General features: G+C 37.9%; 56 protein-coding genes, 1 other RNA gene and 1 riboswitch (2 of these 58 only partly in view). Of the genes, 47 read left to right on the top strand and 10 right to left on the bottom strand.

Translation table 11 applies throughout. The features are described 5' to 3' along the window. A protein-coding gene (locus G6Q10_RS05875; RefSeq protein WP_163654085.1) for a transglycosylase domain-containing protein crosses the window boundary here: on the bottom strand, nucleotides 1–637 show its beginning. Its footprint begins 1871 nt before the window's first position; 637 of the gene's 2508 nt are visible here — the first part of the coding sequence; it begins with the start codon at nucleotides 635–637; its stop codon lies off the left edge, out of view. A gap of 30 nt (nucleotides 638–667) precedes the next feature. Beyond that, nucleotides 668–1264: a Holliday junction resolvase RecU gene (gene recU, locus G6Q10_RS05870; RefSeq protein ID WP_163654082.1), complete on the bottom strand. Its 597-nt coding sequence runs from the start codon at nucleotides 1262–1264 to the stop codon at nucleotides 668–670. A 204-nt stretch (nucleotides 1265–1468) separates the two neighbouring features. On the opposite strand from recU, the gene G6Q10_RS05865 reads away from it, so the two are divergent. The 7 genes from G6Q10_RS05865 to G6Q10_RS05835 all read left to right on the top strand — a co-directional run bounded on the left by G6Q10_RS05865 (nucleotide 1469) and on the right by G6Q10_RS05835 (nucleotide 7168). Next, entirely contained in the window at nucleotides 1469–2005 is a 537-nt protein-coding gene (locus G6Q10_RS05865; RefSeq protein WP_163654079.1) for an SLOG family protein, read from the top strand. An 85-nt stretch (nucleotides 2006–2090) separates the two neighbouring features. Continuing rightward, complete coding sequence (gpsB, locus tag G6Q10_RS05860) at nucleotides 2091–2426, top strand: cell division regulator GpsB (protein ID WP_163654076.1); 336 nt, start codon at nucleotides 2091–2093, stop codon at nucleotides 2424–2426. Between the two features lie 39 nt (nucleotides 2427–2465). Next, nucleotides 2466–2838, top strand: an RNA gene (gene rnpB / locus G6Q10_RS05855) — RNase P RNA component class B. A gap of 132 nt (nucleotides 2839–2970) precedes the next feature. Further along, a complete protein-coding gene (locus G6Q10_RS05850) occupies nucleotides 2971–4113 on the top strand; it encodes a THUMP domain-containing class I SAM-dependent RNA methyltransferase (RefSeq protein WP_163654073.1) in 1143 nt (380 codons plus the stop codon). 69 nt (nucleotides 4114–4182) lie between these two features. Continuing rightward, a riboswitch (purine riboswitch) is annotated at nucleotides 4183–4284 on the top strand. Between the two features lie 81 nt (nucleotides 4285–4365). Next, nucleotides 4366–4944 carry a xanthine phosphoribosyltransferase gene (locus tag G6Q10_RS05845; RefSeq protein ID WP_163654070.1) on the top strand — a complete coding sequence of 193 codons (579 nt, stop codon included), beginning with the start codon at nucleotides 4366–4368 and terminating at the stop codon, nucleotides 4942–4944. 3 nt (nucleotides 4945–4947) lie between these two features. After that, complete coding sequence (locus G6Q10_RS05840) at nucleotides 4948–6255, top strand: nucleobase:cation symporter-2 family protein (protein WP_163654067.1); 1308 nt, start codon at nucleotides 4948–4950, stop codon at nucleotides 6253–6255. Nucleotides 6256–6301: 46 nt separating this feature from the next. Further along, a complete protein-coding gene (locus G6Q10_RS05835) occupies nucleotides 6302–7168 on the top strand; it encodes a 5'-3' exonuclease (protein ID WP_163654064.1) in 867 nt (288 codons plus the stop codon). Between the two features lie 22 nt (nucleotides 7169–7190). On the opposite strand, the gene G6Q10_RS05830 is transcribed toward G6Q10_RS05835, so the two are convergent. Beyond that, nucleotides 7191–7592 carry a ribonuclease HI family protein gene (locus G6Q10_RS05830; RefSeq protein WP_163654062.1) on the bottom strand — a complete coding sequence of 134 codons (402 nt, stop codon included), beginning with the start codon at nucleotides 7590–7592 and terminating at the stop codon, nucleotides 7191–7193. 247 nt (nucleotides 7593–7839) lie between these two features. Beyond that, nucleotides 7840–8040, bottom strand: coding sequence for a cold-shock protein CspD (gene cspD, locus G6Q10_RS05825; protein WP_163654060.1), 201 nt, complete (start codon nucleotides 8038–8040; stop codon nucleotides 7840–7842). Between the two features lie 291 nt (nucleotides 8041–8331). On the opposite strand from cspD, the gene mntR reads away from it, so the two are divergent. From mntR to G6Q10_RS05785, 8 genes are all read left to right on the top strand, one after another. Continuing rightward, on the top strand, nucleotides 8332–8757 hold the full coding sequence (gene mntR / locus G6Q10_RS05820) for a transcriptional regulator MntR (RefSeq protein WP_163654058.1): 426 nt from the start codon (nucleotides 8332–8334) through the stop codon (nucleotides 8755–8757). A 147-nt stretch (nucleotides 8758–8904) separates the two neighbouring features. Further along, nucleotides 8905–10587, top strand: coding sequence for a formate--tetrahydrofolate ligase (locus G6Q10_RS05815; protein ID WP_163654055.1), 1683 nt, complete (start codon nucleotides 8905–8907; stop codon nucleotides 10585–10587). 572 nt (nucleotides 10588–11159) lie between these two features. Beyond that, complete coding sequence (locus G6Q10_RS05810) at nucleotides 11160–13034, top strand: ABC-F family ATP-binding cassette domain-containing protein (RefSeq protein ID WP_163654052.1); 1875 nt, start codon at nucleotides 11160–11162, stop codon at nucleotides 13032–13034. A 13-nt stretch (nucleotides 13035–13047) separates the two neighbouring features. Next, nucleotides 13048–13992 (top strand): thymidylate synthase, encoded by a 945-nt coding sequence (locus tag G6Q10_RS05805; RefSeq protein ID WP_163654049.1) that lies wholly within the window; start codon nucleotides 13048–13050, stop codon nucleotides 13990–13992. A gap of 11 nt (nucleotides 13993–14003) precedes the next feature. Next, nucleotides 14004–14492 carry a dihydrofolate reductase gene (locus G6Q10_RS05800; protein WP_163654046.1) on the top strand — a complete coding sequence of 163 codons (489 nt, stop codon included), beginning with the start codon at nucleotides 14004–14006 and terminating at the stop codon, nucleotides 14490–14492. Next, the gene (locus G6Q10_RS05795; protein WP_163654044.1) at nucleotides 14489–15352 is read left to right on the top strand and encodes a methyltransferase domain-containing protein; all 864 of its coding nucleotides are present in this window, start codon (nucleotides 14489–14491) and stop codon (nucleotides 15350–15352) included. The genes G6Q10_RS05800 and G6Q10_RS05795 overlap by 4 nt, the downstream gene beginning before the upstream one ends. Before the next feature lie 5 nt (nucleotides 15353–15357). After that, nucleotides 15358–16839, top strand: a complete 1482-nt coding sequence (locus G6Q10_RS05790; RefSeq protein ID WP_163654040.1) for a phosphohexomutase domain-containing protein — start codon at nucleotides 15358–15360, stop codon at nucleotides 16837–16839. Nucleotides 16840–16876: 37 nt separating this feature from the next. Beyond that, entirely contained in the window at nucleotides 16877–17860 is a 984-nt protein-coding gene (locus G6Q10_RS05785; RefSeq protein ID WP_163654037.1) for an aromatic acid exporter family protein, read from the top strand. 86 nt (nucleotides 17861–17946) lie between these two features. Here the strand turns inward: G6Q10_RS05785 and G6Q10_RS05780 are convergent, their stop codons facing one another. The 4 genes from G6Q10_RS05780 to G6Q10_RS05765 all read right to left on the bottom strand — a co-directional run bounded on the left by G6Q10_RS05780 (nucleotide 17947) and on the right by G6Q10_RS05765 (nucleotide 23612). Beyond that, on the bottom strand, nucleotides 17947–19320 hold the full coding sequence (locus tag G6Q10_RS05780) for an L-cystine transporter (protein WP_163654033.1): 1374 nt from the start codon (nucleotides 19318–19320) through the stop codon (nucleotides 17947–17949). A gap of 166 nt (nucleotides 19321–19486) precedes the next feature. Beyond that, nucleotides 19487–22132, bottom strand: a complete 2646-nt coding sequence (ppdK, locus tag G6Q10_RS05775; RefSeq protein WP_163654030.1) for a pyruvate, phosphate dikinase — start codon at nucleotides 22130–22132, stop codon at nucleotides 19487–19489. 12 nt (nucleotides 22133–22144) lie between these two features. Next, complete coding sequence (locus tag G6Q10_RS05770; RefSeq protein WP_163654027.1) at nucleotides 22145–22969, bottom strand: pyruvate, water dikinase regulatory protein; 825 nt, start codon at nucleotides 22967–22969, stop codon at nucleotides 22145–22147. A gap of 13 nt (nucleotides 22970–22982) precedes the next feature. After that, entirely contained in the window at nucleotides 22983–23612 is a 630-nt protein-coding gene (locus G6Q10_RS05765) for a transcriptional regulator CcpN (protein WP_163655773.1), read from the bottom strand. Between the two features lie 166 nt (nucleotides 23613–23778). On the opposite strand from G6Q10_RS05765, the gene G6Q10_RS05760 reads away from it, so the two are divergent. From G6Q10_RS05760 to G6Q10_RS05705, 12 genes are all read left to right on the top strand, one after another. Next, nucleotides 23779–24618: a DegV family protein gene (locus tag G6Q10_RS05760; protein WP_163654024.1), complete on the top strand. Its 840-nt coding sequence runs from the start codon at nucleotides 23779–23781 to the stop codon at nucleotides 24616–24618. A 31-nt stretch (nucleotides 24619–24649) separates the two neighbouring features. Then, the gene (locus G6Q10_RS05755) at nucleotides 24650–25243 is read left to right on the top strand and encodes a YpmS family protein (RefSeq protein WP_370519543.1); all 594 of its coding nucleotides are present in this window, start codon (nucleotides 24650–24652) and stop codon (nucleotides 25241–25243) included. A gap of 23 nt (nucleotides 25244–25266) precedes the next feature. Then, nucleotides 25267–25800 (top strand): peptide-methionine (S)-S-oxide reductase MsrA, encoded by a 534-nt coding sequence (msrA, locus tag G6Q10_RS05750; RefSeq protein WP_163654018.1) that lies wholly within the window; start codon nucleotides 25267–25269, stop codon nucleotides 25798–25800. Nucleotides 25801–25808: 8 nt separating this feature from the next. Further along, nucleotides 25809–26252: a peptide-methionine (R)-S-oxide reductase MsrB gene (gene msrB, locus G6Q10_RS05745; protein WP_163654015.1), complete on the top strand. Its 444-nt coding sequence runs from the start codon at nucleotides 25809–25811 to the stop codon at nucleotides 26250–26252. 4 nt (nucleotides 26253–26256) lie between these two features. After that, entirely contained in the window at nucleotides 26257–27159 is a 903-nt protein-coding gene (locus G6Q10_RS05740) for a Gfo/Idh/MocA family protein (RefSeq protein WP_163654012.1), read from the top strand. A 61-nt stretch (nucleotides 27160–27220) separates the two neighbouring features. Further along, nucleotides 27221–27451, top strand: coding sequence for a YozE family protein (locus G6Q10_RS05735; protein ID WP_163654009.1), 231 nt, complete (start codon nucleotides 27221–27223; stop codon nucleotides 27449–27451). A 15-nt stretch (nucleotides 27452–27466) separates the two neighbouring features. Beyond that, entirely contained in the window at nucleotides 27467–28171 is a 705-nt protein-coding gene (gene deoD / locus G6Q10_RS05730; RefSeq protein WP_163654007.1) for a purine-nucleoside phosphorylase, read from the top strand. A gap of 34 nt (nucleotides 28172–28205) precedes the next feature. After that, entirely contained in the window at nucleotides 28206–29018 is an 813-nt protein-coding gene (locus G6Q10_RS05725; protein ID WP_163654004.1) for a M15 family metallopeptidase, read from the top strand. Nucleotides 29019–29171: 153 nt separating this feature from the next. After that, nucleotides 29172–29477, top strand: coding sequence for a metal-sensing transcriptional repressor (locus tag G6Q10_RS05720; RefSeq protein WP_163654001.1), 306 nt, complete (start codon nucleotides 29172–29174; stop codon nucleotides 29475–29477). Between the two features lie 18 nt (nucleotides 29478–29495). Continuing rightward, nucleotides 29496–31715 (top strand): heavy metal translocating P-type ATPase, encoded by a 2220-nt coding sequence (locus G6Q10_RS05715; protein WP_163653998.1) that lies wholly within the window; start codon nucleotides 29496–29498, stop codon nucleotides 31713–31715. A 42-nt stretch (nucleotides 31716–31757) separates the two neighbouring features. Continuing rightward, nucleotides 31758–31964: a heavy-metal-associated domain-containing protein gene (locus tag G6Q10_RS05710; protein ID WP_163653997.1), complete on the top strand. Its 207-nt coding sequence runs from the start codon at nucleotides 31758–31760 to the stop codon at nucleotides 31962–31964. Between the two features lie 320 nt (nucleotides 31965–32284). Continuing rightward, nucleotides 32285–33775: a S41 family peptidase gene (locus G6Q10_RS05705; RefSeq protein ID WP_163653994.1), complete on the top strand. Its 1491-nt coding sequence runs from the start codon at nucleotides 32285–32287 to the stop codon at nucleotides 33773–33775. A gap of 91 nt (nucleotides 33776–33866) precedes the next feature. On the opposite strand, the gene G6Q10_RS05700 is transcribed toward G6Q10_RS05705, so the two are convergent. Further along, complete coding sequence (locus tag G6Q10_RS05700; protein ID WP_163653990.1) at nucleotides 33867–35219, bottom strand: MATE family efflux transporter; 1353 nt, start codon at nucleotides 35217–35219, stop codon at nucleotides 33867–33869. Between the two features lie 159 nt (nucleotides 35220–35378). On the opposite strand from G6Q10_RS05700, the gene G6Q10_RS05695 reads away from it, so the two are divergent. The 14 genes from G6Q10_RS05695 to G6Q10_RS05630 all read left to right on the top strand — a co-directional run bounded on the left by G6Q10_RS05695 (nucleotide 35379) and on the right by G6Q10_RS05630 (nucleotide 50451). Then, nucleotides 35379–36668 carry an NCS2 family permease gene (locus G6Q10_RS05695; protein WP_163653987.1) on the top strand — a complete coding sequence of 430 codons (1290 nt, stop codon included), beginning with the start codon at nucleotides 35379–35381 and terminating at the stop codon, nucleotides 36666–36668. Nucleotides 36669–36737: 69 nt separating this feature from the next. Then, nucleotides 36738–37205: a signal peptidase II gene (gene lspA / locus G6Q10_RS05690; RefSeq protein WP_163653984.1), complete on the top strand. Its 468-nt coding sequence runs from the start codon at nucleotides 36738–36740 to the stop codon at nucleotides 37203–37205. Beyond that, nucleotides 37202–38110, top strand: coding sequence for an RluA family pseudouridine synthase (locus G6Q10_RS05685; protein WP_163653981.1), 909 nt, complete (start codon nucleotides 37202–37204; stop codon nucleotides 38108–38110). The genes lspA and G6Q10_RS05685 overlap by 4 nt, the downstream gene beginning before the upstream one ends. A gap of 193 nt (nucleotides 38111–38303) precedes the next feature. After that, nucleotides 38304–38849, top strand: coding sequence for a bifunctional pyr operon transcriptional regulator/uracil phosphoribosyltransferase PyrR (gene pyrR / locus G6Q10_RS05680; protein ID WP_163653978.1), 546 nt, complete (start codon nucleotides 38304–38306; stop codon nucleotides 38847–38849). 143 nt (nucleotides 38850–38992) lie between these two features. Then, complete coding sequence (locus G6Q10_RS05675) at nucleotides 38993–40279, top strand: solute carrier family 23 protein (RefSeq protein ID WP_163653976.1); 1287 nt, start codon at nucleotides 38993–38995, stop codon at nucleotides 40277–40279. Between the two features lie 30 nt (nucleotides 40280–40309). Continuing rightward, complete coding sequence (locus tag G6Q10_RS05670) at nucleotides 40310–41221, top strand: aspartate carbamoyltransferase catalytic subunit (RefSeq protein WP_163653973.1); 912 nt, start codon at nucleotides 40310–40312, stop codon at nucleotides 41219–41221. Further along, complete coding sequence (locus G6Q10_RS05665; RefSeq protein ID WP_163653970.1) at nucleotides 41209–42489, top strand: dihydroorotase; 1281 nt, start codon at nucleotides 41209–41211, stop codon at nucleotides 42487–42489. Before G6Q10_RS05670 ends, G6Q10_RS05665 begins: the two co-directional genes overlap by 13 nt. Further along, nucleotides 42489–43583 carry a carbamoyl phosphate synthase small subunit gene (locus G6Q10_RS05660; RefSeq protein WP_163653967.1) on the top strand — a complete coding sequence of 365 codons (1095 nt, stop codon included), beginning with the start codon at nucleotides 42489–42491 and terminating at the stop codon, nucleotides 43581–43583. Before G6Q10_RS05665 ends, G6Q10_RS05660 begins: the two co-directional genes overlap by 1 nt. Continuing rightward, nucleotides 43576–46767: a carbamoyl-phosphate synthase large subunit gene (carB, locus tag G6Q10_RS05655; protein WP_163653964.1), complete on the top strand. Its 3192-nt coding sequence runs from the start codon at nucleotides 43576–43578 to the stop codon at nucleotides 46765–46767. Before G6Q10_RS05660 ends, carB begins: the two co-directional genes overlap by 8 nt. A 21-nt stretch (nucleotides 46768–46788) precedes the next feature. After that, nucleotides 46789–47553, top strand: a complete 765-nt coding sequence (locus tag G6Q10_RS05650) for a dihydroorotate dehydrogenase electron transfer subunit (protein WP_163653961.1) — start codon at nucleotides 46789–46791, stop codon at nucleotides 47551–47553. Then, nucleotides 47550–48464 carry a dihydroorotate dehydrogenase gene (locus G6Q10_RS05645; RefSeq protein WP_163653958.1) on the top strand — a complete coding sequence of 305 codons (915 nt, stop codon included), beginning with the start codon at nucleotides 47550–47552 and terminating at the stop codon, nucleotides 48462–48464. Before G6Q10_RS05650 ends, G6Q10_RS05645 begins: the two co-directional genes overlap by 4 nt. Beyond that, nucleotides 48461–49162, top strand: coding sequence for an orotidine-5'-phosphate decarboxylase (pyrF, locus tag G6Q10_RS05640; RefSeq protein WP_197914083.1), 702 nt, complete (start codon nucleotides 48461–48463; stop codon nucleotides 49160–49162). The genes G6Q10_RS05645 and pyrF overlap by 4 nt, the downstream gene beginning before the upstream one ends. After that, on the top strand, nucleotides 49159–49836 hold the full coding sequence (gene pyrE / locus G6Q10_RS05635; RefSeq protein ID WP_163653952.1) for an orotate phosphoribosyltransferase: 678 nt from the start codon (nucleotides 49159–49161) through the stop codon (nucleotides 49834–49836). Before pyrF ends, pyrE begins: the two co-directional genes overlap by 4 nt. A 6-nt stretch (nucleotides 49837–49842) precedes the next feature. Continuing rightward, a complete protein-coding gene (locus tag G6Q10_RS05630; protein WP_163653949.1) occupies nucleotides 49843–50451 on the top strand; it encodes a DJ-1/PfpI family protein in 609 nt (202 codons plus the stop codon). Nucleotides 50452–50503: 52 nt separating this feature from the next. On the opposite strand, the gene G6Q10_RS05625 is transcribed toward G6Q10_RS05630, so the two are convergent. Beyond that, entirely contained in the window at nucleotides 50504–52216 is a 1713-nt protein-coding gene (locus G6Q10_RS05625; protein WP_163653947.1) for an Rqc2 family fibronectin-binding protein, read from the bottom strand. A 112-nt stretch (nucleotides 52217–52328) separates the two neighbouring features. Here G6Q10_RS05625 and G6Q10_RS05620 point away from each other — a divergent pair, with 112 nt between their 5' ends. The 6 genes from G6Q10_RS05620 to G6Q10_RS05595 form a co-directional block, all read left to right on the top strand. Next, complete coding sequence (locus G6Q10_RS05620; RefSeq protein WP_163653944.1) at nucleotides 52329–52979, top strand: response regulator; 651 nt, start codon at nucleotides 52329–52331, stop codon at nucleotides 52977–52979. Next, nucleotides 52972–54087, top strand: a complete 1116-nt coding sequence (locus G6Q10_RS05615) for a sensor histidine kinase (RefSeq protein WP_163653941.1) — start codon at nucleotides 52972–52974, stop codon at nucleotides 54085–54087. The genes G6Q10_RS05620 and G6Q10_RS05615 overlap by 8 nt, the downstream gene beginning before the upstream one ends. A gap of 106 nt (nucleotides 54088–54193) precedes the next feature. Continuing rightward, nucleotides 54194–55129, top strand: coding sequence for an ABC transporter ATP-binding protein (locus tag G6Q10_RS05610; RefSeq protein WP_163653938.1), 936 nt, complete (start codon nucleotides 54194–54196; stop codon nucleotides 55127–55129). Nucleotides 55130–55144: 15 nt separating this feature from the next. Beyond that, nucleotides 55145–56254: an ABC transporter permease gene (locus G6Q10_RS05605; RefSeq protein ID WP_163653935.1), complete on the top strand. Its 1110-nt coding sequence runs from the start codon at nucleotides 55145–55147 to the stop codon at nucleotides 56252–56254. Between the two features lie 2 nt (nucleotides 56255–56256). Continuing rightward, nucleotides 56257–57399 carry an ABC transporter permease gene (locus G6Q10_RS05600; RefSeq protein WP_232057793.1) on the top strand — a complete coding sequence of 381 codons (1143 nt, stop codon included), beginning with the start codon at nucleotides 56257–56259 and terminating at the stop codon, nucleotides 57397–57399. Between the two features lie 119 nt (nucleotides 57400–57518). Further along, nucleotides 57519–57671, top strand: the start of a protein-coding gene (locus G6Q10_RS05595; RefSeq protein WP_163653932.1) for a YicC/YloC family endoribonuclease. Its footprint extends 726 nt past the window's final position; the window shows 153 of its 879 coding nt (coding positions 1–153); its start codon is at nucleotides 57519–57521; the stop codon falls past the right edge of the window.

Raw genomic sequence — 57671 nt, 5'->3', positions numbered from 1 at the left:
CTGCTGTTTCCATGCCATGAACTCTGTCTGACATATACACTTTGTTGATGTAAATTTCAATGATATCATGTTTGCTGTATTTTTGCTCAAGCTGAAGGGATAACCATGCTTCTTGTGCTTTACGGCTAAGTGTTTTATTTTTATAATCGAGGTAAGACAATTTAATAATTTGCTGTGAAAGTGTACTAGCACCTTGGTTACCAAAGCCATTTTTAAAATTCGCTACTACTGCTCCTCCGAGGCGAATCGGGTCTAAGCCGTCATGCTCATAAAAGCGAGCGTCCTCAGTTGAAAGAATCGCATCTTCAAGCGTTTTTGGAATATCTTTATAAGAAATATATTCTCGGCGTTCGGTACCAACTTCTGCAAAAACATTTCCATTTTTATCTAAAAGTTTGGAGGAAACGGGATCACGTAATTTGGAGTCAGTAAGTTTAGGTGCATTTTTTGCATAGGAATAGAAGGCGACCGTCCCAAAAGCAATACCGAAAAATGCAAGAAATAACGCAACAAAAAAGCACCATTTAAGAATATTTTTTTTCCCTTTTTGCGCTTTTTGTATTTGTTTTTTGCCTGTTCTTTTTTTTGCATTTTGGACATTGCGGTACTGAGATCTTGTCTGTGGTGTTTCTGCCATTAAAAATCTCTCTCCTTTGAAATAGACTGACTAAAAAATTTGTTTATCTAAAATGGATAAAAAGTCGAGCCTTGGATTTAGACCATAAGGAATCTGGTCAGATACTGCTTCAATTTCGGCAACTTTGACGGACTTGCGACCACCAGAAGCCATTCTTTCCCAAAAAGGAAAAAGGTCATTGAACATTGTCAAATAGACTTTTTCAAGTGTCGGAAAAGCAAGGATGACAAACGCGATTCCGCCTTGTGTTACAACTTGGGCCATATGATTCATTTGGTGTGAGTGAAAATTGTTTAATGGAAAAGAGGTACTGCTTTTTGTTTCTTTAGCTTCAAAATCTAAATACTTCCCTTTATATACTCCATTATAATCAGTTGTTGATGGCTGTTTGAAATAAGCTTCTTTGATCATTGCGTTACTCCTTTTAGGATAGTCAACACGGACGATCTGGACCGGAGTAGGCTTTTTGTGAAGAACAGCACGATTGTTCGTTAAATAAAAAAGATTACTATCGTTAATATCGTCTTCAAGAGTCATGCCTCGTTTTCCGTAAGTGGTTATTGTTTGCTGCTTTTTACTGGGCTTTAGATCGTTATTTTTTTTCCCATTAGGATAACCTATTGCCACGCTACTCACCTCTTTTAATCCAAAAAGCTTCTTTAAAGTATTATAACAAAGAAATGTAGAAATGATAGATAAAAATTTTAGATACGGGTACATTTGTGATTTTATACATATTTTAACATATTTTAATGAATAAGCTACTAGAAGCGTAAAAGTACCGTTTTATTATAAATTATGCTATGCTTGAAAATAAAAAGGAAAACTGTGATGAAAACTGTTGCTGTAACAGGCTATAAGAACTTTGAATTAGGCATTTTTAAGCGTGAGGCAGAAGAGGTGAAATATATTAAGCTAGCTCTAAGACGTCACATCCTTTCTTTTCTTGATGAGGGTCTAGAGTGGGTGGTTATAGCAGGTCGTCTAGGAACGGAACTTTTTGCAGCTGAATTGGTTTTTGAACTACAAGAAGAAGGCTACGCTTTAAAATTAGCTGTTTTAGAGCCATTTAAAGAGCAAAGTGCAAACTGGAATGAAACCAATCAATTGTGGCAAGAAGAGATAATTGCACAAGCTGATTTTCATGACTGGATTACTAAAAGGCCTTATGAAAATCCAAGTCAATTTGAGCTTTGCGATCAATTTATTATCGATCATACCGACGGAGCATTAATGCTTTATGATCTAGAAAAAGAAGGAAGCCCGCGTTTTTTTTATAAGCGAGCAAAAGAAGAAGCGGATTATTTTTTAATTTGTATTGATTTTTATGAATTAGAGGACGTTGTCAGCGAAACACAAAGTTTTTAATAAAATAATGGCTTAACGTTGACAAATGATGTAAGATTTGGAAAAATAGAGATATACGCAAAATGAGAGATAGAGGTGACTTATCATGGCTTCTGGGCAATTTGAATATAATTTAACGGCAAAAGAAATTTTAGAAAAAGAATTTAAAACAGGACTTCGTGGCTATTACTCCGAAGAGGTAGATGGATATTTAGATAAGATTATTAATGACTATAACACCTATGAAAAAGAGATTACAGAATTAAAAGCAGAAATTGCTCGTCTTATGGAAGAACTAAATCAATCGCCACAAAGAGTGGATAAGGAAGGTTTTCAAAATACGCCACCAGTTCAACCAGCTGGCACAACGAATTTCGATATTTTGAAGCGTTTGTCTAATTTAGAGAAACATGTTTTTGGAAATAAACTAGACGAAAAATAGTTTGTTGTGGTAAGATAAATTATTGGCTAAAAATCATTAACGTTCGGATAATCGCTGCTTTTTGCAGAGGAAAGTCCATGCTCGCACGCGGCTGAGATGCCCGTAGTGTTCGTGCCTGACAAAACAATAAGTCAGGGCATTCCAAGTATTGGTTTGACGGCAGGTGAAGGGTCTAAGTCTTGCTAGATATGATCTTATAACCTTGAAAGTGCCACAGTGACGAAGTTCTTTTAGAAATAAAAGAAGTGGAACGAGGTAAACCCCACGAGCGAGAAACTCAAACAATGGTAGGGGCACTTTTCCCGAGGAATTTGAACGAGGGAAGAGGCATCGGTTTTCATCGGTGCAGATAGATGATTATCCCTTTGTTATTACCCTGTATGTAGCAAAGGACAAAACATGGCTTATAGAGCGTTAATATCAGGTTGAAATGAACTTTTGAAGCTGTTTCAAGGACCACCTAGCATTTTTATCGAGTAGGATAAAGCGGTCATTTGAAAGAGCTTTTTTCTTGAGTATAACTTTAAAAATGAGGGTGAATAAAATGGATCAATTTAAATTGGTAGCAACGGCTGCTTCTGGACTTGAAGCAATTGTCGGCAAAGAAGTAAGGCGCCTAGGTTATGAACCTTCTGTTGAAAATGGCAAAGTATTTTTCCGCGGGGATAAAAGTGCAATTGCTAGAAGTAATTTATGGCTCAGAGTTGCTGATCGTGTCAAAATTGTTGTTGGCGAGTTTCAAGCAAAAACATTTGATGAATTATTTGAAAAGACAAAAGCACTCCCTTGGGAAACTTATCTGCCGCTTGATGCTGAATTTCCAGTTTCCGGTAAGTCTGTTAAATCAACGCTTTTTAGTGTTCCAGATTGTCAAGCAATCGTGAAAAAAGCCATTGTAAACCGACTCTCAGAAAAATATCGCAGGCAAGGTCGGTTAATGGAAAGTGGCGCTTTATTTAAAATTGAAGTGGCCCTTTTAAAAGACCAAGTAACGCTAACCATTGATACAAGTGGCGTCGGCTTACATAAAAGAGGTTATCGCGTTATGCAGGGTGGGGCACCGATTAAAGAAACCATGGCCGCTGCTTTAGTCCTCCTTACAAGCTGGCATCCTGATCGCCCTTTTTATGATCCGGTTTGTGGTTCAGGGACGATTCCAATTGAAGCTGCCTTAATCGGTCGCAATATTGCACCTGGTTTAAATCGCCAGTTTGCATCGGAAAGTTTTGACTGGATGCCGCAAGAGATTTGGCAAGCAGCACGGACAGAAGCGAAGGAGCTTGCGAACTACGAACAACCACTTGATATTAGCGGTTCTGATATCGATCATAGATTAATTGAAATGGCAAAACAAAATGCTGAGCAAGCGGGATTTCCTGATGTTATTTCATTTAAACAAATGCAGCTGGCTGATTTTAGAACAGACAAAGAGTATGGCGTTATTGCCGCAAACCCTCCTTATGGCGAACGTTTGGAAGACGAGGAAGCCGTGATAAAGCTTTATAAGGAAATGGGTGAAGTCTTTCAAGCGCTTCCTACTTGGTCGATTTATGTATTAACGTCTTACGAGGCATTTGAAGAAGTATACGGGAAAAAAGCAACGAAAAAACGCAAACTGTATAATGGTTATTTACGAACAGATTATTATCAATACTGGGGTCCAAGAAAACCACGTCAAGATAAATAAAACAAGCGCGTAAGCTTTACTTACTTGTGCTACTCAAAATAGTCTTGCTTCTTCCGATAATTAACGTTATAATAATGTACAAGTTTCACTTATATAATGGCTGTAATATGGACAGCAAGTTTCTACCCGGTCGCCGTAAATGATTGGACTATAGGTGAGTAATATGCGAGAAACCAGTTGTTTGCTGGTTTATTTTGCCTATTTCTCATTTGCGAAATAGGCATTTTTTTATTTTGAAAGGAGACTCTTGTATTGAAGCTATTAGAAAATTATATCATAGAAAAAGGGAACGTTTTACCAGGAAATGTGCTTAAAGTGGATTCATTTTTAAACCATCAAATTGATCCTGCACTCATGAAAGAAATTGGTTTAGCGTTTAGTCACTATTTCCAAGATTTAGGGGTCACTAAAATTGTTACGATTGAATCCTCTGGTATTGCGCCTGCTGTTTTTGCTGGATTGGAAATGAATGTTCCTGTTGTTTTTGCCAGAAAGAAAAAATCAATCACCTTGCAAGAAAACTTATATACGACATCTGTCTATTCTTATACAAAAAAAGAAGCGAACGATATCTCTATTTCGAAAAACTTCTTAAGTGCAGATGATACAGTTTTAATTATTGATGATTTTTTAGCGAATGGGCAAGCGGTTCTTGGGCTTCTTGAAATTACGGAGTGGGCAGGCGCCAAAGTAGCTGGTATTGGCATCGTCATTGAGAAATCCTTTCAACAAGGCCGTACTTTATTAGAAAAAACAGGAATCCCTATTTATTCACTTGCAAGAATTAGCTCATTTGAAAATGAGCAGATTAAATTTCTGGAGGAGGCATAAGGCATGTTTTTAAAAGGAAAAATTCTTGCACTTGGCTTCCAACATGTACTTGCGATGTATGCGGGTGCTGTCATTGTTCCGCTGTTAATTGGTGGTGCTTTGTCATTTAGTGGAGAGCAAATGACATATCTTGTTTCTATTGATATTTTTATGTGTGGCATTGCAACACTTCTTCAGCTTTTTGTGAATCGTTTTTTTGGCATTGGTTTACCGGTTGTACTGGGATGTGCGGTTCAAGCGATTGCTCCGATTATTTTAATTGGCCAAAATTTTGGCATCGGTGCGATTTATGGGTCAATCATTGCATCTGGTTTATTTGTGTTACTTATTGCACCATTTTTTTCAAAAGTTGTTCGTTTTTTTCCGCCTGTTGTAACGGGCTCGGTTGTGACTGTGATTGGTTTAACACTTATTCCAGTTGCCATTAATAATTTAGCAGGTGGCGTGGGGGCTAAAGATTTTGGTTCACTTTATAACCTTGGACTTGGCTTTGGCACATTGCTGCTTATTATTTTAGTTTATCGCTTTGGTAATGGATTTATGAGAGCAATTGCGGTTTTAATTGGGCTATTTGGTGGTGCACTGTTTGCTTTTATAATGGGGAAAATGGATTTTGCGCCTGTTTCTATGGCTCAGTGGTTTCATGTTCCTGTCCCTTTTTATTTTGGGATGCCAACATTTGAATGGTCTGCTATTATCACGATGATCCTCATTTCGCTTGTGAGTATGGTAGAATCCACGGGTGTTTATTTTGCTTTAGCTGATATTGTTAATCGACCGCTTGAAAAGAAGGATTTAACACGAGGATACCGGGCAGAAGGTCTTGCTATTATTTTGGGTGGTATTTTTAATACGTTTCCTTATACGGGTTATTCACAAAATGTCGGGTTAGTACAACTTTCAGGAATTAAAACGCGAAATGTAATTTTCGTGGCGGCTTCATTTTTAATTGTTTTAGGGATTGTTCCAAAAATTGGGGCAGTGACAACAATCATTCCAACACCTGTCCTTGGTGGTGCAATGGTTGCCATGTTTGGCATGGTAGTTGCTCAAGGGATTAAAATGCTTGGGCGAGTTAATTTCACGTCTCAAGAAAACTTGTTAATTATTGCTTGTTCTGTTGGTGTTGGACTTGGTGTAACGGTGGTGCCTAACTTATTTGCCGCTTTCCCAGCATTTATTCAGTTATTTACGAGCAATGGAATTGTAGCTGGGAGCGTGACAGCTATTTCGCTCAATATCATTTTTAATATGAAAAAGAAAGTTAATTCAGAAGAACTTTTGACTGAAAAAAGCGTTCATGTTAAATAAGGGATAAAAACAAGTTGATCGAATAAAAAGTGAGGGAGGCAACAGAGTGGAAACAAAACCAAAGCTTTTAATTGTTGATGGGATGGCCTTATTATTTCGTGCGTTTTATGCAACCAGTGTGACAAAGCAATTTATGTATAATGAAAATGGTTTACCAACAAATGGCGTTCAAGGGATGTTGCGCCATTTACTTGCTGCGATTCGACAAAATAACCCAACACATGCGCTTATTTGCTGGGACATGGGAAAGGAAACATTTCGTAATGAACTTTTTGTTGGCTATAAAGCAAAGAGAACTGTGCCGCCAGAAGAACTAATCCCTCAATTTGATTTGGCAAAAGAAGTGGCAGAACAACTAGGTTTCTTAAATGTTGGCGTTGTGGGGTATGAGGCAGATGATTGTATTGGTACGATTACTGAACAAACAAAAGATCAATTTCAATCGGTTATTTTAAGTGGAGATAAAGATTTATTGCAGTTGATCTGTCCAACGAATCACGTTTGGATCATGCAAAAGGGGTACGGGAATTATAAGCGCTACGATGAAGCGACATTTTTTGCAGAACTGGGGATTACACCGAGGCAATTTATTGATGTAAAAGCGTTTATGGGGGATCCATCTGATGGTTATCCTGGCGTTCGCGGTATTGGTGAAAAAACAGCACTCCAATTGATTCAACAATATGAAACAATCCAAGGGGTTCTTGATCACATAACAGAACTTAAACCAGGGCAGCAAAAGAAGATTCAAGAAGATCTAGATATGTTAAAATTAAGTCAGCAACTAGCTACTATTCATACAAATGTTCCACTAGAAGTAGATTTTGAACGTGCTCTTTATTCGGGTTTTGATCAAAATGCCAAAGAAGTTATTCAGGCTCACGGGTTAAAAACATTGTGGCGTGAATTATAAAAGAGTGTTTGTTGTCCATTTTTTATTGATCTCCTAGTTCTTTTTGTTTTTGAATGGCTTGTTTTGCTAACTGATCGGCTTGCTTATTTTGTGTGACGTGGCGCCAAGCAGGATAGAAAAGTGGTATTTTTTCTGTTAAATTTAGAATTTCGGTTAAATGCGGTTTGAAAAGTGGATTTTTGACATAACGCTTTTCAAGTGCTTCAATGGCTACTTTCGAATCGGAATAGAGCCGTACAAAATGGGCTTGCTTTGTTACGGCTAGTTCTAAGCCTAATTTAATCGCGATAAATTCCGCTTCGTGATTAGACATCACAGAAAGAGGATAAGCATGCTGTTCATAAAGATTTTCGCCAACAAGGATGATACCAGCGCCACTTATACCAGGGTTTCCTGCACTAGCTCCATCTACATAAATGTCCAAAAAAATTTCTCCAATCTTTGCCCACTTGTTTTTAAAGAAAAACGAGCTTGAGACATAAAAGAAACAAATCGGCTTGATTTATTACGAAGAGTTTGGGTCATGAATCAGCTTGGTCATCCTTTTTAAAAAGATGATGTAGATAGGCGCATTTCGAATACGCCAAACTGCTGATTTTGTCCCAAACTCCGAATTGTTTTGTGCTTCAGACTCGTTATAAAAGATAAAATATCTTTATTTCATTCCAAAGTTATGCTTTTTCTACATTTGCTGCTTGAGGTCCACGGTTACCTTCAACGATTTCAAATGTTACTTTTTGTTCCTCTTCCAAAGACTTGTAACCTTCGCCGCTGATGGCTGTGTGGTGTACGAATACATCGCCACCATTTTCTGCCTCAATAAAACCATAACCTTTTTCGTTGTTAAACCATTTTACGCTCCCATTTTGCATTGAAACAGTTCCTCCTAATCTTTAATTATAGCCTTCTGTGACTATAATATTCTCTACATATAAAGCATCCTTTACATGATATTTTCACTATAAACCTAAATACCTATGAAAGTCAAGTGAATTTTGAAAATATTTAATAATATTTTAAGCTGTAAATACATACGATTCATGAACATTTAAAATAGCCAACGATGTGGGATTTGTTTTCACATAAAGAAGTGTAATTACTTTGTTTCAGCGGATTTATATAGTACAATTTGAGAAGAAAGAAATGAAGTTGGAGGGTATGGTATGCCAACACCAAGTATGGAAGACTATATTGAAAAGATCTATTCTTTGATCAAAATAAAAGGGTATGCCCGTGTATCTGACATTGCTAAAGGGCTAGATGTGCATCCGTCATCTGTTACAAAAATGGTTCAAAAATTAGATAAAGATGAATACCTTGTTTATGAAAAATATCGCGGTTTAGTTTTAACTGCAAAAGGAAGTAAAGTTGGTAAGCGTCTTTTAGAACGTCATACCTTACTTGAAAATTTTTTACGTGTACTTGGCGTAGAAGAAAAGCATGTTTATGATGACGTTGAAGGGATAGAGCATCATCTCAGTTGGAATTCGATTGATCGTATAGGTGATTTAGTGCAGTTTTTTGAAGAGAATAACGAAGCACTCGAAAAACTAAGAGCATTGCAGGAAAGAATACCTAAAGAGGACTAACGATTTTGGTAGTATAAATTTGCAATTTGTAAGATTAAACAGCGATAATTGTTGTTGACCGACTTGTTTTCGGTGTATAAAAAAGAAAGCACTTACATTTTGTGGATTTTATATAATTATAGATACATAATGGAGGGGAATTAAAAAATGACAAAAGCGTACAAATCAGATATTGAAATTGCTTCACTTGCCGAGATTTCACCAATAACAGAAATTGCAGCAGATTTAGGTTTAACAAGTGATGAATTAGAACTTTATGGAAAAACAAAAGCAAAGTTGACATACGAAGCGATCCATTCTTTAAAAAACCGAGAGCAAGGGAAACTTGTTCTTGTTACGGCTATTAATCCGACTCCTGCTGGTGAAGGAAAGTCGACAGTTACAGTTGGTTTAGGTGACGCGCTTTCTAAAAAGGGCAAGAAAACAGTGATTGCTTTACGTGAACCTTCACTTGGCCCTACCATGGGGATTAAAGGCGGAGCAACGGGTGGAGGCTACGCCCAAGTTGTCCCAATGGAAGATATCAACCTGCATTTTACAGGCGATTTTCATGCAATTACTACGGCTAATAATACACTTTCGGCGTTGATTGATAATCACATGCAGCAAGGGAATGAGCTAAAAATTGATCAAAGGCGGATTGTTTGGAAACGTGTAGTCGATTTAAATGACCGAGCGCTTCGGAAAGTTGTTGTTGGTTTAGGTGGACCGGTACAAGGGATTCCTCGTGAAGATGGCTTTGATATTACTGTTGCTTCAGAAATTATGGCGATTATTTGCTTAGCAACCGATTTGAAAGATTTAAAACATCGTTTAAGTGAAATCGTGATTGGCTATAACTATAATAAAGAACCAATTACAGTGGGTGAATTAGGTTATGCGGGGGCACTTACTTTATTGCTTAAAGATGGACTCAAGCCAAATCTTGTTCAAACACTTGAACATACACCTGCTATTGTACATGGCGGTCCTTTTGCTAACATTGCGCACGGCTGTAATAGTATTATTGCGACTAGAACGGCGCTGAAATTAGGTGATTATGCGGTAACAGAAGCTGGGTTTGGTGCTGATTTAGGCGCAGAAAAATTCCTTGATATTAAAGTGCCAGTACTAGGGAAAGCGCCTGATTGCGTCGTTCTTGTAGCAACAATTCGTGCGCTAAAAATGCACGGTGGTGTAGCGAAAACAGAACTTGCAAAAGAGAATGTTTCCGCATTACAAGATGGTTTTGCTAATTTACAAAAACATATTGATTCCATCACACAGTTTGGTCTTCCATATGTTGTTGCGATCAATAAATTTGTAACAGATACAGATCATGAAGTTGAAGCGCTTGAAGCACTTTGCACGAAAAATCAAATTCCATTTTCGTTAACTGAGGTTTGGGAAAAAGGCGGCGACGGTGGATTAGAATTAGCAGATAAAGTCGTTCAAGAAATCGAAAAAGATAAAGCGAATTATAAACGCTTATACGACAACGCTGAATCGATTGAAGAAAAATTGGAAAAGATTGTCACAAAGGTTTATGGCGGTATAGGTGTTGAATTATCGAATAAAGCACAAAAACAAATTGCTGAGTTTAAAAAATATGGATGGGATCGTTATCCAATTTGCATGGCAAAAACCCAGTATAGTTTATCCGATAATCAAGCATTACTTGGCCGACCAACAAACTTTACGATACACATTCGTGAGTTTATTCCAAAACTTGGTGCTGGTTTTGTTGTGGCGCTGACAGGCGATGTAATGACGATGCCTGGTCTCCCGAAAAAACCTGCTGCGCTTAATATGGATGTTGATGAAAGAGGGCATGCAAAAGGACTGTTTTAAGGCGATTTTTAAGTAAAAGCGTACTGAGATTCGTGGTTCAACCACAAATCTCAGTACGTTTTATTACTTATATCAGTTGATTATTCTTTTTTGTAGAACCTCCCTGCTTCAATATTAAAACAACATCAGAACAATTGGTAACTTGCTGATCGTGTGTCACCATGATGACACATTTGTTTCTTTCGTGAGTAAGCTGTTGGAATATGGGTAGCACTAGCGATTCTTAGAACTGGTATATCTGGATCACTACTGTTATTAGGCTTGTTTGCTTTAGAAACTGTTTGTAAACTTCCTCTTAAAGCATCACCTATAGAAGTTGATAGATAATCTTTTACTTGTTTTAGCTTGCTGATTTTATCTACGTCTTCTTGAGGAATGGGCCACTCTTTAGGATTATTTGTTGCTACTGCATGATAACCTCCATTTCGTGTAAGAATACTATAAAAAAACGAGATGAAGATAGATGGACTTTAGCTGTTTTTTTAATATCATTTTTAAAATTACACGTTTGCGTATCTCCTGCTTTTTCGATAAAATAGAAAAGAATAGAAACGGTTAATGAAGGGACTATAATGAAACAAATAAGAATCGAGCACGTTACGAAAACATTTGGTGAAAAAACATTATTGACTGATATTAGTTTTACAATTTCTGAGGGTGAGCGTATCGGTTTAATCGGAATTAATGGCACTGGAAAATCGACATTACTTGAAGTCATTGCAGGGAAAAGCTCTGCAGATTCTGGAGAAATGATACGAGGTAAAGATTATACGATTAGCTATTTAGCCCAAGATCCAGCGTTAGATGAGGATAAAACAGTGATTGAAGCGGTGTTTAAAGCCGATACAGCAGCCTTTAAAGCGATCAGAAACTATGAAAGCATCCTACGCCAAATGGAAAATCAAGCTTACGATCATCAGGCTTTTTTCCAAGCAGAAGAGAATATGAATGAAACAGGCGCTTGGGATAAAGATACAGAAGCAAAAACAATTCTTGATAAACTAGGAATTAAAGATATAAATCAAACGGTTGGTACGCTTTCTGGTGGACAAAAAAAGCGAGTTGGGTTAGCACAGGTACTGATTGAAACGCCAGATTTGCTTATTTTGGATGAACCGACCAATCATCTTGATTATACGTCGATCCGTTTTCTTGAAAGTTATTTAAATCGCTTCAAAGGTGCTGTCTTGCTTGTGACGCATGATCGCTATTTTCTTGATCAAGTAACGAATCATATTGTTGAGCTTGACCGAGGCACAGCGGTTCGCTACATTGGTAATTATGAAAAATTTATGGAACAAAAAGCAATTCGGCTAGAACAAGAGACGCATATAGCAGAAAAGAATGAAAATCTTTACCGAAGAGAGCTTGCTTGGATGCGGCGTGGTGCAAAAGCGCGTTCAACCAAACAAAAAGCCCGCAAAGATCGTTTCGGTGAACTAGAGAAAAAAGTGAAAACAAAAAGTGATGATAGTAAACTTGAAATCGATATGCAAACAAGTCGGTTGGGTAAAGACGTTTTCACGCTAAACCATTTGGAAAAATATTACGGAGATCATCATGTGTTACGCGACTTTAGCCTTATTATTCAACCAGGTGAACGTATTGGCATTACAGGAAACAACGGAACAGGGAAGTCAACACTACTCAATTTACTTGCTGAAAAAGTGCTTCCAGATAGCGGCGAACTCATCGTTGGCGGCACGGTGCGTATCGGTTATTATACACAAGAAAATATAACGCTTGATCCTGAAAAACGGATCATTAGCTTTTTGCAAGAAGTTGGTCAAGAAGTTGTTACAACAACTGGCGAAACTTTAAGCGTCAGTAGTATGCTAGAACGTTTTTTATTTCCGGCAAGCACACATGGTAAGAAAATTGGAAGCCTTTCAGGAGGCGAAAAAAGACGTCTTTTCTTATTAAAAATCCTAATGGAAAAACCAAATGTCCTGTTGCTTGATGAACCAACCAATGATTTGGATACTGAAACGCTTACTGTTCTTGAGGATTATTTGCAGAATTTCGCTGGAACAATCATTACAGTTAGTCATGATCGCTATTTTTTAGACAAAATAACAGAAAAATTACTTGTATTTGAAGCTGTTGGTAAGGTGAAAATTTATTACGGCGAATATAGTGATTATTTAGCTGAACAAGAACAAACTGTAAAAGAAAGAAAACCTGTTAAAAAGCAAATAAAGCCACAAAAAACGGATGAGAAAAAAGAAAAAATCCGGCTTACCTATATGGAACAGCGCGAATGGGAAACGATTGAAACGACCATTGAAGAAGTAGAGCAAACGATAAGCCATTTAAATGAAGAACTTGAAAAAAGCGGTTCTGACTTTGTAAGTGCAAGTGAATTAAGCGAAAAAATTACAGCAAAAGAGGCTGAACTTGAGCAACTAATGGAGCGCTGGGAATATTTATCAACCTATGCAGATTAAGGAGAAATGAATCATGAAACAGTATTTGGAGCTCGAAAAATATGTATTAGAACATGGTTTTCAAAAAGGAGACCGGACAGGGACAGGCACGCTTAGTACATTTGGCTATCAAATGCGTTTTAATCTGGCAGCTGGTTTTCCTATTTTAACGACAAAGCGTGTGCCATTTAAGCTTGTTGTCAGTGAACTACTATGGTTTTTACATGGGGATACAAACATTCGTTACTTGCTAAAGCATAACAATAACATTTGGAATGAATGGGCATTTGAACGTTATGTGAAAAGCGCTGATTACAGTGGTCCAGATATGACAGATTTTGGATTACGAGCGGTTAAGGATGCGTCGTTTAACGAGCTCTATCAAGCCGAAATGGCAAAGTTTAAAACAAAAATCTTAACGGACGAAAAATTTTCTACTACGTACGGCGAATTAGGAAATATTTATGGAAAACAATGGCGTGCTTGGAAAACGTCCACAAATGAAACCATTGATCAATTGAACGAGGTTATCCAAATGATCAAAAAAAATCCTGATTCAAGGCGACTTATTGTATCTGCTTGGAATCCAGAAGATATTCCACAAATGGCGCTGCCTCCTTGTCATACGCTTTTTCAATTTTATGTTGCCAATGGAAAATTAAGTTGTCAACTCTATCAACGTAGTGCTGATATTTTTTTGGGTGTACCTTTTAATATCGCAAGTTATGCGTTGTTAACACATCTCATCGCAAGAGAAACAGGGCTTGATGTAGGTGAGTTTGTCCATACATTAGGGGATGCTCATTTGTATAATAACCACTTAGAGCAAGTGAAAGAGCAGCTAACACGTGACGTGCGTCCATTACCGAAGCTTATTTTAAATGAACAACCAAAAACAATTTTTGATTTTGATGTTGCGGATATTACACTTGACGGCTATGATCCACATCCAACAATTAAGGCACCAATTTCGGTCTAGGAGGAAAACATTTGATTACGTTAATTTGGGCACAAGATAAAAATGGTTCGATTGGTAAAGATAATAGCATGCCATGGCATATTCCAGCTGATTTAGCTTTTTTTAAAAAACAAACACTTAACAAAACCGTTGTCATGGGCCGGAAAACTTATGTGTCACTTGGTAAAGCTTTACCACAACGTAAAAACGTTGTCTTAACAAGAGATGATTCACTTGTCCTTCCTGATGCCGAAGTGGTCAATGATGTGAAGACGCTCGTTCAAAAATCACGTACAGAAGACCTTATGATTTGCGGGGGAGCAGAAATCTATCAGCTCTTTTTACATAATGCAGATCAGCTGATTGTGACACAAATTGATGCCGTTTTTGATGCTGATACGCATTTTCCAGAAGTGGATTGGTCGCTGTTTTATGAAGTGAAACGTGAGCATTTAGTACGGGGAGAAAAGAGTTCTTATGATTTAGATTTTATAACGTATCAAAGAAAGCGTGCGTTATGAAAACAAAGCTGATGTTAAGTGCGGAATTGTTTGCGGAAAAAGCTGATTTTTTACAGTGCCCACATTGTTCTTTACCGCTAAGATTTGTGCCGCCATATAGTATGGAATGTTTAAATGGGCATCATTTTGATTTAGCTAAACCTGGGTATTTATTTTTGTTAAAGCATGGGATAGCGACGAAATATGAGGCGACATTATTTGAAGCGCGGAGACGAATCATTATGGCTGGCTTTTTTTCACAATTAACAAATGAGCTCGCACGCCTTGCTTCTTGTGCTTTAGATAAAAACGGTGTGCTGCTGGATGCAGGGAGCGGAGAAGGCAGTCAGCTTATCGCTATTAAAAAGAAGCTAGGTGTAAATCATACGGCTGTTGGAATTGATATTGCTAAAGAAGGAATTCGACAGGCGGCTCGTGATAGTCAAAATGCGTTGTTTTTAGTAGCTGATCTAGCCAATATACCCATTCAAGATGAAACGATTCATGTCTTACTTAATATTTTATCGCCTTCGAATTATCGCGAATTTAAACGTGTATTAAATGGAAATGGCATTCTAATAAAAGTTGTCCCAGAAGAAAATTATTTACAAGAAATTCGTCATTTTTTTTATCAGCAAAATGATTTTTCTAATGAAAATGTCCTTGCTCGTTTTGCGGAATTTTTTACAGTAATCAAGAGTGAACGTCTAACGTATGAATGTGAATTAGATACGGAACGGTTGAATGATTTACTTATGATGACACCACTTGGCTGGCATTTAGCTGAAAAGGATAAGGCACGATTTTTAGAAGTTTCAAGTAGGCGAGTTACGGCTGATTTTCGAATAATTATTGGAAGAAAAAAGCTAGAAAGTGAGTGATATGAATGATTCAAACTGATCTTAAAACGCTTCAAAATGGTTCAGATATTCGTGGAATTGGCTCAGAAATGCCTGATTACGAAATTACATTAACCAATGAACGAATAAGAGCGATTGCTTTTGGTTTTGCAAACTGGCTAAAAGATAAAAAAAGATTAAGTGGTCGAGTAAAAGTTGCTATTGGTCATGATAGCAGGCTTTCTGCGGAACGAATTAAAGGCGAATTATTGACAAGTTTAAGTGCAACAGGTATTGATATCATTGATGTTGGTCTAAGTACAACCCCAGCGATGTTTATGGCAACTAAATATCAAGGATATGAAGCAGATGCTGCTATTATGATTACAGCCAGTCACTTGCCTTATTTTTATAATGGCTTGAAATTTTTTACAAAAGATGGTGGTTTAGAACACGTAGATATGGCATATTTGCTCGAGCATACAGAAGAGAATCGATGGTTTGACGGTGGCCAAGTGGTGGTCAAAAATTTACTAGCCACTTATGCTTCAGACCTCGTGTCAAAAATAAAAGGGAACAAAAATGAAGAATTTCCCCTTTTAGGAAGTCATATTATTGTAGATGCAGGAAACGGAGCAGGAGGATTTTTTGCAACCGAAGTTTTGCAGAAATTAGGCGCTAACATTACTGGAAGTCAATTTTTAGAGCCTGATGGTAGGTTTCCAAACCATGTCCCGAATCCAGATAACAGGGAAGCTATGGCAAGTTTAAAACGCGCTGTTGTGGAAAATGGAGCCGATTTGGGCGTGATTTTTGATACGGATGTGGATCGTTCTGCTTTTGTTGATCATCAAGGAAAAAGTTTTAATCGTCAGTCGCTGATTGCTTTAATCGCGACGATGGTTTTAAAAGAACATCCGCATACAACGATTGTTACGGATTCGACAACCAGTGATTATCTGTTTGATTTTGTTGCGACACTTGGTGGGAAAATTCACCGATTTAAACGAGGGTACCGTAATGTCATTAATGAAGCGATTCGGTTAAATGAAGCAGGTGAAAAAACGGAGCTTGCCATTGAAGTAAGTGGGCATGCAGCGTTTAAAGAGAACTATTTTCTTGACGATGGGGCGTATCTCATTTCAAAAATCTTAATGAATTATGGAGAAATTAGCGCTTCTGGCCAAACGTTTGCCGATTTAATTGCTGATTTTAAGCAACCTAAAGAAAGTAAGGAGGCACGTTTATATATTCAAGCTGAAAACTTTAAAGAATATGGGCAAGAGATATTGGCGGCTCTTCCAGCATTTATTGGAAAGCTAGCTGGTTTTTCAATAGTTGAACCGAATTTTGAAGGCGTTCGTGTAAAAACAAAGGTTGGTTGGTTTTTGCTTAGAATGAGTTTACATGAGCCAGTTATGTCACTTCATTTAGAAGCAGATGAAGTGGGCGGAGTTCAGCAAATGGTCACTGCACTAAAGCCATTTTTTGCAAAGTTTTCTGGCTTGGTGACCGTTACGCTTGAATAAAAGGATAGGTTAAGGATTTGGAAGGAATGGAATAAATATGAAAATTGGTATGAGAACCTTTAAGACAGCCATTGGTGCAACGATTGCTATTTTACTTGCGCAATGGTTGGGATTAGAATATGCAGTTTCTGCAGGTGTCATTACGATTTTGAGCATTCAAAATACGAAAAAAAGTTCATTGTTACTTGCTGTTCAGCGGATTTATTCGACGGTTTTAGCACTTAGTATTTCAGCGATCTTTTTTCTAATTACTGGTTTTAATGCCTTTAGTTTTGGTTTGTTTCTACTTGTTTTTATTCCAATTGCCGTTAAATTAAAGGTAGCAGATGGTATTCTTGTTAGCTCGGTACTTGTAACACATATTCTTGCTCAAAAATCACTGTCGTTATATTGGTTTGGAAATGAAATGCTTTTAATGATGATTGGCGCGGGACTTGGTATTTTACTTAATCTTTATATGCCAAAATTAGAAGTGAATTTAAAAAATGAACAACTCAAAATTGAAGCGATTATGCGACAAATCTTGTTTTCAATGTCTCAAGGATTAAAAAACCAATCCGCTTATTTAGATAATGATCGTCGTTTTACTGAACTCAAAACAGCACTTTCGAAAATGCAAAAAAATGCGAGTCAAAATCATGATAATCACTTTTTTGGTAGCTCACATTATTATGTCCAATATGTAGACATGCGCCTTGTTCAGTATCGTATTTTAACGCAAATGAAGCGTCATTTAATTGCTTTTGAAGTGTCAAATGAACAAAGTATGGCGCTCGCTTCTTTAACTGAAAAAACAGCACTTGAATTGGCTGAAGATAATTCAGCCGCTAGTTTAATTGAAGCCATTACAAAAATGGTACGTGATTTTCGAAAAACCGAATTGCCAAAAACACGTGAAGAATTTGAAAATCGAGCAGTTTTATTTCAATTTATGAATGATTTCCGTTATTTGCTTGAGGTCAAACATGATTTTCATATGGAATTTGGCGAAAGTGGAAATAAAGAAAAATATGAATCATAGACAAAATAAATCGGCGAATCACTTGTATTTATGTTAGCAAGACTGGTAAATACAAGCGATTCGCTCGGTTTGTTATGTCCAAAACGTCAGGTGGTTAGTTCTTCAATCGACTGCTCTTTCTTTAATGTGCCTGTTACTTTGCTTGTCACAATACCAGAAACCATGCTGTCACTTACATTAAGAGCTGTGCGTCCCATATCAATCAGCGGTTCTATAGAAATTAGTACACCTGCAAGTCCAATTGGTAAATTGAGAGTTGATAGGACAATAATAGCAGCAAATGTTGCGCCGCCACCAACGCCAGCAACACCAAAAGAGCTGATTGTAACGACAAGCACAACGGTTAAAAGAAAGCTCCACGATAGGGTATGATCTCCTACTGCTGTAGCGATCATTACAGCAAGCATGGATGGATAAATTGCAGCGCAGCCATTTTGACCAATCGACAAGCCAAATGTTGCAGCGAAATTGGCAATCCCTGATGGAACACCGAGTGTTTGCTGTGTTTCAATATTGAGAGGAAGCGCACCGGCACTTGTTCTTGATGTAAATGCGAAGGTAAGTACTGGGAAGGCTCTTTTTAAATAATCTAATGGATGAATGCCTGAAAGAGATACGATAATTAAATGAATAACAAACATGGAGATAAGTGCGACATAAGAAGCGATCACAAAATTTCCTAGTTTTAAAATAGCGTTAAATTCGCTTGTTGCTACTGTATTTGTCATAATCGCAAATACACCATAAGGCGTTAAGCGTAAAATTAATTTAACAATTCGCAAAGTGATGGCATAAATGGCATCAACGGCTTTTGAAAAAATAGCGGCTTCATTTGGTTGCTTGCGCTGAACACCTAAAAAAGCAATTCCAATAAAAGTGGCAAAAATAACAACGGCAATTGTCGAAGTTTTTCGTGCGCCTGTTAAATCTAAAAATGGATTAGCAGGTAAGAGTTCAAGTAGTTTTTCTGGGAAAGTGGTTGCGTTCATAGCGGTATAGCTATCTTGAAGTTCTTTTCCACGCGCTAACTCTGTTGTACTTTGAGAAATATGACTAGCATCTAAATGGAATAAAAGAGCAGCACCAATCCCAATGAATGATGCAATAGCTGCTGTGACAACGAGTGTTCCAATGATCCATAAGCCAATTTTAGCAACGTTTGTTTTGAGTTCGAGTTTCGTAAAGGCCGTGATAATCGAAACAAAAATTAAAGGAATTGCAATCATTTGTAGGAACTTAATATAAGCACCGCCAACAATGCCGAGCCATTCTGTTGTCGTTTTGATGACGTAACCATTTGCGCCATAAATCGTTTGTAAAATAAAGCCTGCAATGATCCCAATCCCAAGCGCTAATAAGACTCGCTTTGAAAATGAGACATGTTTTTTACTAAGATAAAAAAATAAGCCAATAAGAGCCAAAGCAACAATCAAATGACTAACAATGAATAAAGTATCCAAAATGATCCCTCCCTTTTTTATACTAATCCGATAAGATTAGTTGGTATTTAGGATACATTGAAAAAATAGGAATGTCAATTTAAAAAGAAAGGGTTAGCAGACAAGTAAGTAACAAGCGCTCACATTTACGAACGGATCATGTTCAAAATGTGGCGCTTGCTTGATTTTAAGATTCTTGTAAGGTAGTTTGGGTTTGATCCATTAAAGCTGCTTGTGCAGCAGCAAGTCTTGCAATCGGAACGCGATAAGGGGAGCAGGACACATAGTGAAGGCCTAGTTTATGGAAAAAGTGAATCGAAGCTGGATCTCCACCATGTTCACCACAAATGCCCATTTTTAGTTTAGGATTTGTTATTTTTCCTTTGATGATCGCCATTTCTATAAGCCCCCCAACGCCTTCTTGATCGATGGTCGTGAAAGGATCGTTTACAAAAATCTCTTTTTGCTCGTAATCTGGTAAAAACTTGCTAGCGTCATCGCGGGAGAAGCCGAATGTAAGTTGTGTTAAGTCATTGGTACCAAAGCTAAAAAACTGGGCTTCGGTGGCAATTTTATCAGCGGTGATACATGCGCGTGGGGTTTCAATCATTGTGCCAATTTTAAACGGAATCGTGATTGAAGTACGTTCTAATCTATTTTTTGCAGTTTCTTGGATGTCTGCTGTTATGAGAGATAGCTCTTTTTTCGTTGCGATCAGTGGAATCATAATCTCGGGTTGGACAGGGAAAGATTCGCTTGAAACAGCGATGGCGCTTTCGATAATGGCTTCTGTTTGCATCATATAAATTTCTGGGTAAGTAATGGCTAGACGGCAACCCCGGTGTCCAAGCATTGGATTGACCTCTGTTAACCCATTTAAATGCGCATTTATTTCTAGTGTGGTTAGGCCCATCTCTTTAGCTAAGTTAGCGATATCTTTTGGATCTTTAGGCAAAAATTCATGTAGCGGTGGATCCAGTAAGCGAATAGTGATAGGCCGCCCAGAAGCGATCCGAAATAGCTGCGAGAAATCTTCTTTTTGCATCGATTTTAAATGCGCAAGCGCTTTTTTTCTATTTGTTGTTGAAGTAGCCATGATCATTTGTCTGACATAAGGGAGTCTGTCTTCATGGAAAAACATGTGCTCTGTACGACAAAGCCCAACTCCTTCAGCACCAAAATGTAGTGCTGTATCTAAATCATTTGGGGTATCCGCATTGACATAGATATTTAATTTTTTTCGCTGGTTTCCCCATTCCATCAATTGATGAAACGCAGCGCTAATCTCAGCTTTGGTTTGTTTTATTTCATCTAAATAAACTTTTCCTGTTGTGCCATCGAGTGAAATGACATCGCCTTCATGGAGCTTCAGTCCATTTGCTGTGATCATTTCTTTGGCTGCTTCGTCAATGATTATTTCTGAACATCCAGCGACACAGCATTTTCCCATTCCACGTGCTACGACCGCTGCATGGGAGGTCATGCCACCATGTGCCGTTAGAATCGCCTCACTTTTTGCCATCCCTTCAATGTCTTCTGGAGAGGTTTCATTTCGGACGAGAATCACTTTTGTGCCATGCTCAGCTCTTGTCACAGCTTGACTTGCTTCGAAATAAATTTTTCCTGAACGAGCGCCTGGGCTAGCTGGTAAACCACTTGCGATCACTTTGCCATTAGCTAAAGCTTCAGGATCAAAGGTAGGGTGTAGTAGTTGATTGAGTTCTTTAGGCTTGATTCGCATAATGGCCTCATCTTTACTGATTTTCCCTTCATGAACGAGGTCAGTCGCTATTTGAATGGCGGCTTTAGCTGTTCGTTTGCCATTTCTTGTCTGGAGAATAAATAAATTTCCTTTTTCAATCGTAAATTCAATATCTTGCATATCGTTATAATGATTTTCTAGTTGTTCACAGGTACTGATTAACTTTTTATAAACGTTAGGCATTTGTTCTTTCAGCTTATCAATTTTTTCCGGAGTCCGAATGCCAGAAACAACATCTTCTCCTTGTGCGTTCCAAAGAAATTCGCCAAATATGGCTTTTTCTCCAGTCGAAGGATTTCTCGTAAAAGCAATCCCTGTTCCGCTCGTCTTCCCTGTGTTTCCGAAAACCATGGCTTGAATATTGACAGCGGTTCCAAAATTAGAGTTAATTTCATGGAGTCGACGATAAATCACAGCGCGTGGGTTCATCCAAGAATCAAAAACTGCCTGGATAGCGAGCTTTAATTGCTGCTTAGGCTCTTGCGGGAAAGAGCGCCTTGTTTCTTTTAAGTAAATGGATTGGTAATGGAGGATTAAATTTTCTAAGTCCTCAGGGGTTAGTTCGGTATCAAGCAGATAACCTTTCTTTTTTTTAATAAGAGAAAGCGTATCTTCAAAAAGTTGGCTTGGAATACCAAATACAACATCACCAAACATTTGGATAAAGCGTCGATAAGAATCGAGTGAAGAGCGGGCATCATTTGTTAATTGAATTAAACCTTGAACAGCTCTATCATTTAAACCAAGGTTTAAAATGGTATCCATCATTCCTGGCATGGAAATAGGGGCACCAGAGCGTACAGAAACAAGAAGCGGATTTTTTGCTGAACCAAATTGTTTACCTGTCTTTTTTTCAAGTTGTGTCATATGTGTTAAAACTTCCGTAAATAATTCATTTGAAAGTCGAGAGCTTTGTTCATTATAAAGCTTGCAAGCATCTGTTGAAATGATAAAACCAGGTGGAACAGGGAGGCCAATGTTTGTCATTTCGGAAAGGTTAGCGCCTTTTCCACCTAAAAGTAATTTCATTTCTTTTCTGCCTTCATGAAACTGATAAACTAACTTTTTCATCTGTTTTCACCTCTACTTAAATGATTGATAACACTTTGAAATTTCAGAGATTAGTGCAGCTGTTTCTTCAATGGCTTTATCTTCTACTTGAATGACACGGCAGCCTAACTTTTGGAAAATCGTGTAACCATATTCAAGTTCTTCGAGAATGCGCTTTTCACTAGAATAATGGCTTGTTTCGTCTAAGCCAATCGATTTTAAGCGAACTTTGCGAATTTGTTCAAGCTTTTCTGGTGTTGTTGTTAGCCCGATAATGCGTTCTGTTGGTATTTTGAAAAGTTCATCTGGAATTTTTACTTCTGGAACAAGTGGTACGTTGGCTACTTTCCAATTTTGATTCGCTAAATAGCTGCTTAGCGGGGTCTTCCCTGTTCTTGAGATGCCAATTAAAACAATATTTGCACTTAAAATACCACGTGGATCTTTGCAGTCGTCATATTTAACGGCAAATTCAATTGCTTTAATCCGATCAAAATAAGCACGGTCTAAACGACGCATATTACCTGGATCTTCTTTTGAGAGTTTGCCACTTTTTTTGCTAATGGCGAAAGTCAAGTCATGTAGTAAGTCAATGTTAAATAGTTTTTCATTTTCGCAAAATTCACTTGAAATTTGAGCGAGTTCTGAGTTGACAAGTGTTTGCACGATGATACCTTCTTCTCGTTTTGCCTCATGTAATACTTCTAAAAGGATTTCTTTATCGCGAATGAAGGGATGCCGTCTAATTTCTGGAGTTTCTTTTAAATCAAATTGAGCAGTGACGGCACGAATGATGTGTTGTGCTGTTTCACCAATGGCATCAGAGATAATGTAAATGAGAATGGGGCTTTTTTCCATAGCAATCCTCCTGTTAGACTTTCTTTAATGTATCAACAAAGAGTTGTGTCATGGTTGTTTTAGATATCTTGCCAACCACATGAAGGTTATTTTCACTTGTTTCGAGTACAGGTAGTGAGTCGACTTGGTGTGTTGTTAACATTTCCATTGCTGTAAGAATGGTATCGGTTTTATCAATCGTGTAGAGGTTTGGCATGCGACTCATAATTGTTGCGACAGGTGTTGTTTTTGTAGCACTCCCAGCAATTGCGCTTTTTAACAAATCTTTACGACTAACAAGGCCAATGAGCATATTTTCTTCCGTAACATAAAGGCTACCAACATCTTCAAGAAATAGTGTCACAATGGCATCATAGACACTTGTTTCTTTTGTAATGATCGTTGGCGGACTCATGATCTCAAGCACTTTTATTTGGCGAACGGTATTATAGAGGACAGGATTTTCTTCAAGGCCGGAAAAGAAGTAGCCAACTTTAGGGCGCGCGTCTAAAATCCCTGTCATTGTCAAGATGGATAAATCAGCTCGAATGGTTGCACGTGTCAAGTTTAAGTATTTGGCAATCTGGTCGCCAGTTGCGGGTTCCTTCTCTTTAACAAAGGCGATAATTTGATGTTGACGTGGTGTTAGCTGAATAAAAATCACATCCTTTAAGGTGGTATATTTCGTATTATATAGTATGACATATTTAAAATCAAGCTTCATTTATGCCATACTATTAAAAGAAGCAGAATGATTTTTAGCAATCCTTTCTGGAAATAAAGCTTAATGTTATAATGATGATATTAAACAAAATTGGATGTGAAAGAGCATGACAAAAATTAAAATCATTACCGATTCAACAGCTGGAATAACAAGTGAGGAACAAATGAAATATGATATTACGGTCTTGCCGCTCACTGTTGAAATTGACGGGAAAAATTATAACGCGGAGACCGATTTAACTGCTGAAAGCTTTATGTCTTTGATGGAACAAGCAAAAACGTTACCTAAGTCATCGCAACCGGCAATTGGTCATTTTATCAGCACTTATCAAAAATATATCGATGAGGGGTATCAAATTTTATCTTTCCACTTAACAGAACATTTAAGTGGAACAGTCAATACAGCAAGGCAAGCCGCAGATATCGTTGGTGGAGATATCACTGTCATTGATACAGGTTTTATTGCACGTGCTCAAGCTTTTCAAGTTTTAGAAGCAGCAAAGATGGTTGGGCTTGGAACATTTAGTATGGCGCAAATCATGGAAAAAATAACAAATATCCGTAATAAAACCAAATTATACATCGTTGTTGTTACGCTTGAAAATTTGATTAAAGGCGGGCGGATTGGTTCGTTACAAGGACTGATTGGTAGTTTGCTCAACATTAAATTACTTGCTCGTTTAACGGATGGTAAATTACAAGAAGAAACAAAACAACGCAGCAATAAAAAAATAATCCAACAACTGCTTGATATGGTAAAAAAAGAAGCCCAAGAAGTTGTAGCTTGCGATATTGTTCAAGCGAATGGCTTAAAATCAGCAGAAACATTAAAAGAACAATTAACAGCATTTGTTCATTCAACTGATATCTCTATTTTTGCTGCTGATCCAGTTATTTCAACGCATGCTGGTCCTGGCGCTTATGCGATTATGTATTATACAGAATAAGATGAGAAGAGGTGATGAATTGAAATCGCGAATGCATCTTCACCAAAAAAGAAATGTTTGGAAATGGATTAGCCTTTTGCTTATTGCTGGTATTCTCATTTTTTTGATCTGGGTTTATTTAGCCACTTTTATTTTCAGTCCGACCAAAGAGGAATCACCTGTAGTACGCAGTCGTCAGAAAACCGTTGCTTTTACGTCAAAAACAACGAAGGCTGACTTAAATCAATTGATCGCAACGTATATTGATGATTTTAAAAAAGAGCAGGATTTGGATTATCAAGTCCATATAGCGAATCAAGTCATTTTCACTGCAAAAATTAAATTTTTATCCCAAACGGCGGATTTAAAACTTACATTTTCTCCAAAAGTAGTAAAAGGTGGGAATGTTGAGTTAATGCTTAAAAGTGTATCGATTGGTGCTCTGACGCTCCCTGTTTCTTATGTGATGAGTCTTGTAAATAGTAGCTATTCGTTTCCAGATTGGGTAACTGTTATCCCAAAACAGGAAAAAATCTATTTAGCACTGGATCGGTTAAAATTAGATGGTGGTGTGAAAGTGCGAATGAATACACTAAATTTGAAGAAAGACGATCTTTCGTTTACACTTTTAGTACCAGTTAAATAAAATGTTTGAAAGGGTGAAGTGTGATGACAGAACAAAATTTGGAAAAAGCAACATTTGCAGGAGGCTGTTTTTGGTGTATGGTGAAACCTTTTGATACGCTGCCTGGCATTATTCAAGTCGTCTCTGGTTATACGGGTGGAACGACAGAAAATCCGACATACGAGGAAGTGTGCAGTGGTAAAACAGGGCATGCAGAAGCTGTACAAATCACATTTGATCAAGCGATTTTCCCGTATGACAAGTTAGTTGATGTCTATTTTCAGCAAACCGATCCAACTGATAAAGAGGGACAGTTTGTTGATCGTGGTAGTTCGTACCGGCCGGCTATTTTTTATCATACGGAAAAACAGCGAGAAATTGCTGAAGATCACAAAGCAAAACTTCAAGCAAGTGGTCGTTTTAAGAAGCCGATTGTAACAGAAATCGTTCCGGCAGAAACATTTTATCCAGCAGAAAGTTACCATCAAAATTTCTATAAGAAAGATCAAGCGCACTATGAAGGTTATCGAAAAGCTTCGTTAAGAGATGAATTTATTAAAAATCATTGGAAGGAATGACGGTTCCCATGGATGAAGAGAAAAAAGCAAAGCGATTAAAAGAATTATCTGACCTTGAATATCGTGTCACACAAGAAGATGCAACAGAGCCCCCTTTCAAAAATCGTTACTATAAGAATAGCGAGCCAGGGATTTATGTGGATATTGTTTCACATAAGCCACTTTTTTCCTCGCTTGATCAGTACGATGCCGGTTGTGGTTGGCCAAGTTTTACCAAGCCAATTGAGTCAAATGAAATAACGGAAGCTTTTGACGAGCGGTTTGGGATGAGGCGGACTGAGGTTCGCTCAAAAACGGCAGATTCTCACTTAGGTCACGTTTTTACAGATGGTCCAAAAGATCAAGGTGGGCTGCGCTACTGCATTAATTCTGCTGCTATGCGTTTTATTCCATTTCAAGATTTAGAAAAAGCCGGTTACGGGGAATATCAAAAGTTATTTAAAAGGACGTGAGAAAATGAAAATCGCGGTTATCGGGCTAGGTGATATTGCTAAAAAAGCTTATCTTCCAGTTTTGGCTGCGGCAGAAAACCTAGAGGTCCATCTTTATACGCGCAACTCACATACGTTAAAACATTTAAGTGAAAAGTATCGTTTTCACCACATTCATCAATCCCTTTCTTCAGTGGTTGAAGCGGGAGTAAAAGCGGCTTTCGTCCATAGTGCAACGACAAGTCATCCTGAAATCATACGTGAGCTTTTAACTCATCAAATACCGGTTTATGTAGATAAACCACTAGCAGATCATTATGAGGTGGCCAAAGAGTTAACAGAATTAGCAAAAGAAAAAGAAACGCTCCTTATGACAGGATTTAACCGTCGTTTTGCACCACTCTATCAAGCGGTTAAACAAGAGCCAAATTGCAATATGATCATCATGCAAAAAAATCGCCATAAGGAGCTAAGTACGCCGCGTGAGTTTATTTATGACGATTTTATTCACGTGGTTGATACAATTCGTTATTTATTAGCAGAACCTATTAAAAAATTGAGTGTTTATCCGACTTGGCAAGGAAAGCTACTGGAAAGTATTACGGTTCAGTTTAGTGGAGAAAATAAGGTGACTACAGCAATTATGAATCGTAATAGTGGAGTTTTGGAAGAAAACCTTGCTGTTATGACAAACGAGGCAAAATTTGAAGTAAAAAACATGACAGATCTGATTATTTATACAAAAACCGTCCAAACGCAAAAGCGCTTTGGGGATTGGGAGAACACATTGTATAAACGTGGATTTGAAACGATTATTCAACAATTTCTAAGCGCTGTAAAAAATGAAGCAGAAGAACCAATTACAAAAGATGATGCACTTGAAACACATAAAGTTTGTGAACAAATTTTAAAACAACTAGATGCTTGACTTTACCTTTTCAGGGGAATCCTCTATAGTAAAAATGAAAAAACGGCAGGAGGAAAGACAAGTGGGCAGATCATTTTATCATTTTTTAATGACTTACAGAGATCATACAAAGAATAAGAGTGCGGCACAATTTGCAGATGACGCTTATCATGATCATAGTTTTCCAAAACAGGCAAAAGATTACCATACATTGAGCAATTATTTAGAGTTAAATGCACATTATCTTCCAGGGATGTCCATTTTTGATGATCTATGGAATAAATATTTGGAAGACGAAGCGAAAAATAAATAGAAGGAGCCGATCAATATGAGTATTCACATTGAAGCAAATGTTGGTGAAATTGCTGAAACGATCTTACTACCAGGAGATCCTCTTCGTGCAAAATACATAGCTGAAACATTTCTTGAAGATGCAGTCTTATTTAACCAAGTTCGTGGCATGCTTGGTTATACAGGAACGTATAAAGGTGAAAAAATTTCTGTGATGGGAACAGGAATGGGGATTCCATCCATTTCCATTTATGTCAATGAATTAATCACGAGTTATCATGTTCAAAACTTAATTCGTGTTGGTACAATGGGTGGGCTGCAAAAAGATGTACGTGTACGCGATGTTGTTTTAGCACAAGCGGCTTCGACGGATTCGCGGATGAATCGGAATACATTTCCTGGTGTTGATTTTGCGCCAGTTGCCGATTTTGATTTGCTTAAGCGGGCTTATGAAGCAGGCGTTTCAAAGGGGCTTTCGCTAAAAGTAGGCAATATTTTTTCAGCTGATCGTTTTTATAACGACGAATTAGACAAAGAGAAGCTAGCAAGTTATGGCATTTTAGGTGTTGAAATGGAAGCCGCTGCACTTTATACGTTAGCGCAAAAATATGGCCGAAAAGCCCTGGCTATTTTAACTGTTAGCGATCATATTTTTACTGGTGAAGAAACGACAGCAATGGAAAGACAAACGACATTTAACGAAATGATTCACGTTGCTCTTCACGCAGCAATAAGCGAATAAAAAGACTACAAAGCAGAAAGGTTGGTTAAAACAAATGCTTCTTCCACTTTCACTCATGTTTACTGTAGCGATTTCTGCTACACAAACGGTATATGATGACTATTTTGGAACACCTAAAACAACGAATGTAAGTAAGCAAACAACACCTTCAAAAGACACGAAGAACGTGGGGAAAGATGAACTTTCTCCATTTATTAAGAAGCAAAATAAAGTGATTGAAAAAGATGGTAAAAGCTATATTGAAAATGAAGATAATCTACTTATTCTTGCTAATAAAGATTATCTCATGCAGCCTACCTATGCACCAAACGACTTAATTGTTCCAGATGTTCAGTTTTCATTCGGGGACAAAAGCATTGAAAAAGCACATATGCGACGTGCTGCTGGAATGGCTTTAAAGGACTTTTTCGCTGGTGCTAAAACAGCAGGCTTTGATCTTTATGCTGTTTCAGGATATCGGTCATATAAACGACAACAAGAAGTTTTCTCAGCGGAAGTAAAACGTGTTGGCGATAAAAAAGCACGTGAGGCCGTCGCTTATCCGGGAACGAGCGAACATCAAACGGGGCTTGCAATGGACATCTCTTCAAGAAGCCAAGGTTTTAATTTAACAGCAGCTTTTGGCAATACCAAAGAAGGGAAATGGGCAAAAGAAAATGCACATAAATATGGCTTTATTTTGCGCTATCCTGAAGGTAAGGAAAAGATCACAAAATATCAATACGAAGCATGGCATTTCCGTTATGTGGGCAAAGAAGCGGCTACGATTATTTATAAACAAGATTGGACGCTAGAGGAATTTTTTGAACAAGTAAAGAAATTACAGAAAAAAGCAGCAAACGATTGAGAAAAACGGTCGTGCTGCAATAAGTTAAAGCGCTATTTTAGAAGTTGTTTTTTGAATTAACTTCTAAAATAGCGCTTTTTCTAAAATAAAAAAGTTTACAAATATACCTGCAGGGGGTATGATGAATGAAGAAGTTAACAAGGAGGTCTGAAAATGAGTTTTACAAATAAACCAGAAAATCCAATTATTCCACGGACAAAGGATGAAACCAAACAGCTTTTAAATCGTTTAAAGCGAGTTGAAGGGCAAATTCGTGGGATTCAACAAATGGTAGAAGAAGATCGTTATTGTACAGACATTCTTGTTCAAATTTCAGCTGCAAATTCAGCACTTAAAAAGGTCGGCCTAGGTGTGCTTGAACATCATACAAAGCATTGTGCTGTAAAAGCTAGTGCTGAAAATCAAGAAGAGGTTATCAATGATTTGCTTCAAGCCATTCGGCAATTTGCCAAGTCATAATAGGAGGAGCGATTCAATATGGAAAACCACACGATTCGTCAAGATTTGAATATTTTTGGGATGACTTGTGCTGCTTGCTCCACGCGTGTCGAAAACGCCCTACAAAAAGTAGAGGGTGTTGAAAAAGCGAATGTTAACCTTGTAACTGAAAGCGCAGCGGTTTACTATGATCCAACACTTACAAGTAACGAGACGCTTATTGAGGCAGTAAAAGATGCTGGGTATGCGGCAACGAAAAAATTAGCAAAAAAAGAAAAAGAGCAAATCCTTGCTAAACAATTCAAAAAAGAAATCTGGCAGTTTGTCATTTCTGCGCTTTTGACGTTACCACTTATTCTTACAATGATCACACATATTCCAGCCTTAAATGACACAGCGTTTTCAACAGGCATTGAAGTGGCTATAAATCCTACGATCCAGTTGATTTTAGCAACCATTGTGCAATTTTTTATTGGTTATCGTTTTTATCGAGGAGCTTATAAAGCATTGCGCAGTAAAAGTGCTAACATGGATGTTCTTGTTGCACTTGGAACTTCCGCTGCTTATTTTTATAGTGTAGCTGAATATCTGATGCATTTTGCAAAAGCGACTGCTATGCCGCATTATTATTTTGAAACAAGTGCGGTTTTAATTACTTTAATTTTACTCGGTAAGCTACTGGAAAGTTATGCCACTTCTAAAACAACCTCCTCTATCACGAGTTTACTTGCGATGCAAGCCAAAGAAGCTGTCGTCTTTCGTGATGGAAAAGAATGGACTATGCCAGTGGAAGAGCTTCAAGTAAATGATATCATGATCATTCGTCCTGGCGAAAAAATTCCAATGGATGGTGTCATTGAAACCGGAGAAACAAGTGTCAATGAATCGATGATAAGCGGTGAGGCTGTACCTGTCTTCAAAAAAGTCGGCGATGAAGTTATTGGAGCAACGATCAATGTAGATGGTGTGTTACACGTAAAGATAACGAAACGAATGGAAGAAACCGTGCTCCAATCAATTATTCGACTTGTTGAGGAAGCGCAAGGAATGAAAGCACCTATCCAGCGCTTAGCAGATCGTATTTCGACTATTTTTGTTCCGATTGTCTTAGTGATTTCAATGCTCACTTTCATTTCTTGGTTGCTTTTTTCAGGTGTATTTAATGATGCGCTTCAAGCGACGATTGCTGTTCTTGTTATTGCTTGTCCCTGTGCTCTTGGTCTAGCAACACCAACTGCAATTATGGCTGGGACGGGTAGAGGTGCTGAAGCTGGTATTTTATTTAAAGGTGGAGAACATTTAGAACGCACAGCCAAAGTGACGGCGGTTGTTTTTGATAAAACAGGGACACTAACCAAAGGAAACCTTAAAGTTACCGATGAAATTGTGAAACGTGAGGCGTTTTATTCGTATGCGCTAGCGCTTGAAGAAAATTCTGAGCATCCTATTGCTGAAGCGATTAAAAGAAAGCTTAAAGAAAAAGGTGTAACGACGAATCACCTTACTAGTAAGCGTATTCGTGTAAAAGCGGGACACGGCATGGTCGGTAGGATGAATGATGATCAAGTAGAAATCGGTTCCTATCGCTATATTTCAAACATGATAAAACTCGATATGAAAGTGCAAAATGAATTGGAAAACTGGATGCAGCAAGGAAAAACCATTGTTGCTATGACCGTTGATGGGGAATTTGCTTTAGCTTTTGCTTTAGAAGATGAAGTACGGGAAGAAGCAGGCGCAGCGATCAAAGCACTGCAACAAGCAGGAATAAAGGTATATCTTTCTTCAGGAGATCAAAAAATTGTTGTCAAAAATATTGCTAAAACCCTTGGAATCGATGCTTTTTACGCTGAAGCGTTACCAAATGAAAAAAGTAAACTTGTTGAAAAGCTGAAACAACAAGGAGAGGTCGTAGCTTTTGTTGGTGATGGAATGAACGATGCGCCAGCTTTAGCGACCGCTGATATTGGTATTAGTATAGGAACGGGAACAGATATTGCCATTGAAACAGGAGATATAACACTTGTTTCCAGCCGTTTGACTTTAGTACCTGAAACAATCTCTTTAAGTAAAGCAACCATGCGAAATATTCGGCAAAACTTTTTTTGGGCACTGGCTTATAATTGTGCAGGAATACCTATTGCAGCACTTGGACTACTTGTCCCTTGGGTTGCTGGCCTTGCGATGGCGTTTAGCTCTATTTCGGTTGTTATGAATGCTTTGCGACTTAAACGCTATCATTTTACTAGGTCAGAATAATGCCGCCAACAATTATAATTTTTAATAAAGGAGAAATTGCACATGAATAAAAAAGTATTAACCATCGATGGAATGAGCTGTGAGCATTGTAAAAAAAGCGTAGAAGAGGCGCTTCTTCGTTTAACAGGTGTAAGTGAGGCTATTGTTTCTCTTGAAGAAAAACAAGCTCAAGTCATCTATCACAAAGAACAAGTCACCGAAGAAGAATTAATCGAAGCAGTAGAAGACGCTGGATATGAAGTCGTATAAAAGACTTGATGCACTATACTTTCTAAAAAATAAAGCGTAGGTTCTACATTTCGAACACGACAAATCGAGCGAAAGTGTTTGCATTTAAAAAGTTTGCCAGAACAAGGAAGCGGAGCGTACGACTGTACATGAGAACCGGAAGTCTGGCAAGCTTTTTAAATATGAGCGCTTGCCGCCGATTTATTTTGTGTATGCTCCAGACTTGTTTTATTGTTAGTGGAATAAAAACAATACCATTCGCCCCGAAAAACTGGTAAAATAAAAAAGTTAGCAAGTAAATAAAAGGAGCTATTTTTACATATAGAAAGTGGTGACAATTGATGAAGCAACACCCTCCGCACGAATCAGAAGAAGAGAAACATAATGATAAGTCTAAAAAAGTAGGAAATCGATACATTAAAATAAAATTATTTCCTTTCATTATGATGCTTTTTGCTTTTGTTTTTGTAACAGCGCTCGTAACAACGCTCGTTACTTCGCTTGGAGCAGATAAGCAGGTAAAGGTTTCGATACCTGAACGAAAGAATTTTTCCAAATTGTATAATGTTTATGACGCGATTGCTAAATCCTACTATCAAAATCCGGATTCTACTACGATGATCAATGGAGCAATTAAAGGGATGGTCGCGTCGCTTAATGATCCATATTCTGACTATATGTCTAAAAAGGAATCAGGTGATTTCAATCAGACCATTTCATCAAGTTTTGAAGGTGTCGGTGCCGAAATTCAAGAACAAGATGGAAATATTATGGTTGTTTCACCCATTAAAAATTCCCCTGCCGAAAAAGCTGGTATTAAGCCAAGAGATGTTATTTTAAGCGTAGATGGAGAATCTTTAAAAGGCAAGACGGCAACAGAAGCAACAAAAAAAATTCGCGGAGAAAAAGGTTCAAAAGTAACCTTAACCATCCAACGAGAAGGTGAAGATAAGCCCTTTGATGTAGTGATTGTACGTGCTGAAATTCCAATTGAAACGGTTTATAAAGAAATGGGAGAAGATAAAATTGCTCATGTAACAATCAGCACGTTCTCTGAAAATACGTCAAAAGAATTTTTAGCAGCGATTAAAGCGTTGGAAAACGACGGGATGAAGGGGCTTGTTGTTGATTTACGTGGCAATCCAGGTGGTTTATTAGACCAAGCAGTGAATATTGCAAGTCTATTTCTACCTAACGGAGCAACGGTTGTGCAAGAAGAAAATCGCTCTAACGAAAAAACAACGATTAAAGTAAATGGTACAGAAAACGACGGTTATAAGGTAAAGGTTCCAACAACAATGATTGTTGACGGAGGAAGTGCTAGCGCTTCTGAAATTTTAGCAGCTGCTGCGAAAGAGTCCGGCAACGTTAAATTGGTAGGAACAAAGTCATTCGGTAAAGGAACTGTCCAAACTGCAAAAGAGCTTGATGATGGCTCAACGTTGAAACTAACAGTAGCTAAGTGGCTCACACCAGATGGAGAATGGATTAATAAAAAAGGAATGACACCAGATAAAGTGATTAGCTTACCAGAATACGCAAAAGTAATCATTCCTAGCGCAAGTAAAACATTTAAGATTGGTTCGTTTGGCAATGATGTAAAAGCAATCGAAATCCTCTTAAAAGCTCTTGATTACAATGTTGGGAAAGAGGACGGTTTATATGATGCAGAAACTGCCTATGCAGTCGAGCGCTTTGAGCAGGATAATAATTTAGCAGCTACAGGCGTTATGACTGGAAAAACAACGAATAAACTGATTGAGTTAACGCGGAAACAATTAAAAGAACAAGATCCACAATTAAAAGCAGCAAAAGAACTTGTCAAAAAGTAAAGAGACCATAAGCGAAATAAAGAGTTTTGGGCATTAATAGATGTGCGATTTAAAAAATATAGGGTAGAAGCTATATTTTGAACATGGCAAACTATTTATAGTCCAAACTCTTTATTTTTTGCTCTGTTTTGCGTACGCGGAAAGAAAGTGATATCGCAGCAATAAATAGACCTGTACTTAACCCAATCCAAAAGCCAAAAGGACCTAATTTTCCAAGTGAAAGTAAATAACCAATTGGAAGTCCAATCACCCAGTAAGCGATAAAGGCAACAATAGAAGTTATGGTCACGTCTTTATAACCACGAAGAGCACCAAGAACGGGAGAAAGAATGGCATCAGCAAATTGAAAGAAAATAGCATAGACTAAAAAGGCCATAATTAAAGTAGCAAGTGCTGGATCATCCGTATATAAATAAGAAATGGGTTGACGCAGTAGAAAAAGTATTGTACCGCTTATTGTACCAATGAAAAGTGCGGCAAGCATTCCAATATGACGATAAGAGCGTGCTTCTGCTAAACGTCCCGCTCCTTTTTCAAAGCCAACAAGAATCGTTAAACTACTAGCAATACTAAGCGGAAAAGCGTAAAGTAACGTACAAACACTATTTGCTGATTGATGTGCCGCAATGGTTTCAGTACCAAAACGGCTGATCAAAATAGTTACTGCGGAAAAAATACTTGTTTCAAATAAAATAGTTAAACCATTAGGAATACCAAGTTTAATGATTTCTTTCAGCTTTTTTAAATGGATGAAGTCTAGTTTAAACAGATGAAATGAACGAAGAGATCTTTCTGATTGAATAAAAACCGTTGTGAGGGCGAAAACAAACCAATACGTCATACCCGTAGCATAACCACTCCCAGCTCCCCCAAGTTCAGGAAAACCAAGCTTCCCAAAGATAAATAAATAATTAAGCAAAATATTAAGCGGAACGGTCATCAAAGTAATCAGCATTGTAATCCGTGTCATTCCGAGTGAATCAATAAAAGATCTAAGCACAGTAGATAGGAAAAAAGCGGGCAATCCGATTGAAATTCCAATTAAAAAATGGCGAGAAATGGTGAACACACGTTCACTAATCCCCATGTGCGCCAAAATAAATGGAACAAAAAAAGTATTAACAACGATAAAAAATGCAGCAAGAAATAAAGCGATCAAAAAACCACATTGAACGGTCTGATGCACTTTATCTAGCTTTTTAGCACCGATGAATTGTGAAATAATCGGTGTAACCGCCATCAGTAAACCTGAGATACTTGCATTTAGCGGGGACCAAAGTGAACTGCCAATCGCAACACCAGCTAAGGCTTCTTTAGAGTAGTGCCCTGACATGGTCGTATCAAAAAATGTCATCGAAAAAAGCGTCAGTTGTGTAATGACAATGGGTGTGAAAATAAGCAAAAATTGTTTCCACTTTGCTAAATAGGTCTGTTGTTGGATCAATTCATTTCCCCCTTTCTTTAGCAAAATTATATCATATTTTATATGTTGGGTAAGTAGTATAAACTTTACGAAAGTGGGCTTTTCTGCTATAATTACTGCTTGTGACAAGACATTTTCTTGTGGGTTGGGAGAGGGATAATTAAATATTGAGGGAAAAAGATGGGTAAATTACTCGATCAAGTTTTTCAAATTAGAAAGCAAGATTCAACGATTCGAACCGAGTTTCTAGCTGGGATGATTGGTTTTTTCACGGTGGCTTATATCATTATCGTTAATAGTTCTATTTTAAGTGAGGTTGGGATTCCAGCACGTGCTGCTGTACTTGCTACGATTTTTATTTCAGTGGTAGGTTGTTTGCTTATGGGAATCTGGGCGAATGTCCCTCTTGTTTTAATGCCTGGAATGGGAATTAATGCTTTATTTGCGTATAATCTGGTTCAAGGCATGGGACTCAGCTTTCCTGTTGCCCTTGCCGCTGTTACGATTAGTGGTGGTGTGTTTATGATTCTTGCTTTCACATCGCTTGCTCGCTTGTTAAATGAAGCGATTCCCCTTGTTTTGAAACAAGCGATAACAGTGGGATTGGGCTTATTCCTAATTTTGTTAGGCTTAGAAAAAGGGAAGTTAATTGAACGAGGCGGGCATTCACTTCTTGCGCTTGGTGCACTGGATGACAAAATGGTTTTGGCGACAATGATTACGCTTGTGATTACCATGCTCCTTGTTATGCGTAAAGTTCCAGGAATGTTTTTGTGGAGTATTCTGATTGGAACTTTTGTTGGTTATTTATTTGGGGTTAATGGAAAAGTGACCCATGGCTCGCTTAGTTTAGCGCCATTTAAAGAAGTGTTTTTGCGAGCGGATTTTTCTGGAATGGCTAGTATTTCATTTTGGACAGGCGTATTTTCGATGACAATGGTTGTCGTTTTTGAAACAGTAGGGTTGACTTATGGACAAACACGTCAGTTGAAAAAAGAAGAAAAGTTGCCACGGGTTTTGCAGGTTAGTTCTTTTACTGTATTTTTGTCTGGGCTTTTTGGAACAAGTCCTACTGTATCTGCGCTTGAAAGTGGTTCGCTTTTTGCAAGTGGGGCAAAAACAGGGTTTGCTTCTGTTATCACAGCTTGCTTTTTTTTAGCGTCCTTATTGTTTATGCCTTTTTTAACAGTTATTCCAAATAGCGCGATTGCACCGATTTTAGTCATTATTGGTATGAATATGTTACTTGAGTTTAAAGATATGGATTTAACAGATCTGGCTGATTCTTTTTCTGCGCTTTTAATTATTGTATTGATTCCTTTTTCATACAGTATTGCAGATGGGATTGCAATTGGCTTTATTGTTTATCCAATTCTAAGCGTATTTACGAAAAAAACGAAACGGCCTTCGATTGTTATGTACGTGATTGCCGCTTTATTTTTACTGCAATTTGTTTTACAATGGATATAGTCGAGTTCGTGGGGCTTTTCTCGGGGAGCGGGATTAGCCTTTTTTTAGTTAAATGAATGAAGAGGTGTGTTGATGTATTATTTTGTAACGGTCCTCGTGCTGCTTATTGATCAGTTTACTAAATATCTTGTGGTCGCAAATATGCAAATTGGTGATTCAGTGACAGTGATCCCAGGGTTTCTCTACTTAACAAGCTACCGAAATACCGGTGCTGCTTGGAGCATTCTTGAAGGGAAAATGTGGCTTTTTTATGTTATTACAGTAATTGTTGTGATGATTATTATTTATATCATGCAAAAATATGCGAAAGGGCACCCGCTCTTTTCAACGAGTCTTGCATTAGTTTTAGGTGGAGCGATTGGGAATTTTATTGACCGGCTATTACACCAAGAAGTCGTTGATTTTATTTCAACTGTTTTTGGTCACTATTATTTTCCAATCTTCAACATAGCTGATACGGCGCTTTCAATTGGTGTTGTCCTCTTGTTGATTTATATTTTTATCAGTGATAGTAAAGCGAAAGGAACGGGAAAATGACGAAGCAAATCGTTAATATTGATGAAAGACTTGCTGGAAACCGGCTTGATAAAGTGCTTTCCGAAAAACTTGAGATTAGTAGATCGCAAGTACAGACAATGATTAAAAAAGAAGCTGTGCTCGTAAATCAAGCAACAACAAAAGCGAATTATAAAGTACAATTAAATGATGAAATTCATTATCAATTTATCCAGCCAGAGGAACTTTTAATTGAGGGGGAGAATATCGCTCTTGATATTTATTTTGAGGATAGCGATGTCCTTGTTGTAAATAAGCCTGCGGGAATGGTAGTCCATCCTTCAGCAGGTCATACGTCTGGTACACTAGTGAACGCGTTGCTTTATCATTGCGAGGATTTATCTGGGATTAATGGAGTGAAAAGACCGGGAATTGTTCATCGTATTGATAAAGACACATCTGGTCTTTTAATGGTTGCCAAAAATGATCAAGCACATGAAGCACTAGCTGAGCAGTTAAAAAATAAAACAAGTGAGCGAATTTATTTGGCGCTTGTACATGGGGAAATTGCTCATCAAAAAGGGACGATCGAAGCTCCGATTGGTCGTGCCAAAGAGGACCGTCAAAAAATGGCAGTGGTAGCAGATGGAAAAGAAGCAAGAACGCATTTTGAAGTTGTTGAGCGTTTTTCAGGCTTTACGCTGATTAAATGTCAACTAGATACTGGAAGGACACATCAAATTCGCGTTCATCTGAAATATATTGGGCATCCGCTTGCTGGGGATCCTAAATATGGACCTAAAAACACGATAAAAGGAAGCGGACAGTTTTTACATGCGAGTGAACTAGGCTTTATACATCCGCGAACAAAAGAATATTTACACTTTACAGCAGAGCTTCCAGATGATTTTAAAAAAGTGCTGCTTGATTTAAAAGAAAGCCAGTGATTGACAAATTCTTTTAATTCATGATAAGCTAGTTAACAATGAAAAGAACATAGAAAATCCTTTAAATTAGTCCAGAGAGGCTAGGAAGGTTATAGGTGATAAGTATAGGTATCTCTATGCTCTTAAATCTCGTATTTCCTACCCTTTGCAGCTCTTGCAAAGGGTTTTTTATGTAAAAAAGGTGGGAATAAAAGTGGCTGAAGAAGTTATTGTCATGGATGAAGCAGCTGTAAAACGTGCGCTCACACGTGTGAGTTATGAGATCATTGAACGGAATAAAGGGACAAAAGATTTGGCACTTGTTGGCATTAAAACACGTGGTATTTTTCTAGCCAAACGAATCGCTTCCCGAATTGAACAAATTGAAGAAACACAGATTCCTGTAGGTGACGTTGATATTACGCTTTATCGTGATGATTTAAGTTACAAAAACGAAGAAAGTAAAGAGCCTTCGATTAATGGATCATCCATTGATTTTTCATTAACTGGAAAGAAAGTTGTTCTAATTGATGACGTTCTTTATACCGGGCGGACTGTGCGTGCTGCTATGGATGCGCTGATGGATGTGGGGCGCCCTGATCAAATCCAATTAGCCGTACTTGCTGATAGGGGGCACCGCGAGCTGCCAATTCGTGCAGATTTTGTTGGTAAAAATGTACCTACTTCAAAAGACGAAAGAATTGAAGTTCAGCTAACAGAAGTTGATCATGTGAAAGATGCTGTAATGATTTTAAAATAAATAACACTTTTTAAATGCAGTCCAGTGAGTCTGACAAAGAGTGATGAAAGTGAAGGCTACAAGCTGTTTTTAGCTAATAACCTTTACAATCAAACGCTTTGTCAAATCTGGCAAGGCGTTTTTTGATGGAGAGAGGGAAAGAAATGACAGAACAAGAAAGCGTAACAAATAATAAACCAGTACTTGATATTCACGATAAACCAGCTTTAAATCGGTGGATTATATTAAGTATCCAGCACCTTTTTACAATGTTTGGTTCCACGATTTTTGTACCAAGCGTTACAGGAATGAACCCAGGTGTTGCACTTGTATCGAGTGGGCTTGGCACACTAGCCTATTTGGCAATTACCCGTGGAAAAATACCTGCTTATCTAGGTTCATCCTTTGCTTTTATTGCGCCATTGACACAGTTTATGTTAAAAGATCAATCACCAGGGTCTGTAATGGTAGGAACATTTTCTGTTGGTGTTGTTTACGCCATCATTTCGCTTATTGTTTACTATGCTGGTGTGGATTGGATTCAAAAAGTATTGCCACCTGTTGTTGTTGGGCCAGTGATTATGGTTATCGGTTTAAGTCTTGCTCCGAGTGCTGCGAATATGGCGATGGGGACAAGTAATGGCGCAGAACATTATAGCTTTGTATCGCTTGGTGTAGCGATTATTACGCTTGTGGCCGCCATTATTGCGATGATTTTTTTCAAAGGATTCTTTGGGCTTATTCCGATTCTTTTTGGTTTTTTTGTTGGGTACCTGGCTAGTATTGCCTTTGGTTTGGTTGACTATACATTGATCAGTCAAGCCAGTCTTTTCCAGATTCCCGATTTTACGATTCCCTTTGTCAATGATGATCCTGTTGTGACCTTTACAGTGATCATTAGTATGGCCCCACTTGCTTTTGTAACAATGGCTGAACATATGGGGCACCAGCTTGTCTTAAATAAAATAACAAACCGCAATTTCTTTAAGGATCCTGGATTACATCGCTCACTGATTGCAGACGGGACAGCTTCTATTATTGCTTCACTGATCGGTGGTCCACCAGTAACAACATATGGAGAAAATATTGGGGTTCTGGCAATCACACGTGTGTATAGCGTTTTTGTTATCGGTGGTGCGGCTGTTTGTGCGATTCTTATTGGGTTTATCGGCTATATAACAGCCATTATTACATCGGTTCCGCAAGCTGTTCTTGGCGGAATTTCTCTGCTACTTTTTGGCGTGATTGCATCAAGTGGTTTACGAATGATGATTGATAATAAAATTGATTTAAATATCAATCGTAATTTGATTATTACTTCTGTTGTGCTTGTGATTGGAATTGGTGGTTTATTTGTTAAGTTTGGGCCAGTGCAAGTCTCTGGTATGGCAATGGCTACACTTGTAGGAATTGTTTTAAACTTGCTTATTCCAGAGAAAAAACAAAGCTAAAAAATTTAGAGATGAAGGTGGCGTTTGATCATGAAACATTTACTTTCAATGGAAGATTTATCCGTAGCAGAAATCGAGAACTTACTTGACCGAGCATCCATTTTTAAAAAAGGAAAGGAACATTTTATAAAAAAAGGTTACTATGCTGTGAATCTATTTTTTGAACCGAGCACGAGAACACATAATAGTTTCGAAATGGCTGAGAAAAAACTTGGTATCGAGACACTTTCATTTGAACCCAGTCAATCAAGTGTGACAAAAGGGGAAACTTTATATGATACCGTTTTAACCATGCAAGCGATTGGCGTTGATGTCGCTGTGATTCGCCATTCAGCTGAAAATTATTACGAACCACTTAAAGCACTAGATATTTCGGTCATAAACGGTGGTGATGGTTGTGGGCAACACCCAAGCCAATGTTTGTTAGATTTGTTTACGATTAAAGAACAATTTGGCGGATTTAAAGGGATTAAAGTGGCAATGGTTGGAGATATTTTGCATAGTCGTGTAGCGCATTCAAATATGGAGACACTAAAGCGTTTAGGGGCAGAAGTGTTTTTTGCAGGGCCAAGAGAATGGTTTGATGCTAGTTGTGATGATTTTGGTACTTATTTAACGATTGATGAAGTCGTTGATCAAGTAGATGTTGTTATGCTCCTTAGAATTCAACATGAGCGTCATGACGGGAAAGCAAGTTTTTCGAAACAGTTTTATCATCAGGAATACGGTTTGACGAAAAAGCGAGCAGCTAATATGAGACATGACGCCATCATCATGCACCCAAGCCCAGTTAATCGTGATGTTGAAATGGCAAGTGAACTTGTTGAATCAGAGAAATCAAGAATTATTAGCCAAATGACAAATGGTGTTTATGTGCGAATGGCAATTTTAGATGCGATTTTAACTGGAAAAGAAGCGGAGGTAAAAGCATGTACATTATAAAAAATGGTTTATTGTTAACTGAAACAGGTGAATTAACACGGCAAGATATCTTGATTCATGATGATAAAATTAGCAAGATTGCTTCTTCCATTGAGGAAAAAAATGCTGAAGTGATCGATGCAAAAGGTAAATTGATTGCACCTGGATTGATCGATGTGCATGTTCATTTACGTGAGCCGGGTTTTGAGCATAAAGAAACTATTTTAACGGGCACTTTATCAGCAGCACGCGGGGGTTATACAACCATTTGTGCGATGCCAAATACCAATCCCGTCCCCGATACAAAAGAAAAACTAGAAGCGATTAACCAACGTATCAAAGAAACTGCCGTTGTGCGTGTTTTACCGTATGCTTCCATTACATCCAGTCTTGGTACAGATGAACTGGTCAATTTTATTGCATTAAAAGAAGCCGGTGCTTTCGCTTTTACAGATGATGGTGTAGGCGTTCAGCTAGCAGGTACAATGTATGAAGCCATGAAGCAAGCAGCTAAATTAAATCGGGCAATTGTTGCTCATTGTGAGGATAATTCACTCGTTTATGGCGGCGTTGTTCATGACGGGAAGTTTGCCAAAAAAGAAGGCTTAAAAGGAATTCCAAATATTGCTGAATCCGTCCAAATTGCCCGTGATGTACTCCTTGCTGAAGCTAGTGGATGCCATTATCATGTTTGTCATCTATCAACGAAGGAGTCTGTTCGCGTCGTTCGTGATGCTAAACGTGCAGGGATTAAAGTAACTGCAGAAGTTTCGCCACACCATTTGTTACTTGATGAAAATGATATTCCAAAAAATGATGGAAATTGGAAAATGAATCCACCATTACGTGCAGCAGAAGATCGCGCTGCACTTTTAGAAGGACTACTTGATGGAACGATTGACTTTATCGCAACTGATCATGCACCACATGCAGAAAATGAAAAAAATGTATCCATGGAAAAAGCAGCATTTGGGATTGTTGGTTTAGAAACAGCTTTTCCCCTTCTTTATACGAATTTTGTTAAAACGGGAAAATGGACGTTAAAACAGCTAGTAGATTGGATGACGATTAAGCCAGCTAATGTGTTTAACTTGCCTTATGGTGAATTAAAAATTGGTGAAGTAGCTGATATAACAATGATTGATTTAGAAACAGAACAACCGATTGATCCAGAGACATTTTATTCAAAAGGAAAAAACACACCTTTTACAGGAATGAAATGTAGCGGGTTTTCCGTTGCAACTTGGTTTAGCGGAAAACTCGTTTATCGTAAGGAGGATAAAGAATAATGACAAAGCGAATATTGCTGTTAGAAGATGGGACATGTTTTACAGGTACGGCGATAGGGGCTGACAAGGAGACAGTTGGGGAAGTCGTTTTTAATACAGGAATGACAGGTTACCAAGAAACGATTACAGATCCATCTTATTGTGGTCAGATCATTACCTTCACTTATCCTCTAGTGGGTAATTATGGGATTAATCGTGATGATTTTGAATCGATTCAACCCGTTGCTAAAGGAATTGTTGTTAAAGAAGCAGCTGAATTCCCCTCGAATTGGCGAGAACAAATGTCTCTTGATGCTTTTTTAAAGGAAAAAGGAATCCCAGGTATTGCAGGAATTGATACAAGAAAGTTAACGAAAATGATCAGAAAAGAAGGAACACTTAAGGGCATGCTTGCCTCTGAAAAGAAAGATCGCGAAGTCCTTTTACACCATTTAAAAGCTGTAAGACTGTTAACCGACCAAGTAAGCCAAGTATCTCCTTCAAAAGCTTTCACGAGCCCTGGAGAGGGAAAACGCGTTGTCCTTGTTGATTATGGTGTTAAAAGTTCGATTTTAAAAGAACTAAATAAGCGTCATTGCCATGTAACGGTTGTTCCTCATCATACTACAGCTGAAGAAATTTTAAGTATGCACCCAGATGGCGTAATGCTTTCAAATGGCCCAGGAGATCCAAAAGATGTCCCTGAAGCGCTTGATATGATTCGCGGTATTCAGGGTATTATACCACTTTTTGGGATTTGTCTAGGTCATCAGTTATTCGCTTTAGCAAATGGCGGCGATACATTTAAGATGAAATTTGGTCATCGTGGGGCGAATCATCCAGTAAAGGAAATAGCGACTGGTCGCGTTGATTTTACAGCACAAAATCACGGTTATTCTGTGACAGAAAAATCGCTTCTTGGAACAGATCTTGAAGTAACACACGTTGAATTAAATGATGGAACAATTGAAGGCTTGGCGCATACAGCTTTTAAAGCATTTACCGTTCAGTATCATCCAGAAGCAAATCCTGGACCAAGTGATGTGAACTATTTATTTGATCAATTTATCGATATGATGGAGATAGAACGGGAGGGGAAACATCGTCATGCCTAAACGTGAAGATATAAAAACCATTTTAGTGATCGGTTCTGGTCCAATCGTTATTGGCCAAGCAGCTGAATTCGATTATGCAGGGACACAAGCATGTCTTAGTTTGCAGGAAGAAGGTTATCGGGTAGTCCTTGTTAATTCTAACCCGGCAACGATTATGACAGACTCTGAGGTTGCTGATAAGGTTTATATTGAGCCAATTACACTTGAATTTGTTTCACGAATTATTCGGAAAGAACGACCAGATGCTATTTTGCCAACATTAGGAGGGCAGACTGGTCTAAATATGGCAATGGAACTTGCTGAAGCAGGGATTTTAGATGAATGTCGGGTGGAAGTATTAGGTACCGATTTAAAGGCGATCAAAAAAGCAGAAGATCGCGAAGCCTTTCGCGATTTGATGAATCAGCTAAAAGAGCCTGTCCCTGAAAGTGAAATTATCCATAATTTAGAAGAAGCAAAACAGTTTATTACAAAAATAGGGTATCCCGTTATCGTAAGACCAGCCTATACTTTAGGCGGAACAGGTGGAGGCATTTGTCACGATGAAAATGAACTTGAAGAAATTGTTGCAAGCGGTCTGAAATTAAGCCCAGTAACACAATGCCTTTTAGAAAGAAGTATTGCCGGCTTTAAAGAAATTGAATATGAAGTGATGCGTGATAAAAATAATAATGCCATGGTTGTTTGTAATATGGAAAATATCGACCCTGTAGGCATCCACACAGGAGATTCAATCGTTGTTGCCCCGAGTCAGACATTATCAGATCGTGAATATCAACTTTTAAGAGATGTCTCTTTAAAAATTATTCGTACATTAGAAATTGAAGGCGGCTGTAATGTTCAGCTTGCCATCGATCCAGAAAGCTACCAATATTATGTTATCGAAGTTAATCCACGTGTCAGCCGCTCTTCTGCACTTGCAAGTAAAGCAACGGGCTATCCAATTGCTAAATTAGCTGCGAAAATTGCAGTTGGATTAACTTTAGACGAAGTTAAAAATCCTGTAACCGGAACGACTTTTGCTCATTTTGAACCAGCGCTTGATTACGTCGTTGCCAAAATTCCGCGTTTCCCATTTGATAAATTTGAAAATGGTGACCGGCGTCTTGGGACCCAAATGAAAGCAACAGGAGAAGTCATGGCAATCGGTCGTAGCTTAGAAGAGGCCTTGTTAAAAGCTGTTCGCTCGCTTGAAATTGGTGTCGATCACCTTCATCTCGAAGAAGCAGAACAAGCAGACAGCAAACGTTTAGAGCAAAAAATTCGCTTTCCAGAAGATGATCGCTTATTTTATCTGGCTGCCGCTTTACGTAAAAATATTTCGATCCAAAGACTTCATGAAATGACAAAAATTGATTTGTTTTTCTTGCATAAACTTTCTCGACTCATCGCGTTTGAAAATGAGTTAAAAGAACGGCCTCATTCTACAGAGTACTTACGAAAAGCAAAATCACTTGGTTTTTCTGACCCAGCTATCGCTCGGATTTTGAAACAAGAAGAAACCACTATCTATGAACAGCGGAAAGCAGACAAAATCATGCCTGTTTATAAAATGGTTGATACTTGTGCAGCGGAATTTGAATCGACAACACCTTATTTCTACAGTAGCTACGAAGAGGAAAATGAATCTGTTCGTTCTGATAAAGAAAGCGTGCTTGTTCTTGGCTCTGGTCCGATCCGAATTGGTCAAGGTGTCGAGTTTGATTATGCAACCGTTCATTCAGTGCGTGCCATTCAAGAGGCGGGCTATGAAGCCATTATTATCAATAATAACCCAGAAACAGTTTCTACTGATTTTTCCATTTCCGATAAACTTTATTTTGAACCGCTAACGCTAGAAGATGTCTTACATGTGATCGAGCTTGAAAAACCAAAAGGCGTTATCGTCCAATTTGGTGGCCAGACCGCGATTAATTTGGCAGAAGGACTAGCTTTACGCGGTGTCAATATTTTAGGAACAAGCCTTAAAGATATTGATCGTGCTGAAAACCGTGATAAATTCGAAAAAGCACTTGAAATGCTAGCCATCCCACAACCAGAAGGAAAAACAGCCACATCAACGAAAGAAGCCATCCAAATTGCAACGAAAATCCATTATCCGGTACTTGTACGACCTTCTTATGTTTTAGGTGGTCGTGCAATGGAAATTGTTGAATCTGAAGAAGCACTCAACTACTATATGAATAACGCAGTGAAGGCCAGTCCAAAGCATCCCGTCTTGATCGATCGCTATGTGGAAGGACAAGAAGTAGAGGTCGATGCAATTTCTGATGGGGAAAATGTATTAATCCCAGGAATTATGGAGCATATCGAACGCGCAGGTGTCCATTCAGGTGATTCGATTGCTGTTTACCCAGCGCAAAGCTTAAGTGAAGAAGTGAAGCGCAAAATTGTCGATTACACGACAAAACTTGCAACAGGCTTAAATATTATCGGCATGCTAAACATTCAATATGTAACAACAGGCGAAGAAGTATTTGTTATTGAGGTCAATCCAAGATCGAGCCGTACTGCACCATTTTTAAGTAAAATCACAGATATAAAAATGGCAAATATCGCAACAAAGGTGATTTTAGGTGAGAGCTTATCTAAGCAAGGTTATGAGAGCGGCCTTGTTCCCGAGAAACAAGAAATTTTTGTTAAAGTTCCAGTATTCTCTTTTGCCAAATTGCGTAGTGTAGATACCTCACTTGGCCCAGAAATGAAATCAACGGGCGAGGTAATGGGAAAAGATTACACACTTGAAAAAGCTTTATATAAAGGTTTTGTGGCTAGTGGCACGAAAATGCTTGATTATGGCACTGTATTACTTACAATAGCTGATCGTGATAAAGAAGAAGCCATTCAATTAGCCTCACGTTTCAATCGAATTGGTTTTACACTTTTAGCAACATCTGGAACCGCAAAAACACTAGAAGAAGCAGGACTTCCTGTTTCAAGAGTGAAAAAAATTGGCGAAAATCATGAAACACTCATTGATTACATTAGAAGCGGGCAGGTAACCCTTGTTGTTAACACCTTAACAAACGGTAAGCGACCAGAGCGTGACGGCTTTCAAATTCGCCGTGAATCCGTTGAAAATGGGATCCCAATTTGTACATCGCTTGATACAGCCGTTGCGATTTTGCGCGTATTAGAATCGCGTTCCTTTGATTTAAAAGCGATTGGCGAAGCAGAAGAATAAAAATAAGTGAGGCGAAAAGCAGTGAATCAATCGGATATGCGTGTTATCAAACAAACAGAGATTGCAAGTCAAGTGTATGAACTGATTTTAAGTGGAGAGAATATCCAGCATATGTTGCCAGGCCAATTCTTGATGTTAAAACCAAATCGACAAGACCTACTTCTTCGTAGACCGATTAGCATTTGTGCTTATGACAAAGCAAAAAATGAATGTACATTGTTATACCGTGCGCTTGCCCCAGGTACAACATCCCTTACTTACCTAAAAGAAGGGGATAAGCTTGACACACTAGGACCACTTGGAAATGGCTTTGATTTATCAGCGATTACACCTAATAAACGCTATTTGCTCATTGGTGGGGGCATTGGAGTACCACCAATGTACCAGCTAGGTAAAGAATTAAAAGAGCGTGGCGCTCATGTGACATTTGTAAATGGTTTTGCGACAAAACAAGATGTTTTTTATGAAAAAGAAATGGCAACACTTGGCGATGTCCGAATCACAACCGTTGATGGTAGTTATGGCGTTCGCGGTTTTGTAACGGATGTAACGGATACACTAGACTTTGAACCAGAGCGAGTATTTAGCTGTGGCCCGCATGCCATGTTACAAGCCGTTAAAGCCAATTTTGATACAACTAAGACCTACTTATCACTTGAAGAGCGCATGGCATGTGGTGTAGGTGCCTGTTATGCATGCGTATGTGAAAAAAGCACACCAGAAAAAGACCATGTTAAAGTCTGTTCAGATGGTCCAGTATTTCGTTCAGATGAGGTGAAATTATGAATCGCTTAGCAGTAGACTTACCGGGGCTTTCTTTGAAAAATCCAATTATGCCAGCGTCTGGTTGTTTTGGTTTTGGTAAAGAATACGCCAATTATTATGATTTAAACGAGCTTGGTGCGATCATGATTAAAGCTGTAACACCAGAAAAACGTTTGGGAAATCAGGTTCCTCGTGTTGCAGAAACTTCTTCAGGAATGTTAAATGCGATCGGCTTAGAAAATCCAGGACTTGAATCGGTTATGATGAATGAACTACAGTTTTTAAAAAAGTACCAAACACCCATCATTGCCAATGTTGCAGGGGCCATACAAGAAGATTACGTGAAGGTTTGTGCGCAAATTAGCACAGCAGAAGTCGTACAAGCGATTGAACTCAATATCTCTTGTCCAAATGTAAAACATGGCGGCATTGCTTTTGGAACAAATCCTGATGTAGCCTATGAACTTACAAAAGCCGTAAAAAAGGTTTCAAGTGTACCCATTTACGTCAAACTTTCGCCAAATGTAACAGATATTGTCGAAATTGCGAAAGCAGTAGAAGCAGGTGGGGCAGATGGCTTAACGATGATTAATACATTACTTGGCATGCGTCTTGATTTAAGAACAAGAAAACCGATTATTGCAAACGGTACAGGAGGATTATCAGGTCCAGCCATTAAACCTGTAGCCATTCGAATGATTTATCAAGTTCGTGCAGCGACTAATTTGCCTATTATCGGTATGGGAGGCATCCAAAACGTTGATGATGTGCTCGAATTTATGATTGCCGGAGCAGATGCGGTTGCAGTTGGAACAATGAACTTTACTGATCCATATATCTGTCCAAAATTAATTCGTGAATTGCCGAGTCGAATGGATGAGCTAGGTATACGTTCACTAGCTGACCTTAAAAAGGAGTGCGAATGGTTATGACAAAACCAATTATTGCGTTAGATTTTCCTTCTTATAGTCAAACGAAAGCATTTTTAAAACAACTTCCGTATAAAAACTTAGCCGTCAAAGTTGGAATGGAATTATTTTACCTTGAAGGGCCGCATTTAATTGAAGATTTGAAGCAACAAGGCCATTTTATCTTCCTTGATTTAAAATTACATGACATTCCAAATACCGTAAAAAGCGCGATGATTGGACTTTCGCGCATGGGCGTTGACATGGTTAATGTACATGCAGCAGGAGGCAAACAAATGATGGCCTCTGCACTTGAAGGTCTTGAAATTGGCTCCGGATCAGCACATCGTCCAAAACTGATTGCTGTCACTCAGCTAACAAGTACAAGCGAACAAGAAATGAGACAAGATCAAGGCATTCAAACGCGCTTAATTGATTCTGTTTTGCACTATAGTAAGCGAACAAAAGAAGCAGGGTTGGATGGGGTGGTCTGTTCAGCACTTGAAGCTTCCGCAATTAAACAAGCAACGAATGAAAGTTTCTTATGTGTCACACCAGGTATTCGTTTAAAAACGGATAGTCAAGATGATCAAAAGCGTGTGGTTACACCCGCTAGTGCAAGGGAAAATGGAGCCAGTTGGATTGTTGTTGGCCGTTCAATTACAAAAGCAAAAGATCCAGCAAAAGCCTATGAAACAATTGTAAAGGAGTGGGAAAAATGAGTGCAAAACAAACAGCTGAAGAACTTTTAAAAATTAAAGCGGTATTTTTACAACCTAATGAGCCTTTTACGTGGGCATCAGGCATTAAATCACCTATCTATTGTGATAATCGTTTAACATTAGGTTTTCCAAAAGTTCGGCAAAATATTGCAAGGGGTCTTGCTGAATTAATTCGAACGCATTTTCCAGGTTGTGAAGTGATAGCCGGAACAGCGACTGCCGGGATACCCCATGCTGCTTGGGTAAGTGATTTACTTGATTTGCCAATGGTTTATGTCCGAAGTAAGGCAAAAGAGCATGGTAAAGGGAATCAAATTGAAGGCCCAATTAAAGCACATCAGAAAGTCGTTGTGGTTGAGGATCTTGTTTCAACAGGTGGTAGTTCACTTAAAGCTGTTGAGGCACTTAAAGAAGCTGGTGCGGAGGTTTTAGGGATCGCAGCGATCTTTACATATGGTCTTGAAGCTGGGAAAGAAAAGTTAGCAAAAGAAAATGTGAAACTTGCGACGTTAACGAACTATGATACATTGATTGAAGTGGCACTTGAAGAAGGTTATGTAACGCAAACGGATATGGAAACACTACGCAAGTGGCAAAGTGATCCGAATCAGTTTGATGTTTCGTGCGAACTATGGCATAAAATGGCTTTAAATAGAGACAAAAATAGGAGTTGATCAGAAATGCAAATCAATATTTTATTGTTTCCTAATTTTGAACCGTTGGATGTGTTTGGACCAGCCGAAGTTTTTCACCGGACACCAGGCATTCAAGTCAATTATTTTTCAATCACTGAGAGGGAAATCACTACATTTGATAGTCTCATTGTTCAACCGCTTGACGTAACAAAAATTAACCCGAATGAAACGCTGTTGATTCCTGGTGGGATCGGGACAAGAAAATTAGTCCATGACCAAAAATTTATCGCTGATTTGAAAGAACTTGTTCATAAAGCAAAGTATTGTTTAACCGTTTGCACAGGGTCAGCACTTTTAGCACAAACAGGCTATTTAAATTCGCGGAAGGCCACGTCAAATAAACTAGCTTTTGAATGGGTTTCAAGCCTCAACCAGCAAGTTCATTGGGTTGAAAAAGCGAGATGGGTTGTTGATGCAAATATCTATTCTTCTTCTGGTGTGTCAGCAGGAATTGATATGGCGCTAGGATTTGTAGCAGATAAAATAAATATCAATGAAGCCGAAAAAGTAGCCAAGCAGATTGAATATCGCTGGAACCAAGATGCCACAGAGGATGAATTTGTTCTGAGTAAATCAAATCAAAAAGTTAAATAGCATGAACTAAATGGGGACATAAAACAATACGTGTTGTTTTATGTCCCCAAACTTACCTAATCTTAAGTTGTGCTACAAGTGCTTCATCTGGTGTCACGAAATAAGTCGTTTGATGATCATAAATGACATATCCAGGCTTTGCCCCGCTTGGTTTTTTTACATATTTTATAAGCGTTGCATCAACGGGTACAGAGGCAGATAATCGAGCTTTAGAGAAATAAGCAGCGAGCATAGCAGCTTGAGAAATCGATTCTTCATCTGGATTTGGGCCTTTCATCACAACATGTGAACCGGGTAAATCTTTAACGTGGAACCACATTTCATTATTTTTTGCGAGCTTATTTGTTAAATAATCATTTTGCTTATTATTTTTGCCAACGAGGATCGTTAGTCCCGTTGTTGATTGATATTTTTCTAAGTGAGGAACGCTATTTTTTTTGCGTTTTATTTTTGATTTGAAGCGAATGTATCCTTGTTCAGCAAGCTCTTGTCTGATTTCTTCCACATCTTCAGGACTAGCCGTTTCAAGGCCTGATTGAACTGATTCAATGTACTTTATTTCAGCTTTTGTTTGCGTAATTTGTTCATTTACATAGCCAACCGCATTGCGTAGCTTTTGATAGCGACTGAAATAGCTTTGCGCATTTTCAGAAGGCGTTTTTCGCGTATCAAGCGAAATGGTTATTTTAGGGCTGTTTTCATCGTAAAAATTTTCAACGGTTACCTTGTCCATTTTTTTAGAAATCTGGTAAAGGTTTGCTGTTAATAAGTCGCCCTTTATCCGGTAATCGTCTGCTTTTTCGGATTCAATGCGTGTGTTTTTTAGTTTTTCAATTTTATTTAGATTTTTGGCGAGTTCGTTCGTTAAAAGCTTTTCTAGGTCATGGGCGATTTGGTGCACACGATCACGTCTTGCTTTACCTAGATAGAAACTGTCGAGAAGCTCGCTTAAAGTTGTTTTTTGGATCTTCTTTGTGCCAAGTTGAAGGGGCATAAAATAATAATCTTCTTTCTCTTTATACATAAATAAAGTAGGAGAAGGTGTTTTTTCGCTATACTGTTTGAGCTCTTTTACGACGCTGAAAAAAGCGTTTTTTAAAGATGGCGGGTTAAGTACTTCTGTGCGGGTTAAGATTTCTTCTGCAATAAGGGGGCTAAATCCCGCAAATTTTTGGACAAGCTGTTTTGTTACCTTGCCATTTTCTAATTGAATTTCTGTAAATAGCATTTCTTCTGTCGTGGTAAAAGGATTCAATTTGTCGATAGCAGGAGGCAAAATATAGCGAGCCCCTGGTAAAAGTGTGCGATAGGTATTTTGAAAAGCAGGGACATGTTTGATACAGTCAACGATCGTTTCTTTTTCACGATCTACTAAAATAATGTTGCTATGGCGCCCCATGATTTCAACGTAAAGCTCAGAAAAGCGATTTTCACCGATATCATCTTTTCCACGAATCGTAAAAATTAAAATCCGTTCGTTTTCAATTTGGCGAATGGATTCAATGATGCCACCTTCTAAATATTTTCGTAATAACATACAAAACATCGGTGGTTCTGCTGGATTTTCTGGGATATCGCTTGTCCACTGAATCCGGGCATAACTTGGATGTGCTGAAATGAAGAGGCGTTTATTTTCTCGATTTTTGCGGATATGTAAAATGAGTTCATTTGAAAATGGTTGATGGATTTTCATAATACGACCACTTTCTGCTGAATGCTTCACTTCTTTTGTCATTGCTTTTAAAAACATTGCATCAAATGCCATTTTTAATTCATCCTTTACATATTAGTATTTTTATTTTAGCATAAAGTCAGATCAATTGACGAAAAAAGAAGCGTTAATTCCCAAGTAAAAGAAAAGGTGAGCGTGATTCTTGATGATAAAATTATTAATTGCCGATGATAATTCATTTATTACAGGCGGATTGGAAATTATTTTAAATACGGCAGAAGATATCAAGGTGATTTCGACTGTAGAAAACGGGGAAGAAGCTGTTCAATTTTGCCAAAAAGAAGCCGTCGATATTGCGCTTTTGGATGTGCGCATGCCGATTATGAATGGCGTTTTGGCAACAAAAATCATCACAGAAACAACCGCAACAAAAGTGATTATTTTAACGACATTCGATGATGATGAATCTATTTTAGAAGCGATTCAAAATGGGGCAAAAGGCTATCTGCTTAAAAATAATGACCCCAAGCAAATTATAAATGCCATTCATAGTGTGTTTGCTAATCAAAATATCATTCAAAATGAAATTTGGGATAAAATTAAAGGCTCTTTAAACGCATCAAGAGACCAGACAGCATCTTTAGCTAAACTTCATTTAACCACGCGGGAAATGGATATTTTAAAGGCAATAGCAAGTGGCCTTTCCAATAAAGAAATTGCGAAAGAGCTGTTTATTTCTGAAGGGACAGTAGCTAACAATATTTCTGCTTTGTTAAATAAGCTAGATTTGGATCACAGAACGCAGTTAGCGATCCTTTACTTGACAGGAAAAGTTGGAGGTCGACTTGATGAATAGCTATAAATTAGGATTAGATGCTTTGAGTACTTTTTTAATCGCTGCGTTTATCTTGATTACAGAAACGAATGGAAAAGTCCTCGCTTTTTATTTGTTAATGCTGTTAATTTACTTGTCCCTTCAAATTTTAGCCGATGTCTTTTTAAAAATGAAAATAGTTTTTGTTATCCTTTCAGCAGGTCTTTTGTTTTGGGGTTCAATCCATGGTTTTTTAGTCTTGTTACTGCTTTTTCCGTTTGCGCTTTTTTCTTTACTTTTACAGGAAAAAGCATGGCAGAAAAAGCGATTTGTTCTGGTCATTATTTTAGCATTACTCCCAGTTTTTTTATTAAAAGATCAGCTGATGCTCTTGTTTTTTTGCGGAATAACGACTTTTGTGTTTTTATTTGATCAACTTCTTTATCGCTATGATTTTAAAAGCGTGCGAGAAGCAGAATTAAATGAAGCATTGCGTCTTAAAACAAGGGAATTAAGCGTAAAGATTGAACTGATGCAATCTTCGTTTAAACGGGAAATGGGTTTAGCTAAAATGGAGGAGCGGAATCAATTAACGCATCAAATTCACGATGAATTAGGGCATACTTTAACTGGAGGATTGATGCAGCTTGAAGCAGCAAAAGCCATTTTAACAACAGATCCAAAAAAAGCACAAGAGCTTATGCAAAATGCCATTCAAATCAACGCAAAAGGCATCGAACAAATTAGACAAGTATTAAAAAACTCCAAGCCAAAACAAGAAAGCATCGCTGTGGATCGTTTGCGCCTGATATTAGATAAGTTTGAAGAGGATTACCAGATTCGGACGTTATTCCATACGTCTGGCAATATGGATGCTGTGACACAACCGATGTGGTATGTTTTTATTGAGAATTTAAATGAAGCATTAACGAATGTTCTTCGCTATAGCCAAGCTACACGTGTCAATGTCAGTGTTCATGTTTTAAATAAAATTGTCCGCTTTGAAATTAAAGATAATGGGAAGGGCGCTGTCGATTTTGATAAACATTTAGGTTTAATCGGGATGGAAGAGCGCGCAGCAAAACTTGGAGGACGCGTCACATTTAACACGACAATCGGTTTTGAAATTTTAACACTCATTCCAAGATGAAAATAATCGTGAGAATCTCACGGCAAAAAGATGAGGAAATGCACTATTTATTTTCTCATCTTTTTTCTATACTAAGTAAGAATTCAAAAGGAGCTGAGAGGGTAAAATGAAAATTGTCGAAATCGAAAAGCTTACAAAAAAATTTGAGGGTAAGATTGCGGTTGATACACTAGATTTAACGATTGAAGAAGGACAAATCTTTGGTCTACTTGGGCCTAATGGTGCTGGGAAAAGCACAACAATCAACATTTTATGTGGCTTATTGCGCAAAACGAGTGGAACGATTAAATTATTTGGTAAATCTCAAGATGGAAATCATTATGCAAGCAAAGCAAAAATCGGCCTTGTTCCACAAGAAATTGCTTTATATGACGAGTTAACCGCTGTTGAAAATGTGCGTTTTTTTGCAGGATTATATGGACTTCGAGGCAGTGAGCTAGAAAAAGCAGCAGATGAGGCATTAAAATTTGTTGGCTTGAAAGAAAAGGAAAAAGAGCGGTTAGGTACTTTTTCAGGAGGGATGAAAAGGCGCCTTAATATTGCCTGTGCGATTGCTCATAAACCATCGTTAATCATCATGGATGAGCCAACTGTTGGTATTGATCCACAGTCTCGTAATTATATTCTTCATTCAATAAAAAAGTTGAATCAAAACGGTGCGACGATTATTTATACAAGTCATTACATGGAAGAAGTAGAAGAATTATGTGATTATATCGCCATCATTGATCAAGGAAAAGTCATCGCAGAAGGCTCTGAAGAAGAACTGATCAATATTGTTACCGATGTTCGAGAAACACAAATTAAAATTAGTGACACAGCAAATGACCTAACAAAGGGTTTAACACAAATCGTAGGAGTAGAACAAGTGACGCAAGACGAAGAGCTATTAAAAATCACTTCGAAAACCGAAGTAAATGTGCTTAATCAAGTCCTTGCTTACCTACTTGCTGAAAATGTAGAAGTACTTGAATTAAGCCAACAAAGCTTAAACTTAGAAACGGTCTTTTTAAACTTAACCGGAAGAACATTACGAGATTAAAGGAGGAGGGACGAAATGGCTATTTTTCATGTGATGCTAAAAACGATAAAGTTATCCATCCGTGATCGCAATTTTTTTATTTATACACTGCTTTTCCCTTTTGTTTTAATCCTTGTTTTAGGAACGGTTTTACAAAATAGTTTTGCTAGTGATACGGTAAGCGAACCTGTGAAAGTAAGTTATTTAAAAGGACAAAATCAGACGCTTGATCAATCTTTTGAGCAGTTCACTAAAATGAGCACTGGCAAAGTGATTGACTTTAAAGCAACAAAAAATGAAAATAAAGCACGCGAACGCGTCAAAAATGGCGATATCGATGCACTCGTCATTTTGCAACAAAATAAATTGCAAGTTGTTACAAGCAACCCAGATGCAGACAAGAAAGGGATTGTGGATGGCTATCTGAATGCTTTTGGAAAAGAATATCAGCTTGGTACGAGTCTTGGAAAAATCGATGCCAGTAAACTTGCTCTTTTAGCCAAGCAAGAACCGCTTTCTAAAGATGCGATTCAAGTGGAGAAAAATAAATCAGGGATTCATTTTTCTGCCTTTCAATACTATGCGATTACCATTATTAGCTTGATGATGATGTTTGGTGTCATGAGTGGGATGAATATTTTTCGCGTAGAAAAAGCGAAACATACAAATTTGCGATTATTAATTTCACCCGTTTCTAATGCGAAAATTATCATGGGAAACTTTTTAGGCGCATTATTTGTTAATGTGGTCGGGCTTTTTATTATGATGAATTTGACGCACTTTTTCTTTCACGTAAATTGGGGAAGTGCTCCGTGGCTGATTTTCTTATGCTACTTTAGCTTGTTACTTTTTTCGACCGCTTTTGGAATGAGTTTGGATGTATTTTCTAATGGAAATCCAGCGGTTAGTGGGTTAGGAAATATTTGTGTACAATTATTTGCCTTTATAGGTGGTAGTTATTTTCCAACAAGTAATACTTTTGTACAAAATTTATCTCCTATTGGCTGGCTGAATAAGGGGATTACTAATTTTCTCTATGCGGGGAATATCATCGAAATTATCTGGCCCATCGCATTAAATTTAGCTTTATCTATTGTGTTACTTATTGGCGTTAGTCTCATCATTAAACGAAAGGAAGTGTATTAATCGTGAAGCAAATAGGATGGATTTTCAAACATAATACACAGATCCTTTTAAAAAATAAATTTCGAATATTTATTATGCTTTTTTTACCGATCTTAAGTATTTTGATTTATTTCTTTTCATATGGTGGAGCACAATCCAGTACTGAAGCGCTTAAGGTTGGTGTGGTTAATCAAGACCAAGGGAAATATACAGTGCAGTTAGTCCAATCATTGCATGATGATCATACACAAGAATTTACCCATTTAAAAGAAGCAAGACAGGCTTTAAAAGATGATCAAGTAGCTGCTTTAATCCTCTTAGAAAAAGGGAGCAATCATAGTTTTATAACGGGGACCCCAAAGCACTTTAAAATTGCTTCAAAACAAGGGGAACTCGTTACAGAAGCTGTCAAAACGAGGCTTTCATCTGCTATAAAGCAAGTGGACACACTAGTTAAAGCAAGTGATCAACAATCATTTTCCAAATATGCCGCAAGTTTTAATCAGTCTAAGCTATCGATTGAGCAAAAAAATATTGATAATCATGCCGATTTGATGAAGGCTATGAGTGCGCAAATTATTGGCTTTTTATGTATGATGCTGCTCTATGCTGCTGGAAACCTTGGAGAATTGATTTTAAAAGAAAAGGAAAATCGTACGTTTTATCGTTTGATGACAACACCGATTACTGCGATAAAATATATTCTAGGCAACGCGTTGTTTACATTTTGCATGCTCCTTTTTGAAATTTGTATTTGTCTTTTAGCCATGAAATTCGTCTTTAACATTGATCCAGGAATGAGTTATCTCGCGCTATTTTTCGTTTTGATTGTCTTTATATTAATGGCCGTTCTTCTTTCGCTTGCACTTGGATTTTCCGCTACAAGCAGGAAGAGTGTGGCTGCTATTCAAGTCATTTTATTTACAGTTTCTTCTTTATTATCAGGGGCGCTTATTCCGATTTTTGTTATGCCCACTTTCATGCAAAAAATTGCCCACTTTATGCCTCAATATTGGGTAATGGAAGCCATATCTGATCTGCAAAAAAATGGTTCTTTGCTCGATATTTCAATGAGTTTTCTTGTTTTATGTGGCTATGCACTTCTCTTTTTCAGCATTGCGGCATATAAGTATAAACGAAATAACCAACTGCAATCTTTTGTTTGATTGAAAGCTTAAAAGTCGAGTAAAATCGATTTTTAAGCTTTTTTAGGTAAATTAAGCTGTTTTTTTTATGAAATTTTGTTATAATATTTAGATGAAATCGTGATTAGAGGTGCCATACAATGTTGAAAAGCATGACCGGTTTTGGACAAGCGAGTTCTGTTTCAGAGGATTTAAAAGTAACCGTAGAAGTAAAAGCTGTTAATCATCGTTATTTGGAGTGTGTTTTTCGCATGCCAAGACAGCTAAATTACCTTGAATCAAGACTTAAAAAA

Source organism: Listeria sp. PSOL-1 (assembly GCF_902806445.1).
Taxonomy (GTDB): Bacteria; Bacillota; Bacilli; order Lactobacillales; family Listeriaceae; genus Listeria.
Note: the sequence above shows the minus strand (reverse complement) of the source record. Positions and strands in the feature narration are given on the sequence as shown.

Coding starts and splice junctions, on each gene's coding strand:
- G6Q10_RS05865 (WP_163654079.1), top strand. CDS start 1,469: ATGAAAACTGTTGCTGTAACAGGCTATAAGAACTTTGAATTAGGCATT.
- gpsB (WP_163654076.1), top strand. CDS start 2,091: ATGGCTTCTGGGCAATTTGAATATAATTTAACGGCAAAAGAAATTTTA.
- G6Q10_RS05850 (WP_163654073.1), top strand. CDS start 2,971: ATGGATCAATTTAAATTGGTAGCAACGGCTGCTTCTGGACTTGAAGCA.
- G6Q10_RS05840 (WP_163654067.1), top strand. CDS start 4,948: ATGTTTTTAAAAGGAAAAATTCTTGCACTTGGCTTCCAACATGTACTT.
- cspD (WP_163654060.1), bottom strand. CDS start 8,040: ATGCAAAATGGGAGCGTAAAATGGTTTAACAACGAAAAAGGTTATGGT.
- mntR (WP_163654058.1), top strand. CDS start 8,332: ATGCCAACACCAAGTATGGAAGACTATATTGAAAAGATCTATTCTTTG.
- G6Q10_RS05815 (WP_163654055.1), top strand. CDS start 8,905: ATGACAAAAGCGTACAAATCAGATATTGAAATTGCTTCACTTGCCGAG.
- G6Q10_RS05810 (WP_163654052.1), top strand. CDS start 11,160: ATGAAACAAATAAGAATCGAGCACGTTACGAAAACATTTGGTGAAAAA.
- G6Q10_RS05805 (WP_163654049.1), top strand. CDS start 13,048: ATGAAACAGTATTTGGAGCTCGAAAAATATGTATTAGAACATGGTTTT.
- G6Q10_RS05795 (WP_163654044.1), top strand. CDS start 14,489: ATGAAAACAAAGCTGATGTTAAGTGCGGAATTGTTTGCGGAAAAAGCT.
- G6Q10_RS05790 (WP_163654040.1), top strand. CDS start 15,358: ATGATTCAAACTGATCTTAAAACGCTTCAAAATGGTTCAGATATTCGT.
- G6Q10_RS05785 (WP_163654037.1), top strand. CDS start 16,877: ATGAAAATTGGTATGAGAACCTTTAAGACAGCCATTGGTGCAACGATT.
- ppdK (WP_163654030.1), bottom strand. CDS start 22,132: ATGAAAAAGTTAGTTTATCAGTTTCATGAAGGCAGAAAAGAAATGAAA.
- G6Q10_RS05770 (WP_163654027.1), bottom strand. CDS start 22,969: ATGGAAAAAAGCCCCATTCTCATTTACATTATCTCTGATGCCATTGGT.
- G6Q10_RS05760 (WP_163654024.1), top strand. CDS start 23,779: ATGACAAAAATTAAAATCATTACCGATTCAACAGCTGGAATAACAAGT.
- G6Q10_RS05755 (WP_370519543.1), top strand. CDS start 24,650: ATGCATCTTCACCAAAAAAGAAATGTTTGGAAATGGATTAGCCTTTTG.
- msrA (WP_163654018.1), top strand. CDS start 25,267: ATGACAGAACAAAATTTGGAAAAAGCAACATTTGCAGGAGGCTGTTTT.
- msrB (WP_163654015.1), top strand. CDS start 25,809: ATGGATGAAGAGAAAAAAGCAAAGCGATTAAAAGAATTATCTGACCTT.
- G6Q10_RS05740 (WP_163654012.1), top strand. CDS start 26,257: ATGAAAATCGCGGTTATCGGGCTAGGTGATATTGCTAAAAAAGCTTAT.
- deoD (WP_163654007.1), top strand. CDS start 27,467: ATGAGTATTCACATTGAAGCAAATGTTGGTGAAATTGCTGAAACGATC.
- G6Q10_RS05725 (WP_163654004.1), top strand. CDS start 28,206: ATGCTTCTTCCACTTTCACTCATGTTTACTGTAGCGATTTCTGCTACA.
- G6Q10_RS05720 (WP_163654001.1), top strand. CDS start 29,172: ATGAGTTTTACAAATAAACCAGAAAATCCAATTATTCCACGGACAAAG.
- G6Q10_RS05715 (WP_163653998.1), top strand. CDS start 29,496: ATGGAAAACCACACGATTCGTCAAGATTTGAATATTTTTGGGATGACT.
- G6Q10_RS05710 (WP_163653997.1), top strand. CDS start 31,758: ATGAATAAAAAAGTATTAACCATCGATGGAATGAGCTGTGAGCATTGT.
- G6Q10_RS05705 (WP_163653994.1), top strand. CDS start 32,285: ATGAAGCAACACCCTCCGCACGAATCAGAAGAAGAGAAACATAATGAT.
- G6Q10_RS05695 (WP_163653987.1), top strand. CDS start 35,379: ATGGGTAAATTACTCGATCAAGTTTTTCAAATTAGAAAGCAAGATTCA.
- G6Q10_RS05685 (WP_163653981.1), top strand. CDS start 37,202: ATGACGAAGCAAATCGTTAATATTGATGAAAGACTTGCTGGAAACCGG.
- G6Q10_RS05675 (WP_163653976.1), top strand. CDS start 38,993: ATGACAGAACAAGAAAGCGTAACAAATAATAAACCAGTACTTGATATT.
- G6Q10_RS05670 (WP_163653973.1), top strand. CDS start 40,310: ATGAAACATTTACTTTCAATGGAAGATTTATCCGTAGCAGAAATCGAG.
- G6Q10_RS05665 (WP_163653970.1), top strand. CDS start 41,209: ATGTACATTATAAAAAATGGTTTATTGTTAACTGAAACAGGTGAATTA.
- G6Q10_RS05660 (WP_163653967.1), top strand. CDS start 42,489: ATGACAAAGCGAATATTGCTGTTAGAAGATGGGACATGTTTTACAGGT.
- carB (WP_163653964.1), top strand. CDS start 43,576: ATGCCTAAACGTGAAGATATAAAAACCATTTTAGTGATCGGTTCTGGT.
- G6Q10_RS05645 (WP_163653958.1), top strand. CDS start 47,550: ATGAATCGCTTAGCAGTAGACTTACCGGGGCTTTCTTTGAAAAATCCA.
- pyrF (WP_197914083.1), top strand. CDS start 48,461: ATGACAAAACCAATTATTGCGTTAGATTTTCCTTCTTATAGTCAAACG.
- pyrE (WP_163653952.1), top strand. CDS start 49,159: ATGAGTGCAAAACAAACAGCTGAAGAACTTTTAAAAATTAAAGCGGTA.
- G6Q10_RS05630 (WP_163653949.1), top strand. CDS start 49,843: ATGCAAATCAATATTTTATTGTTTCCTAATTTTGAACCGTTGGATGTG.
- G6Q10_RS05625 (WP_163653947.1), bottom strand. CDS start 52,216: ATGGCATTTGATGCAATGTTTTTAAAAGCAATGACAAAAGAAGTGAAG.
- G6Q10_RS05620 (WP_163653944.1), top strand. CDS start 52,329: ATGATAAAATTATTAATTGCCGATGATAATTCATTTATTACAGGCGGA.
- G6Q10_RS05615 (WP_163653941.1), top strand. CDS start 52,972: ATGAATAGCTATAAATTAGGATTAGATGCTTTGAGTACTTTTTTAATC.
- G6Q10_RS05610 (WP_163653938.1), top strand. CDS start 54,194: ATGAAAATTGTCGAAATCGAAAAGCTTACAAAAAAATTTGAGGGTAAG.
- G6Q10_RS05605 (WP_163653935.1), top strand. CDS start 55,145: ATGGCTATTTTTCATGTGATGCTAAAAACGATAAAGTTATCCATCCGT.